General features: G+C 54.0%; 50 protein-coding genes, 1 tRNA gene and 2 pseudogenes (2 of these 53 only partly in view). 25 read left to right on the top strand and 28 right to left on the bottom strand.

Features of this window, described 5'->3' with window-relative positions; genetic code table 11:
- The 4 genes from nrdD to treR form a co-directional block, all read right to left on the bottom strand.
- A protein-coding gene (gene nrdD / locus ACMGGE_RS14325) for an anaerobic ribonucleoside-triphosphate reductase (RefSeq protein ID WP_420293901.1) crosses the window boundary here: on the bottom strand, positions 1-2,023 show its 5' portion. 116 nt of this gene lie to the left of the window's left edge; 2,023 of the gene's 2,139 nt are visible here — the first part of the coding sequence; it begins with the start codon at positions 2,021-2,023; its stop codon lies off the left edge, out of view.
- A gap of 374 nt (positions 2,024-2,397) precedes the next feature.
- Positions 2,398-4,041, bottom strand: a complete 1,644-nt coding sequence (gene treC / locus ACMGGE_RS14320; RefSeq protein WP_420293900.1) for an alpha,alpha-phosphotrehalase — start codon at positions 4,039-4,041, stop codon at positions 2,398-2,400.
- Positions 4,042-4,093: 52 nt separating this feature from the next.
- Positions 4,094-5,512, bottom strand: coding sequence for a PTS trehalose transporter subunit IIBC (treB, locus tag ACMGGE_RS14315; protein WP_023310193.1), 1,419 nt, complete (start codon positions 5,510-5,512; stop codon positions 4,094-4,096).
- A gap of 128 nt (positions 5,513-5,640) precedes the next feature.
- A complete protein-coding gene (gene treR, locus ACMGGE_RS14310; RefSeq protein ID WP_229226645.1) occupies positions 5,641-6,588 on the bottom strand; it encodes a trehalose operon repressor TreR in 948 nt (315 codons plus the stop codon).
- 391 nt (positions 6,589-6,979) lie between these two features.
- Between treR and mgtA the strand changes: the two genes are divergently transcribed.
- Both mgtA and ACMGGE_RS14300 read left to right on the top strand, forming a co-directional pair.
- Entirely contained in the window at positions 6,980-9,688 is a 2,709-nt protein-coding gene (mgtA, locus tag ACMGGE_RS14305) for a magnesium-translocating P-type ATPase (protein ID WP_045335516.1), read from the top strand.
- A gap of 202 nt (positions 9,689-9,890) precedes the next feature.
- A complete protein-coding gene (locus tag ACMGGE_RS14300) occupies positions 9,891-12,275 on the top strand; it encodes a beta-N-acetylhexosaminidase (RefSeq protein WP_262779858.1) in 2,385 nt (794 codons plus the stop codon).
- A gap of 50 nt (positions 12,276-12,325) precedes the next feature.
- On the opposite strand, the gene ridA is transcribed toward ACMGGE_RS14300, so the two are convergent.
- The 4 genes from ridA to ACMGGE_RS14280 form a co-directional block, all read right to left on the bottom strand.
- Positions 12,326-12,712: a 2-iminobutanoate/2-iminopropanoate deaminase gene (gene ridA / locus ACMGGE_RS14295; protein ID WP_008501391.1), complete on the bottom strand. Its 387-nt coding sequence runs from the start codon at positions 12,710-12,712 to the stop codon at positions 12,326-12,328.
- A 73-nt stretch (positions 12,713-12,785) separates the two neighbouring features.
- Positions 12,786-13,247 carry an aspartate carbamoyltransferase regulatory subunit gene (gene pyrI / locus ACMGGE_RS14290; RefSeq protein WP_045908062.1) on the bottom strand — a complete coding sequence of 154 codons (462 nt, stop codon included), beginning with the start codon at positions 13,245-13,247 and terminating at the stop codon, positions 12,786-12,788.
- Between the two features lie 12 nt (positions 13,248-13,259).
- Positions 13,260-14,192, bottom strand: coding sequence for an aspartate carbamoyltransferase (gene pyrB, locus ACMGGE_RS14285; RefSeq protein WP_167214216.1), 933 nt, complete (start codon positions 14,190-14,192; stop codon positions 13,260-13,262).
- A 34-nt stretch (positions 14,193-14,226) separates the two neighbouring features.
- Positions 14,227-14,331 carry a pyrBI operon leader peptide gene (locus ACMGGE_RS14280; RefSeq protein WP_022646880.1) on the bottom strand — a complete coding sequence of 35 codons (105 nt, stop codon included), beginning with the start codon at positions 14,329-14,331 and terminating at the stop codon, positions 14,227-14,229.
- Here ACMGGE_RS14280 and ACMGGE_RS14275 point away from each other — a divergent pair.
- Positions 14,311-14,428, top strand: a pseudogene (locus ACMGGE_RS14275) (hypothetical protein). The gene ACMGGE_RS14280 and the pseudogene ACMGGE_RS14275 sit on opposite strands and share 21 nt — an antisense overlap.
- A 3-nt stretch (positions 14,429-14,431) precedes the next feature.
- Here ACMGGE_RS14275 and ACMGGE_RS14270 read toward each other — a convergent pair.
- The 5 genes from ACMGGE_RS14270 to arcA form a co-directional block, all read right to left on the bottom strand.
- A complete protein-coding gene (locus tag ACMGGE_RS14270) occupies positions 14,432-14,911 on the bottom strand; it encodes an arginine repressor (RefSeq protein ID WP_039024059.1) in 480 nt (159 codons plus the stop codon).
- 80 nt (positions 14,912-14,991) lie between these two features.
- Positions 14,992-16,395, bottom strand: a complete 1,404-nt coding sequence (locus ACMGGE_RS14265) for a YfcC family protein (RefSeq protein ID WP_045908063.1) — start codon at positions 16,393-16,395, stop codon at positions 14,992-14,994.
- 46 nt (positions 16,396-16,441) lie between these two features.
- Positions 16,442-17,446, bottom strand: coding sequence for an ornithine carbamoyltransferase (argF, locus tag ACMGGE_RS14260; protein ID WP_008501386.1), 1,005 nt, complete (start codon positions 17,444-17,446; stop codon positions 16,442-16,444).
- 26 nt (positions 17,447-17,472) lie between these two features.
- Positions 17,473-18,384, bottom strand: a complete 912-nt coding sequence (gene arcC, locus ACMGGE_RS14255; protein WP_032661347.1) for a carbamate kinase — start codon at positions 18,382-18,384, stop codon at positions 17,473-17,475.
- Between the two features lie 10 nt (positions 18,385-18,394).
- Positions 18,395-19,615, bottom strand: coding sequence for an arginine deiminase (gene arcA, locus ACMGGE_RS14250; RefSeq protein WP_008501384.1), 1,221 nt, complete (start codon positions 19,613-19,615; stop codon positions 18,395-18,397).
- 675 nt (positions 19,616-20,290) lie between these two features.
- Between arcA and ACMGGE_RS14245 the strand changes: the two genes are divergently transcribed.
- The 5 genes from ACMGGE_RS14245 to ACMGGE_RS14225 all read left to right on the top strand — a co-directional run bounded on the left by ACMGGE_RS14245 (position 20,291) and on the right by ACMGGE_RS14225 (position 27,064).
- A complete protein-coding gene (locus ACMGGE_RS14245) occupies positions 20,291-20,743 on the top strand; it encodes a YhcH/YjgK/YiaL family protein (protein WP_420293899.1) in 453 nt (150 codons plus the stop codon).
- Between the two features lie 199 nt (positions 20,744-20,942).
- Positions 20,943-21,851 carry a 2-keto-3-deoxygluconate aldolase gene (gene yagE, locus ACMGGE_RS14240; RefSeq protein ID WP_420293898.1) on the top strand — a complete coding sequence of 303 codons (909 nt, stop codon included), beginning with the start codon at positions 20,943-20,945 and terminating at the stop codon, positions 21,849-21,851.
- A gap of 14 nt (positions 21,852-21,865) precedes the next feature.
- A complete protein-coding gene (gene yagF, locus ACMGGE_RS14235; RefSeq protein WP_420293897.1) occupies positions 21,866-23,833 on the top strand; it encodes a xylonate dehydratase YagF in 1,968 nt (655 codons plus the stop codon).
- A 226-nt stretch (positions 23,834-24,059) separates the two neighbouring features.
- The gene (locus tag ACMGGE_RS14230; RefSeq protein WP_420293896.1) at positions 24,060-25,442 is read left to right on the top strand and encodes an MFS transporter; all 1,383 of its coding nucleotides are present in this window, start codon (positions 24,060-24,062) and stop codon (positions 25,440-25,442) included.
- 11 nt (positions 25,443-25,453) lie between these two features.
- Positions 25,454-27,064: a glycoside hydrolase family 43 protein gene (locus ACMGGE_RS14225; RefSeq protein WP_420293895.1), complete on the top strand. Its 1,611-nt coding sequence runs from the start codon at positions 25,454-25,456 to the stop codon at positions 27,062-27,064.
- Between the two features lie 4 nt (positions 27,065-27,068).
- On the opposite strand, the gene xynR is transcribed toward ACMGGE_RS14225, so the two are convergent.
- The 3 genes from xynR to argL form a co-directional block, all read right to left on the bottom strand.
- Positions 27,069-27,827 carry a DNA-binding transcriptional repressor XynR gene (gene xynR / locus ACMGGE_RS14220; protein ID WP_046092338.1) on the bottom strand — a complete coding sequence of 253 codons (759 nt, stop codon included), beginning with the start codon at positions 27,825-27,827 and terminating at the stop codon, positions 27,069-27,071.
- A 412-nt stretch (positions 27,828-28,239) separates the two neighbouring features.
- Entirely contained in the window at positions 28,240-29,244 is a 1,005-nt protein-coding gene (gene argF / locus ACMGGE_RS14215) for an ornithine carbamoyltransferase (protein ID WP_420293894.1), read from the bottom strand.
- Complete coding sequence (gene argL, locus ACMGGE_RS14210) at positions 29,214-29,309, bottom strand: putative translational regulatory protein ArgL (RefSeq protein WP_213014347.1); 96 nt, start codon at positions 29,307-29,309, stop codon at positions 29,214-29,216. The genes argF (ACMGGE_RS14215) and argL overlap by 31 nt, the downstream gene beginning before the upstream one ends.
- 99 nt (positions 29,310-29,408) lie before the next feature.
- Between argL and rraB the strand changes: the two genes are divergently transcribed.
- The 9 genes from rraB (at position 29,409) to ACMGGE_RS14165 (ending at position 38,522) form a co-directional block, all read left to right on the top strand.
- A complete protein-coding gene (gene rraB, locus ACMGGE_RS14205) occupies positions 29,409-29,834 on the top strand; it encodes a ribonuclease E inhibitor RraB (RefSeq protein WP_023324077.1) in 426 nt (141 codons plus the stop codon).
- Positions 29,835-29,880: 46 nt separating this feature from the next.
- Complete coding sequence (miaE, locus tag ACMGGE_RS14200; protein ID WP_420293893.1) at positions 29,881-30,639, top strand: tRNA isopentenyl-2-thiomethyl-A-37 hydroxylase MiaE; 759 nt, start codon at positions 29,881-29,883, stop codon at positions 30,637-30,639.
- Positions 30,640-30,669: 30 nt separating this feature from the next.
- Complete coding sequence (locus tag ACMGGE_RS14195) at positions 30,670-31,392, top strand: topoisomerase II (RefSeq protein ID WP_420293892.1); 723 nt, start codon at positions 30,670-30,672, stop codon at positions 31,390-31,392.
- 105 nt (positions 31,393-31,497) lie between these two features.
- Positions 31,498-31,582, top strand: a tRNA-Leu gene (locus ACMGGE_RS14190).
- A gap of 184 nt (positions 31,583-31,766) precedes the next feature.
- Positions 31,767-33,881 carry a DEAD/DEAH box helicase family protein gene (locus tag ACMGGE_RS14185; RefSeq protein ID WP_420293891.1) on the top strand — a complete coding sequence of 705 codons (2,115 nt, stop codon included), beginning with the start codon at positions 31,767-31,769 and terminating at the stop codon, positions 33,879-33,881.
- Positions 33,874-34,077, top strand: a complete 204-nt coding sequence (locus ACMGGE_RS14180) for a hypothetical protein (protein ID WP_063152428.1) — start codon at positions 33,874-33,876, stop codon at positions 34,075-34,077. The genes ACMGGE_RS14185 and ACMGGE_RS14180 overlap by 8 nt, the downstream gene beginning before the upstream one ends.
- A gap of 1 nt (position 34,078) precedes the next feature.
- Positions 34,079-36,121, top strand: a complete 2,043-nt coding sequence (locus ACMGGE_RS14175) for an AAA family ATPase (RefSeq protein ID WP_213845423.1) — start codon at positions 34,079-34,081, stop codon at positions 36,119-36,121.
- Positions 36,121-36,573, top strand: a complete 453-nt coding sequence (locus tag ACMGGE_RS14170; protein ID WP_063152430.1) for a hypothetical protein — start codon at positions 36,121-36,123, stop codon at positions 36,571-36,573. Before ACMGGE_RS14175 ends, ACMGGE_RS14170 begins: the two co-directional genes overlap by 1 nt.
- A gap of 227 nt (positions 36,574-36,800) precedes the next feature.
- The gene (locus ACMGGE_RS14165; protein ID WP_126545560.1) at positions 36,801-38,522 is read left to right on the top strand and encodes a DUF262 domain-containing protein; all 1,722 of its coding nucleotides are present in this window, start codon (positions 36,801-36,803) and stop codon (positions 38,520-38,522) included.
- Between the two features lie 34 nt (positions 38,523-38,556).
- On the opposite strand, the gene dndE is transcribed toward ACMGGE_RS14165, so the two are convergent.
- Genes dndE through dndB form a run of 4 tightly spaced genes read right to left on the bottom strand, consistent with a single transcriptional unit; the run spans position 38,557 to position 43,616 of the window.
- Positions 38,557-38,910: a DNA sulfur modification protein DndE gene (gene dndE / locus ACMGGE_RS14160; protein WP_126545558.1), complete on the bottom strand. Its 354-nt coding sequence runs from the start codon at positions 38,908-38,910 to the stop codon at positions 38,557-38,559.
- Positions 38,910-40,910 carry a DNA sulfur modification protein DndD gene (gene dndD / locus ACMGGE_RS14155; protein ID WP_395299763.1) on the bottom strand — a complete coding sequence of 667 codons (2,001 nt, stop codon included), beginning with the start codon at positions 40,908-40,910 and terminating at the stop codon, positions 38,910-38,912. The genes dndE and dndD overlap by 1 nt, the downstream gene beginning before the upstream one ends.
- A complete protein-coding gene (gene dndC / locus ACMGGE_RS14150; protein ID WP_126545556.1) occupies positions 40,900-42,534 on the bottom strand; it encodes a DNA phosphorothioation system sulfurtransferase DndC in 1,635 nt (544 codons plus the stop codon). The genes dndD and dndC overlap by 11 nt, the downstream gene beginning before the upstream one ends.
- On the bottom strand, positions 42,531-43,616 hold the full coding sequence (dndB, locus tag ACMGGE_RS14145; RefSeq protein ID WP_126545555.1) for a DNA sulfur modification protein DndB: 1,086 nt from the start codon (positions 43,614-43,616) through the stop codon (positions 42,531-42,533). The genes dndC and dndB overlap by 4 nt, the downstream gene beginning before the upstream one ends.
- Before the next feature lie 551 nt (positions 43,617-44,167).
- Here dndB and ACMGGE_RS14140 point away from each other — a divergent pair.
- Positions 44,168-44,476: a helix-turn-helix domain-containing protein gene (locus ACMGGE_RS14140; RefSeq protein WP_095441787.1), complete on the top strand. Its 309-nt coding sequence runs from the start codon at positions 44,168-44,170 to the stop codon at positions 44,474-44,476.
- A 132-nt stretch (positions 44,477-44,608) separates the two neighbouring features.
- On the opposite strand, the pseudogene ACMGGE_RS14135 reads toward ACMGGE_RS14140, so the two are convergent.
- A pseudogene (locus ACMGGE_RS14135) lies at positions 44,609-45,162 on the bottom strand (transposase); the annotation flags it as partial.
- Between the two features lie 302 nt (positions 45,163-45,464).
- Between ACMGGE_RS14135 and ACMGGE_RS14130 the strand changes: the two are divergent.
- The 4 genes from ACMGGE_RS14130 (at position 45,465) to ACMGGE_RS14115 (ending at position 47,877) form a co-directional block, all read left to right on the top strand.
- Entirely contained in the window at positions 45,465-45,980 is a 516-nt protein-coding gene (locus ACMGGE_RS14130) for a DUF2778 domain-containing protein (RefSeq protein WP_071788967.1), read from the top strand.
- Complete coding sequence (locus ACMGGE_RS14125; RefSeq protein ID WP_179366891.1) at positions 45,961-46,479, top strand: hypothetical protein; 519 nt, start codon at positions 45,961-45,963, stop codon at positions 46,477-46,479. The genes ACMGGE_RS14130 and ACMGGE_RS14125 overlap by 20 nt, the downstream gene beginning before the upstream one ends.
- Before the next feature lies 1 nt (position 46,480).
- Positions 46,481-46,966: an Hcp family type VI secretion system effector gene (locus ACMGGE_RS14120; RefSeq protein ID WP_008501360.1), complete on the top strand. Its 486-nt coding sequence runs from the start codon at positions 46,481-46,483 to the stop codon at positions 46,964-46,966.
- A gap of 443 nt (positions 46,967-47,409) precedes the next feature.
- Positions 47,410-47,877, top strand: coding sequence for a SymE family type I addiction module toxin (locus ACMGGE_RS14115; RefSeq protein WP_420293890.1), 468 nt, complete (start codon positions 47,410-47,412; stop codon positions 47,875-47,877).
- 58 nt (positions 47,878-47,935) lie between these two features.
- Here the strand turns inward: ACMGGE_RS14115 and ACMGGE_RS14110 are convergent, their stop codons facing one another.
- Positions 47,936-48,307 (bottom strand): hypothetical protein, encoded by a 372-nt coding sequence (locus tag ACMGGE_RS14110; protein ID WP_343666682.1) that lies wholly within the window; start codon positions 48,305-48,307, stop codon positions 47,936-47,938.
- 573 nt (positions 48,308-48,880) lie between these two features.
- Positions 48,881-49,885, bottom strand: coding sequence for a tryptophan--tRNA ligase (gene trpS, locus ACMGGE_RS14105; RefSeq protein WP_420293889.1), 1,005 nt, complete (start codon positions 49,883-49,885; stop codon positions 48,881-48,883).
- A 199-nt stretch (positions 49,886-50,084) separates the two neighbouring features.
- Here trpS and fosA point away from each other — a divergent pair, with 199 nt between their 5' ends.
- Positions 50,085-50,510 (top strand): FosA/FosA2 family fosfomycin resistance glutathione transferase, encoded by a 426-nt coding sequence (fosA, locus tag ACMGGE_RS14100; protein WP_262810433.1) that lies wholly within the window; start codon positions 50,085-50,087, stop codon positions 50,508-50,510.
- Here the strand turns inward: fosA and ACMGGE_RS14095 are convergent.
- Positions 50,496-51,503, bottom strand: coding sequence for a LacI family DNA-binding transcriptional regulator (locus ACMGGE_RS14095; protein ID WP_233396256.1), 1,008 nt, complete (start codon positions 51,501-51,503; stop codon positions 50,496-50,498). The genes fosA and ACMGGE_RS14095 overlap by 15 nt on opposite strands.
- Positions 51,504-51,688: 185 nt before the next feature.
- On the opposite strand from ACMGGE_RS14095, the gene ACMGGE_RS14090 reads away from it, so the two are divergent.
- Together ACMGGE_RS14090 and ACMGGE_RS14085 are read left to right on the top strand one after the other, a co-directional pair.
- Positions 51,689-52,777 (top strand): cellulase family glycosylhydrolase, encoded by a 1,089-nt coding sequence (locus ACMGGE_RS14090; protein ID WP_420293888.1) that lies wholly within the window; start codon positions 51,689-51,691, stop codon positions 52,775-52,777.
- 50 nt (positions 52,778-52,827) lie between these two features.
- On the top strand, positions 52,828-54,222 hold the full coding sequence (locus ACMGGE_RS14085; RefSeq protein ID WP_023315317.1) for an MFS transporter: 1,395 nt from the start codon (positions 52,828-52,830) through the stop codon (positions 54,220-54,222).
- Between the two features lie 41 nt (positions 54,223-54,263).
- Here the strand turns inward: ACMGGE_RS14085 and ACMGGE_RS14080 are convergent, their stop codons facing one another.
- The 4 genes in view from ACMGGE_RS14080 to ACMGGE_RS14065 are tightly spaced (at most 30 nt apart) and all read right to left on the bottom strand, a layout consistent with a single transcriptional unit that may run on beyond the window.
- Positions 54,264-55,085: an alpha/beta fold hydrolase gene (locus ACMGGE_RS14080; RefSeq protein WP_181367880.1), complete on the bottom strand. Its 822-nt coding sequence runs from the start codon at positions 55,083-55,085 to the stop codon at positions 54,264-54,266.
- Between the two features lie 30 nt (positions 55,086-55,115).
- The gene (locus tag ACMGGE_RS14075; protein ID WP_420293887.1) at positions 55,116-56,735 is read right to left on the bottom strand and encodes an MFS transporter; all 1,620 of its coding nucleotides are present in this window, start codon (positions 56,733-56,735) and stop codon (positions 55,116-55,118) included.
- On the bottom strand, positions 56,732-57,139 hold the full coding sequence (locus tag ACMGGE_RS14070) for a DoxX family protein (protein ID WP_420293886.1): 408 nt from the start codon (positions 57,137-57,139) through the stop codon (positions 56,732-56,734). The genes ACMGGE_RS14075 and ACMGGE_RS14070 overlap by 4 nt, the downstream gene beginning before the upstream one ends.
- A protein-coding gene (locus tag ACMGGE_RS14065; protein ID WP_420293885.1) for an amidohydrolase crosses the window boundary here: on the bottom strand, positions 57,139-57,671 show its 3' portion. It continues 1,339 nt past the right edge of the window; only the last 533 of its 1,872 coding nucleotides appear in the window; its start codon lies off the right edge, out of view; it ends in the stop codon at positions 57,139-57,141. The genes ACMGGE_RS14070 and ACMGGE_RS14065 overlap by 1 nt, the downstream gene beginning before the upstream one ends.

Genomic DNA, 57,671 nt, shown 5'->3' with positions numbered 1-57,671 from the left:
CGGAGACGCGGGCCGCGTCGTGGTTGCCGCATTTCGGGCAGGTAAAGCCTTTGCTCGTACACTCGAACTCACCGGTAAAGCCGCATTCGTAGCACTCGTCGATAGGCGTGTTGGTCCCGTAATACGGCACGTGCTGGTAGCTGTAATCCCACACGTCCTCCAGCGCCTTCAGGTTGTGCTGAATGTTCGGATACTCGCCGTAACAGATGAAGCCGCCGCTGGCGATCGGCGGATACGCCGCTTCGAAGTCGATCTTGTCGTACGGGTTGACCTTCTTCTCGACATCGAGGTGGAAGCTGTTGGTGTAGTACCCTTTGTCGGTCACACCTTCCACAATCCCGAACTCGGCGGTGTCCAGACGGCAGAAGCGGTCGCACAGGTTCTCGCTTGGGGTGCTGTACAGGCTGAACCCGTAGCCGGTTTCCTCTTTCCACTGGTCTACTGCGTCGCGCAGGCGCTGAACGATGGCGATGCCTTTCTCACGCAGGGCTTCGCTGTCGTACATGTGCGTATCGCCAAACAGCGCGTTGATGGTTTCGTGAATGCCGATATAGCCCAGCGAAATCGACGCACGACCATTTTTGAAGATCTCAGACACGTCATCGTCCGCCTTCAGGCGCACGCCGCAGGCCCCTTCCATGTAGAGGATCGGCGCGACGCGGGCTTTGACCCCTTCCAGACGGGCAATACGGGTCATCAGCGCCTTACGCGCCAGCTGCAGGCGCTCGTCCAGCAGCGCCCAGAAAGCGTCTTCATTGCCTTTCGCTTCCAGCGCGATGCGCGGCAGGTTGAGGCTAATCACGCCGAGGTTGTTGCGCCCGTCGTGGATCTGCTCGCCGTTTTCATCCTCGTACACGCCGAGGAAGCTGCGGCAGCCCATTGGCGTTTTAAACGAACCGGTGACCTTCACCACCTGATCGTAGTTCAGGATGTCCGGATACATGCGCTTGCTCGCGCACTCCAGCGCCAGCTGTTTAATGTCGTAGTTTGGATCGCCAAACTTGTGGTTCAGGCCGTCGCGGATCGCGAACACCAGTTTCGGGAACACCGCGGTTTTGCGGTTTTTGCCAAGGCCGGAAATACGGTTGCGAAGAATGGACTGCTGGATCAGACGCGATTCCCAGCTGGTGCCCAGGCCAAAGCCGAAGGTCACAAACGGCGTCTGGCCGTTGGCGGTGTGCAGCGTGTTTACCTCATATTCCAGCGACTGGAACGCGTCGTAGCACTCTTTTTCGGTGCGGGAGTGCGCGTAGCCGTCAGCGTCCGGAATGTGCCACTCGTCAGCCGTTTTACGGTGCTTGTTGAAGCTTGCCGTGACGAACGGAGCCAGCACTTCATCAATACGGTTAATGGTGGTGCCGCCGTAAATATGGCTGGCGACCTGGGCGATAATCTGCGCCGTGACCGCGGTGGCCGTGGAGATTGACTTAGGCGGTTCAATCTCGGCGTTGCCCATTTTAAAACCGTGGGTCAGCATGCCTTTCAGGTCGATCAGCATGCAGTTGAACATCGGGAAGAACGGCGAATAGTCGAGATCGTGGTAGTGAATTTCGCCGCGCTCGTGCGCCGAAACCACGTCGCGCGGCAGCAGATGCTGGCGGGCATAGTGTTTGGCGACGATACCGGCCAGCAGATCGCGCTGGGTCGGGATCACTTTACTGTCTTTATTGGCGTTTTCATTGAGCAGGGCGGAGTTGGTCTGCTCCACCAGGCCACGGATCTCCTGGTTCAGACGACCGCGCTTCTCGCGCTGCACGTCGCGATCGTGGCGGTACTCAATGTAGGCGCGCGCCAGCTGCTTGTAGGGCCCTGCCATCAGCTGGTTTTCAACCGCGGTCTGGATTTCGTTGATATCGACCTGGCTGCGTTCATTCATCTGGCTGCTAACGACTTCTGCGACGGTGGCGCAGTAATCTGCGTCATCGACTCCCGCTGCTTTAGCTGCACGCAGAATGGCTTCCTGGATGCGCTCTGATTTAAACGGCACTTTACAGCCATCACGTTTCATCACATGCGGTGTCATGATCACTCCATTTTTGAAAACAGGTTATCCACAGAGGTGGAGAAGTATTCACCGGACGCATTTCCCGCCAGGCCAAAGACTTCCCGCGTTCCCAGCTCGTGTTATCCACAATTCCGGCCAGCGTAAGCGCCGTCTTGTTGTTGGAATAGTAGACGATAAATACAAGATGTTGGGTCGGCGTGCATTTTAAGTGCTACATATAGTGATTTGCATCAAACATGTTTGCGATTTATTTGATTCAGAACAAAGTAAAAAGACGAGAGTACAAACGACGGGCGCTTCAGAGATTGTAAAGGTGGAAGAGAAAAATCTGATTAATTATTCAACAAAAACAGTAAAGTAAGCCGGGTGCAGGGCTGCACCCGGCAGGACGGTTACTGTTGCAACCACCAGACGGCTTCAAACGGACGCAGCGACGTCGTTTGCGGTGTCGGGTAGTTACTCATCAACACCTGCAACTTATCGCTGAGAAGGTCTGTCTGCCATTCCTGAGGCGTATTACTCAGGTTCGCCGCAACGATCAGGGTCTGTCCCTGCCACTGGCGACGGTAGCACCAAAGAGAAGGGTGTTCCGGCAGGAGATCCTCATAATCCCCCCACGTCAGCACCGGCAGGGTTTTGCGCAGGCTAATCAGCGACTGATAGGTATAGAAGACGGAATCCGCATCGTCGAGCGCCGCGCGGGCGTTCACGGTTTCGTAGTTATCGCAGACGCCAATCCACGGTTCGCCCTCGCTAAAGCCCGCATTGTGCGATGCGTCCCACTGCATTGGCGTGCGGCCATTATCCCGGGACTTACTCGCCAGAATGGCCAGTAATTCATCCGGATCGCGGCCGTTGGCGCGCAGTTCGGCGAACATGTTCAGGCTTTCCACGTCGCGGTAATCGGTGATGCGGCTGAAGTGCGGGTTCGTCATCCCCAGCTCTTCGCCCTGATAGATATACGGCGTGCCCTGCATACCGTGCAGCACCATGCCGAGCATTTTCGCGGCGTGAACCCGGTATTCTCCTTCGTCACCGAAGCGCGACACGATGCGCGGCTGGTCGTGGTTACACCAGAACAGCGCGTTCCAGGCTTTGTTATGCATCCCCTGCTGCCAGTGGCGGAAGAGAGTTTTCAGCGCCACGAAGTCCGGCTTCGCCTTCGTCCACTTTTCGCCGCCGGGATAGTCCACCTTCAGGTGGTGGAAGTTAAAGGTCATCGACAGCTCGCGGCCATCGAGAGAAGCATACTGCTGGCAGTTCTCCAGCGAAGTCGAGGACATCTCGCCTACCGTCATCAGGTTGCGCGGGGTAAAGACGTCGCGGCTCATCTCCTGCAGATATTCATGGATGCGAGGCCCGTCAGTGTAGAAGCGGCGACCGTCACCCGTCTCGTCATTCGGGAAATCCTGATCTTTCGAAATCAGGTTAATGACATCGAGGCGCAAGCCGTCGACGCCGCGGTCGGCCCAGAACTCGCACACCTTTTTCAGCTCGGCGCGCACCGCCGGATTTTCCCAGTTGAGGTCCGCCTGCTCCGGCGCGAACAGGTGCAGGTAATACTGCTCGCTCTCCGCGTGCCAGCGCCAGGCGTTGCCGCCAAACTTGGAGCGCCAGTTGTTGGGCAACTGCTCAGGCGTGCCGTCGCGCCAGATGTAGAACTGGCGGTACGGGCTCGCTTTGTTCAGCGATTCCCGGAACCAGGGGTGCTGGGTTGAGGTGTGGTTGAACACCATATCCAGCACGATGCGAATGCCGCGCTGGTGCGCCTCGGCGACCAGTTCGTCGAAATCATCCAGCGTGCCGTACGCCGGGTCGATGGCGGTGTAATTCGCCACGTCGTAGCCATTATCCACCTGCGGGGAGATATAAAACGGCGTCAGCCAGATGGCGTCGATGCCGAGGGTTTTCAGGTAGTCCAGACGCTGCGTCACGCCGCGTAAATCGCCGGTACCGCTGCCGGTGGTGTCCTGGAAACTCTTGGGGTAAATCTGGTAGATAACGCCGTTTTGCCACCAGTGAGGAAGGGTATTCATAGTGTGTTCCTGCAAATGCGAAGGGGCGCAACTGCGCCCCGAAAGAGAGAGATTAAACAATCTGCAGCGAGCCCTGACGGAACTTACGCTGATAAACCACGGTAGTCAGTGCCATTGGGACGATAATCGCGATGGCCATTGCCAGGGCGAACACCTGCCAGTAAGCGGGCTGGATGGAGAGGATGCCCGGCAGGCCGCCGACGCCAATCCCGTTTGCCATTACGCCGTTCAGTCCGCACACCAGGCCCGCCAGACCGGAACCGATCATCGCGCAGAGCATCGGGAAGCGGTATTTCAGGTTGATACCGTACATCGCCGGTTCGGTGACGCCCAGGTAGGCGGAGATGGCCGCCGGAACGGAGATCTCGCGTTCGTTGTGCTTGCGACTGACGATGATGATGCCGGTCACCGCGGACGCCTGCGCAATGTTAGACAGGGCGATAATCGGCCAGACCGGCGTGCCGCCGAGGCTCTGAATCATCTGCATATCAATGGCCAGCGTGGTCTGGTGCACGCCGGTGATCACCAGCGGAGCGTACAGGAAGCCAAACAGCGCGGCGCCAATCGGGGCGAAGCTGCCGGTCATCAGGTGACGCACCGCGAAGGCCACGCCGTCGCCAATCATGCGGCCAAACGGACCGATAAAGGCATGCGCCAGGAAGACCGCCAGAATCAGCGAGCACACCGGCACCACCACCAGATAAAGGTAATCCGGCACGATGCGCTTCAGTCGGGTTTCAATAAAGCCCAGCGCCAGCCCCGCCAGCAGGGCCGGAATGACCTGCGCCTGATAGCCCACTTTGGCGATGGTAAACAGGCCGAAGTTCCACACCTCAGGCACCTGCTGACCAAGTAAGTAAGCGTTCATTAACTGCGGAGAGACCAGCGTGACGCCGAGTACGATACCGAGGATCGGCGTACCGCCCATCTTGCGCACCGCGGACCAGCAGATCCCCACCGGCAGATAGAAGAAGATCGCCTCGCCAATCAGCCACAGGAAGTCGTACACGGTTTTCAGCGCCGGATACATCTGCGCCAGGGTTTTGCCGTCACTCATCGGCACGTCGCCGATGACGTTACGGAAGCCTAAGATCAAGCCTCCGCTGATCAGCGCTGGCAGCAGCGGGAAGAAGATCTCCGCAAAGTGGGAAATCAGCTGCTCGTGCCACTTCATGTTCTGGCGCGCGGCCTTCTTCGCCTGCTCTTTATCGGCGGAGGAGTGCCCGGTCGTTGCCAGCAGAGCCTGATAGTAATCGCCCACTTCGGTACCAATTACAACCTGGAACTGACCGGCGTTGGTGAAGCAGCCTTTAACCATGGAGAGTTCTTCAATGGCCTTCGGGTTGGCTTTGGCCGGATCGTTCAACACGAAGCGCAGGCGGGTAATGCAATGGCTGACGGTAGCGATGTTTTCGCGGCCGCCGACCAGGACGATCAACTGATCGATATCTGCTTGTTTGACTTTACTCATCATGAAACCTCATGACAGATGGTGAGGGGTGTAATGACCTGAGCGCAAGCCTACTCCTTCAGCGTGACGGCGAAAATGGGAACGTTCCCGAAATCGGGCGAAGATCACAATAAACCGTTGAGCGGGGGTTAAGAAAGGTGGGCTGGAATAACGATCTGACGCGGCTCAGCGCGCCCGTTGATCTGCTCGATCAGCTGCGCGGCGGCCTGTCTGCCGGACTCGGCATAACCCGGGTCGACGGTAATAATTTCCGGGTGCAAAAACTTCATCAGCGGCGTGCTGCCGACGCTCGCCACCTGCAGGTTATCGATACGCTGTTCCTGAAGATATTTACTCGCGCCCAGCGCCAGCGTATCCGTGGCGCACACCAGCGCGGTGGTTTGCGGCGTCAGGACGCTGGCGACCTGCTCGTAGCCCTGCTTCATCCCCAGCCCCGGCAGGGAGGCCACGGCGGAGAGGTTGTGCTTTTTGCAAAAGGCCAGATAGGCCTCATGGCGGCGCTTGCCGGTGGTGACGTCCGCGTGCGGTACGCCGAGGAAGCTGATATGGCGATGGCCTTCGTCAAACAGGTGCTGCATCAGGGTGATAATCGCGCCCTCGTCGTCATAGCAGACAGAGGCAAAACCGTGGGCATCGCGCGCCAGCAGCACCAGCGACGGCTGCCAGGGTTTTAGCATCTCGTCTTTGATGCCGGTAAAGCCGAACAGCACCACGCCGTCAATGTTGCGCCGCTGGAGCATACCCAGATGTTCTTCCACCAGTTGTGGCGAGAACTGGCTCTCCATCATGATCGGGTCATATCCCTGCTCATAGAAGGCGGGTAGCATGGTCTGCACGGCAAGATTTTCAGACAGAGAATCCAGGCGCGAGACAATGATGGCGACCACTTTGTCACTCTGTCCGCGCATGGCGCGCGCGGAGCGGGAAGGGGAAAAGCCGTGCTGATTCATGACCGCCTCAACGCGCTCGCGGGTGCGTTCGCTGACGCCGCTTTCGTTGTTCAGCACGCGTGAGACGGTTGATTTCCCCACGCCGCTTAAACGCGCGATGTCTTTAATCGTAAGGCGGTTCTGCATGCTGTATTCCCTGTAACAACGACAAAATGGTCAATTGAGCCTAATGCTATAGCGCGATTTCGCTATGGGCAAAGTCTGGTTTACGTTCGGTTTATTTGCAGGGGGGTATAATACCGCCCGAATCGTCACAAAGGGTACGCTTAAATCCTTATACTGCGCGGCGACACCCTACTTTTTACTTACCGGAGGCTTCATGGATCCCGATCCCACACCTCTCCTGAACGGGAGAATGCGTTCTTTCCGGTAAGCCAGCCTGTTGCTGACTCACCGGTGATGTGAGGCAGCAACGTCCCAAACGTTCCTGCTTGAAAAATTGAGTGCCTCTCAGGTACGGCTTTGCCACGCCTGAAGGAAAAGCTGCGTCCGCGTTTGCGGATGCGGAGGAATGACTATGTTTAAAAATATCACCCGGCAGCTGCAGGCCCTGCTGAGCCGCCACCTGCCACACCGTCTTGTTCAGCGCGACCCGCTGCCCAATGCCAAAAACATGGCGGGGGCGGCGATCCCCGCGTCCCTGACCGAACGCTGCCTGAACGTGGCGGCGATGGATGAAAATGAAGTCTGGCGCGCCTTTGGCGGACACCCGGAAGGGCTGAACGCGGCAGAAGTGGAAAAAATCCGCGCCGTGCATGGCGATAACCTCATTCCGGCGCAAAAGCCGTCTCCGTGGTGGGTGCATCTGTGGCTCTGCTACCGCAACCCGTTCAACCTGCTGCTGACCGTGCTTGGCCTCATCTCCTATGCGACGGAAGATCTGTTTGCCGCAGGGGTGATTGCCCTGATGGTGGGCATCTCCACGCTGCTGAACTTTATTCAGGAGGCCCGCTCCACCAAAGCGGCGGACGCCCTGAAGGCGATGGTCAGCAACACCGCGACCGTCTCGCGCGTGATCAACGATCTCGGCGAAAACGCCTGGGTGGAATTGCCTATCGACCAGCTGGTGCCGGGGGATCTGGTGAAGCTGGCCGCGGGGGACATGATCCCGGCGGATTTACGCATCATCCAGGCACGCGATCTGTTTGTGGCGCAGGCCTCCCTGACCGGGGAATCCCTGCCCGTTGAAAAGGTGGCGCGCAGCCGCGACCCGCAGCAGATGAACCCGCTCGAGTGCGACACCCTGTGCTTTATGGGCACCACGGTCGTCAGCGGCACCGCGCAGGCGATTGTCACCGCTACCGGGGGCAACACCTGGTTTGGTCAGCTTGCCGGGCGCGTCAGCGAGCAGGAGAGCGAGCCGAATGCCTTCCAGAAGGGGATTGGCCGCGTCAGCATGCTGCTGATCCGCTTCATGATGGTGATGACGCCGATCGTGCTGCTGATCAACGGCTACACCAAAGGCGACTGGTGGGAAGCGGCGCTGTTTGCGCTCTCCGTGGCCGTCGGCTTAACGCCGGAAATGCTGCCGATGATTGTCACCTCTACGCTGGCGCGCGGGGCGGTGAAGCTCTCTAAACAGAAGGTGATCGTCAAACACCTCGACGCCATTCAAAACTTTGGCGCGATGGACATTCTCTGCACCGATAAAACCGGCACCCTGACGCAGGACAAAATCGTGCTGGAGAACCACACTGATATCTCCGGCAAAACCAGCGAGCGCGTGCTGCACAGCGCGTGGCTGAACAGCCATTATCAGACCGGGCTGAAAAACCTGCTCGACGTCGCGGTGCTGGAAGGGGTGGATGAAGAGTCCGCACGCACGCTCTCCGGCCGCTGGCAGAAGGTGGATGAGATCCCGTTCGACTTCGAGCGCCGCCGCATGTCGGTGGTGGTGAGCGAGCAGACGGATGTGCATCAGCTGATCTGCAAAGGCGCGCTGCAGGAGATCCTCAACGTGTCCACACAGGTGCGCTATAACGGCGACATCGTGCCGCTGGACGACACCATGCTGCGCCGCATCAAGCGCGTCACCGACAACCTGAACCGTCAGGGGCTGCGCGTGGTGGCGGTGGCGAGCAAGTTCCTGCCGGCGCGCGAGGGGGACTATCAGCGTATCGACGAATCCGATCTGATCCTCGAGGGTTACATCGCCTTCCTCGATCCGCCGAAAGAGACCACCGCACCGGCGCTCAAAGCGCTGAAGGCGAGCGGTATTACCGTAAAAATCCTCACCGGCGACAGCGAACTGGTGGCGGCGAAAGTGTGCCACGAGGTGGGTCTGGACGCGGGTGATGTGGTGGTGGGGAGCGATATTGAACATCTCTCCGATGACGAGCTGGCGAAGCTTGCCCAGCGCACCACGCTGTTTGCCCGCCTGACGCCGATGCACAAAGAGCGCATCGTCACCCTGCTTAAGCGCGAAGGGCACGTGGTGGGCTTCATGGGCGACGGCATCAACGATGCGCCCGCTCTGCGTGCGGCGGATATCGGTATCTCCGTAGACGGAGCGGTCGATATTGCCCGTGAAGCGGCGGATATCATTCTGCTGGAAAAAAGCCTGATGGTGCTGGAGGAGGGCGTCATCGAAGGGCGCCGTACCTTTGCCAATATGCTCAAGTACATCAAGATGACCGCCAGCTCCAACTTCGGTAACGTCTTCAGCGTGCTGGTGGCGAGCGCGTTTCTGCCGTTCCTGCCGATGCTGCCGCTGCACCTGCTGATCCAGAACCTGATGTACGACGTGTCTCAGGTGGCTATCCCGTTTGATAACGTGGATGACGAGCAGATCCAGAAGCCGCAGCACTGGAACCCGGCAGATCTCGGGCGCTTTATGCTGTTCTTTGGCCCGATCAGCTCCATCTTCGACATTCTGACCTTCTGCCTGATGTGGTTTGTGTTCCACGCCAACACCCCGGAACACCAGACGCTGTTCCAGTCCGGCTGGTTCGTGGTCGGTCTGCTGTCGCAGACGCTGATTGTGCACATGATCCGCACGCGCCGCATTCCGTTCATCCAGAGCCGTGCCGCATGGCCGCTGATTGTGATGACGGGGATTGTGATGGCGCTCGGCATCGCGCTGCCGTTCTCACCGCTGGCGAGCTACCTGCAGCTGCAGGCGCTGCCGCTGAGCTACTTCCCGTGGCTGGTGGCGATCCTCGCGGGTTACATGGTGCTGACGCAGATGGTGAAAGGGTTCTATGCGCGTCGGTATGGGTGGCAGTAAGTTATGTTTGCCGGGTGGCGGCTTCGCCTTACCCGGCCTACTCCCGAAACGTAGGCCCGGTAAGCGCAGCGCCACCGGGCAATAGCTTTCCTCCCAAATTCAACAACCTGTGATCTCCGTCGGCGCATTCGCTTGACGACAAATTGAGCGCATGTTAACAGAATGTTTTGCCTTTATTTGGCCCGTCAGATAAGGAACATTCATGTTACGGTACAGTCTCTTAACCGCCGGGCTTATGCTCGGCGCCTCTGCCTTTGCCGCCCCGGCAGGGGATCTCCCTTTGATGCCCTGGCCTGCAAAGGTCGAACGCCCGACGACCCAGGGCGCGCTGGTGCTCAGCAACAACGTATCCATTAGCGTCAGCGGGGACGATCTCGGTGACGCCGTCAACCGCCTGCGCCAGCGCATCGCCCTGCAAACCGGCTGGACGCTGCAGCCTCAGGCTGAAAAGCCAGACAAACCGACCATCCGCATCGCGATTGCCAAAAAGGTAAAGCCGCAGCCGCTGCCGGACAGCGACGAAAGCTATAAGCTCACGGTGGATGCCAACGGCGTGACTATCTCCGCCAACACCCGTTTCGGTGCCTTGCGCGCCATGGAAACCCTGCTCCAGCTGATGCAGAACGGGGCGGAAAACACCTCTCTGCCGTGGGTGACCATTGAAGATTCGCCGCGCTTCCCGTGGCGCGGGCTGCTGCTCGATTCGGCACGTCACTTTATCCCGCTGCCGGATATCAAACGCCAGATCGACGGCATGGCTGCGGCGAAGCTCAACGTGCTGCACTGGCATTTGACCGACGACCAGGGCTGGCGCTTCAGCTCGAAGCGCTACCCTAAGCTGACGCAGCTTGCCAGCGACGGGCTGTTCTACACGCCTGAACAGATGCGTGAGGTGGTGCGTTACGCCGCCGAGCGCGGCATTCGCGTGGTGCCGGAGATCGACATGCCGGGCCACGCCTCGGCGATTGCCGTGGCCTACCCGGAGCTGATGAGCGCCCCGGGGCCGTACGCCATGGAACGCCACTGGGGCGTGCTGAAGCCGGTTCTCGATCCCACCAAAGAGGCGACTTACGCCTTTGCTGACGCGATGGTCAGCGAACTGGCGGCGATCTTCCCCGATCCGTATCTGCACATCGGCGGCGACGAAGTGGACGACAGCCAGTGGAAAGCGAACCCGGCCATCCAGCAGTTTATGCGCGACAACAGGCTGGCGGACAGCCACGCGCTGCAGGCGTACTTCAACCGCAAGCTGGAAACGATCCTTGAGAAGCATCACCGCCAGATGGTCGGCTGGGACGAGATCTACCATCCTGACTTACCGAAAAGCATTCTGATCCAGTCCTGGCAGGGGCAGGACGCGCTGGGGCAGGTGGCGCAGAACGGCTACAAGGGCATTCTGTCGACCGGCTTTTATCTCGACCAGCCCCAGTCCACCGCCTATCACTACCGCAACGAGATCGTCCCGCAGGGGTTAAACGGCGTAGACGTGATAGCCGACACCGACAGCGCCCAGAGCTGGGCCTTCTCCATGCCGCGCCTGAAGGGCAAGCCGGTGGAGGGGAGCTTCACCCTGGTGAAAGGGGATGCCGGCTGGCGCGGGTTTATTGATTTTGCCGGGAAATCCCGCCGCGCGGTGCAGAACATCGAGTGGCGCGATGACAGCCAGGTCACGTTTACCGTCGATACGTGGATGGGTGAAACGCGCCCGGTCGTCACCGTCGATAACGACAAACTCTCCGGCTATTTCCTTGTCGGGAATACGCGCTACCCGATTAGCGGCACGCGTCTGGACGACGTGCCGAAAGGCGTTCCGCCCGTCGTGCCGGACGTGGCGAACCAGGCCAACCTGCTCGGCGGCGAAGCGGCGCTGTGGGCGGAAAACGTGGTGGCGCCGGTGCTGGATATCCGCCTGTGGCCGCGTACGTTTGCGGTGGCAGAGCGGCTGTGGTCCGCGCAGGACGTCAACGATGTCGACAACATGTACACCCGCCTGCAGGCGATGGACAGCTGGTCGACGGTGTCGGTCGGGCTGCAGCAGCATACCCAGCAGCAGGTGCAGTTCACGCGCCTCGCCGGTAATGCCGACACCCTGCCGCTGCAGATCCTCGCTCAGGCCATTGAACCGGCGCAGTATTACACCCGTCAGCACCTGAAGTTCCAGGCCGGAAACTATCATCAGTTCGAGCCGCTCAACCGCTTTGCGGATGCGCTGAACGCCGAAAGCGCCACCGTGCGCCAGATGCACAAATGGGCGGACCGTCTGGTGAGCGATGCGGAAGACACGGAAAGCGCCGACGCCCTGCGCCACGTCTTTAACCGCTGGCAGAGCAACACCAGCGACGCGCTGGCCTTAAGCGAAAACAGCTATCAGCTGAAGGCAATGAAGCCGGTGATCCAGGAGGTGGATAAGCTCGCCTCCATTGGCCTGCGGCTGACGGATCTGGTGGCGCGTCAGGGCACGCTGGATGACAAAGAGATCGCCTCGATTCAGAGCGAGCTGGATAACGCGGCGAAGGTGCAGGACGAAGTGGTGATTGCGGCGGTTTATCCGCTGGAGACGCTACTGAGAGCAACGCGGAATCAGTAGCAAGCAACAAAAAAGGCAGCCTGGGCTGCCTTTTTTATCGACAAAGCGAATTAACGACGAACGGCAATCGCTTCGATTTCAATTTTCACGTCTTTTGGCAGACGCGCCACTTCCACGCAGGAGCGCGCCGGGAAGGTGGCGTTATGCTCGGTGAAGAACGCTTCGTAGGTGGCATTAACGGTCGCGAAATCGTTCAGATCCTTCACGAACACGGTGGTTTTCACGATATCACCCACTTTCAGGCCGGCAGATTCAACGATAGCCTGCACGTTTTCCAGCGACTGACGCGCCTGCGCCGCGACATCTTCCGGCACCGCGCCGGTTTTTGGGTTTACGGGGATCTGACCTGAAGTGATGATCATGCTGCCCAGATCAACGCCCTGAACGTAAGGGCCGATAGCGGCTGGTGCATTTTCCGTCGCGAGTACTTTGCTCATGTTTTCTCCAGAATTACAGCGTTAAGAATGTTCCCGGCCATTATAACAGCCGGGATTTCATTACCAACCTCAATTAGTTGGCCAGCACCACATAATGAGAAAACTCTTTTTCGCAGTATTTGCATTTGAGCGCGATGTCATCGGCGCGTTTTTTCACTGCAAAGCTGGAGGAAACCGGCTCAGCATGACTGATGCAGTTGCTGTTCGGGCAAACCAGCACGTTTTCGATGCGATCCGGCAGGCTCGGGCGGGATTTGCCGACCACTTCATACTCGTCGATGCGGTTGACGGTAGCGTCCGGCGCGTACAGCGACAGCTGGTTAACCTGCTCGTCGGTCAGGAAGGTGTTCTCGATTTTAATCAGGTCCTTGCGGCCCATCTCGCCCGACGGCAGGTTCAGGCCGATGGTGATGCGCTGGTCGGTTTCGGTCAGTTTGAACAGCGTCAGCAGCTTAAAGCCCACCTGCGCAGGGATGTGGTCAATCACGGTGCCACGCTTGATGGCTTCAACCTGGAGTTTGTTATCGTGTGTCATGGTCGTCTCCCCTTACAGAGCTAATTCGCGATTCAGAACCAGTGCCAGTAACGCCTGGCGGGCGAAAATGCCGTTTCCGGCCTGCTGGAAGTACCAGGCGTGCGGCGTTTTATCGACGTCTGTGGTGATCTCATCGATGCGCGGCAGCGGATGCAGGACCTTCATGTTGTCGCGTGCGCCTTCCAGGTCGCTGGCGCGCAGCACGAACTGCGCCTTCACGTTGGCGTATTCGGACGGATCCAGACGTTCTTTCTGCACGCGGGTCATGTACAGAATATCCACGTGGCTCATCACCTCTTCGATGCTGGCATGCAGGCTCCACGCAATGCCTTTCTCATCCAGCATGTCGAGGATGTACTGCGGCATTGCCAGCGCGTCCGGGGCGATGAAGTAGAAGCGGTTGCCGTTAAATTTCGCCAGCGCCTGGGTCAGGGAGTGAACGGTGCGGCCGTATTTCAGGTCGCCAACCATGGCGATGTTCAGGTTCTCAAGCGTGCCCTGGGTCTCCTGAATGGTGAACAGGTCCAGCAGCGTCTGCGTTGGGTGCTGGTTGGCACCGTCACCGGCGTTCAGCACCGGAATGCCGCCGGAAAACTCGGTCGCCAGACGCGCCGCGCCCTCCTGTGGATGACGCATCACAATCGCGTCGACGTAGGTGCCGATCACTGAAATGGTATCCGCCAGGGTCTCGCCTTTTTTACCCAGCGACGTGTTGCTGCTGTCCGAGAAACCCACCACGCTCGCGCCCAGGCGGTGCATGGAGGTCTCAAAGGAGAGGCGGGTGCGGGTCGAGGCTTCAAAGAAGCAGCTCGCAATCACCTTGTGCTTCAGCAGCTCCGGTTGCGGATTGGCCTTCAGTTTTGCCGCGGTTTCCAGAACCAGTTCCAGCTCTTCGCGGCTGAGGTCGTTTATGGAAATGATATGTTTTTGATAAAGCGGATTCATGTTTATCTCCTGACGCCGGGCAAAAAAAAGCCCCTCAAATGAGGGGCTCTGGGAATAGGTTTAGCAACGGGAAGAAAAACGGCAGGCCAGCGTCTGATTTCAGACGCGGTAAGACGTTATGTCGTACACGCTTGACCATGCTTCCTCCCGGCAAATTGTCGGGCATTATACGCAGCTCGCTTTTCGGATCAAGCGATTTAATGCACGCTTTACTCAATGCAAACGGTTCTTTATGAATATTAATTCGTTCTGAGTAAATAATTAATTTGCTTATGCACCAGCGCGGTGCGCTTCACCACCCGGGGGGCGACCCAGACAATACTGCTGCCGGCCACCACGCCTAATATTTCCGGAAGCTGGTGATAATCCAGAATACGCGCCACCGCGCGGCCATATCCGGCGACGGTATGGACAAGGATAAACTCGCTATTATGCTCGACGCTCACCACCATTTCCGAAACGGTACGTGCGGCGTCAGGGGCAGGGCGCAGTTGAGGATTCAACGAATAAATCTTTAGCCCTTTGGCATTTCGAATTTTTATGACTCCGAGCAACTTCAGCAATCGCGAAACGGTCGACTGGCTGATGCTGTCAAACCCTCTCTCCTGCAGGTCGCGGCGAATCTCTTCCTGCGAAAGATAACTCTTTTCGGCGATCAAACGCTGGCACACCGTGAGCTGCAGTTGTTCTTTGGGAGAGTACTCTTCGTAATCCATCATGTTTCCCATATCAGTTCCCGAAATAACCGGTGACACCGCACCGATCCGTAGGCCGGATAAGCGCAGCGCCATCCGGCAAATTACAACAACGCCCCCAGACTTAACGCCACCATAATCACCACCGTCAGGATCGCCAGCAGCGGCGCCACCCATTTCAGATAGCGCACGTAGGGCACCCGGGCGATAGCCAGCCCGCCCATGACCACCGCTGAGGTTGGCGTGACGAGGTTTACGATGCCGGAGGCCGACTGGTAAGCCGTGACCACCAGGTCGCGGTTGACGTTAGCGAAATCGGCAAGCGGTGCCATGATCGGCATCGTCAGAACGGCCAGGCCGGATGAAGAAGGCACAAGAAACGACAGCACGACCTCCAGCCAGTACATCACGTTGATGAACGCCACCGTGGACAACCCGCTGACCAGCCCTTCCGCGCTGTGCAAAATGGTGTGGGTAATCATGCCCTTATCCATGATGACTACGATACCGCGCGCGATGCCGATAATCAGCGCGACGCCCAGCAAATCTCGCGCGCCGTTAATAAACGTCGACGTCAGCTCCTCTTCGCTCATGCGGGCGATCAGGCCGACAAGAATCGCGCTGGCGAGAAATACTGCGGAGATCTCCGCCATCCACCAGCCCAGCACCGCAACGCCGTAAATCATCACCGCGAAGGCGAGGGCAAAAATCACCAGGATGATTTTGCGCACCGGGGTGAATTCCAGCGACTGTTCGCCCTTGTTGCCGAGGAAATGGGCGAGGTTCTCTTCCTGCTTGTCTGCAACAATCGACTGCGAGGGATCCTTGCGCACCTTGCGGGCGTAGCGCATCACCCACGCCACGCAGATGATCCAGCCGATGACCAGCAGCGCCACGCGCAGGGCGATGCCGTTGGTAAAGGGGATCCCGGCGGCGTTGGCGGCGATGACCGTGGCAAACGGGTTAATGGTGGAACCCAGCGTGCCTATCCCCGCGCCGAGCAGCACGGTGGAGGCGGCGACAACCGGATCGAACCGGGCAGCCAGCATCACCGGCACCAGCAGGGTGTAGAACGGCAGCGACTCTTCGGCCATGCCGTAAATGGTGCCGCCTGCGGCAAACAGCGCCATCAGGATCGGGATCATCCACTCCTCGCGTCCGCGCAGCCGGGTGGTAACACGCTCGATCCCGGCGTCAATCGCCCCGGTTTTGGTGACGATCCCGAGAAATCCCCCGATGATCAGGATAAACAGCGCTACGTCGATCGCCCCGGCCTGGCCGGAAACCGGATCGTACAGCCCGGCGATGGGTGCCATCAGGACGGAAACCAGCCCCTGCGGATGTGCCGCCACGTGCGCATACGTTCCGGCAATCGGGACTTCTTTACCGAGGGTGTCGTTCATCGCCATCTGGTACTGACCGGCGGGAACGACCCAGCTCAGCGCCGCCACAACGGCAATCAGAAAAAAGAGAATGGTGTAAGCGGAGGGAAACTTAAACTTGCCCATGATGTTCTCCTTAAACCCGGCGCACCCGCGGCGCGCCGGGCGGTGATTAGTCGCCGAGTGTCGCCACCATGACCGCTTTAATGGTGTGCATGCGGTTCTCTGCCTCGTCGAAGACGATGGAGTTTGGTGATTCGAAGACCTCTTCCGTTACCTCCAGTCCCTTCAGCCCGTACGCCATCTCGATCTCGCGGCCCACTTTGGTGTGCTCGTTGTGGAACGCCGGCAGGCAGTGCATGAACTTGACGTTCGGGTTGCCGGTGGCCTTCATCACCTGGGCGTTAATCTGATACGGCTTCATCAGGCTGACGCGCTCGGCCCAGGCTTCCTTCGGCTCGCCCATGGAGACCCACACGTCGGTGTAGAGGAAATCGGTCCCCTGCACGCCTTCTTCCACGTCGTCGGTGAGGGTGATGCGCGCGCCCGTCTCTTTCGCAATGGCGCGGCACTGCTCAACCAGCCCCGCTTCCGGCCAGAAGGATTTCGGCGCGACGAGGCGGATATCCATCCCCATCTTGGCCGCGCCGACCATCAGGGAGTTGCCCATGTTGTTGCGCGCGTCGCCGAGATAGGCAAAGCTCAGCTCCGGCAGGGTTTTGCCCGGCGAGTGCTCCAGCATGGTCATCAGGTCGGCGAGGATTTGCGTTGGGTGGAACTCGTCGGTCAGGCCGTTCCACACCGGCACGCCTGCGTACTCGCCTAGCTCTTCGACGATGGCCTGACCATAGCCGCGGTATTCGATGCCGTCGTACATGCGGCCCAGCACGCGGGCGGTGTCTTTCATCGACTCTTTATGGCCAATCTGCGATCCGCTTGGGCCGAGGTAGGTCACTTGCGCGCCCTGGTCGAACGCGCCCACTTCGAAGGCGCAGCGGGTGCGGGTGGAGGTTTTTTCAAAGATCAGGGCGATATTTTTCCCGACCAGGGTTTGCTTCTCGCGCCCGGCTTTTTTGGCGGCCTTGAGCTCAATGGCGAGGTCAATCAGGTACTGGATCTCCGCCGGGGTGTAGTCCAGCAGTTTCAGGAAGTTGCGGTTTTTCAGGTTGATGGTCATGGCTAAATCCTTTTTAAAATGAGTGTTCAGTTACGAATCAACGTGCCTTTCTCGCCCGCGAGGATCTCCGCGCCGTCGGCCAGCGCGCCGATCCCGGCAATGCCGTTGCAGGCTTCAACGAACTCGCGGCAGGCGGCCACTTTCGGCCCCATCGATCCGGCGTCGAACTGCATGCCCCTGAGCAGTTCCGGCGTCACCTGCGCCAGCGGACGCTGGGTCGGTTTGCCCCAGTCGAGGTACACCGCGTCGGCATCGGTGAGGATCAGCAGGGCATCGGCTTCGATCTGGCGCGCCAGCAGGGCGGCGGAGAGGTCTTTGTCGATTACCGCCTCAATGCCGCGATAGCCGTTAGCGTGTTCCACCACCGGTACGCCGCCGCCGCCGTTGCAGATCACCAGATGGTCGCGCTGGATCAGCGCCGTGATGGCGTCGCTCTCGACGATGCGCTTCGGCTGCGGTGACGGCACCACGCGGCGGACGTAGCTGCCGTCGGCCTTAAACACCCAGCCTTTCTCCGCCGCCAGCGTTTTTGCCTGGGCTTCGCTGTAGACCGGGCCGATGTACTTGGTCGGGTTGCTGAAGGCCGGGTCGGCGGCGTCCACTTCCACCTGGGTGAGCAGAACGCTCACCTCCCGCTGCGGCAGGCTGTTTTTCAGCGCCTGCTGGAGCATGTAGCCGATCATTCCCTGGCTTTCGGCGCCGAGAACGTCCAGCGGGTAGGGCGTGACTTTGTCGTAGGCGCTGTTCTGCAGCGCCAGCAGCCCGACCTGCGGCCCGTTGCCGTGTACCAGCACCACGCGCCACTGCGCCGTCAGCCCGGCGATGGTGCGGGCGGCCTGCTCGATGTTCTGGCGCTGGATCTCCGCTTCCAGCGGCTCGCCGCGCTTGAGCAGCGCGTTGCCGCCCAGAGCCACAACCAGAGTGGGTTTTCGTTCCATGATGGCTCCTTTAAATTCCGTCGCGTTCCAGTGGGCAACTCATGCAGCGCGCGCCGCCGCGGCCGCGTCCGAGTTCGTCGCCAGGGATGGGCAGCACGGTGATACCCGCTTTGTCGTACTTCTCGTTGGTCCAGACGTTGCGCTCGTAGCCGATCACCACGCCGGGGCGGATGGTCAGCACGTTATTGGCGTCGTTCCACTGCTCGCGTTCAGCTTCAAAGGCGTCGCCGCCGGTGGTGATCAGGCGTACCTGATTAATGCCGAGCGCTTTCTCGATGGCGTGCAGCAGGTCGGTTTCCTGCGTGCGCAGCAGGCCGCCGCGTCCGTCCGGGGTGAGCGTCCAGCACTGGGCGTCTTTACGCACCACTTCCGGGTAGACGGAGAAGGTATCCACGTCGATGTGGGTCATGACGGTGTCGAGGTGCATGCAGGAGCGGTGTTTTGGCAGCTCAACGGCGATCACGCGCTCAGCCTGACGGTGTTTGAACAGGCTGTTGGCGAGAAACTCCACGCCCTGTGGCGTCGTGCGTTCGGACATGCCGATCAATACCGCGCCGCGGCCAATCACTAATACGTCACCGCCTTCTAAGGTGGCGTGGTCGTAATTAATATTCTCGTCGCCGAAATACTTAATAAAATCGCCGTCGGCGAACGCCGGGTGCCAGCGATATATTGCCCGCAGGTTATTGGTTTCACGCTGACGCGCCGGTTTGGCCATCGGGTTAATAGAGACGCCGTTATAGATCCAGCAGGAGGTATCGCGGGTAAATAAATGGTTTGGCAGCGGCTTCATAATAAAATCATTCGCCGTGTGGGTATCCACTACCATATTTTTAATGGCCGCCGGAATTTCACCGTAGGTTAATCCGCCGCTCAGCCTGCGCGCCAGTTCGCGGTGCGGCATATCCGCCAGCCAGCCGCGGACGTCGCCAGCAAAGGTAGGGCCGAGGCGATAGTCGGAGATTTGCGTCTCCAGCAGCCAGGCTTTCGCCTCTGCAATATCAAGGGTTTGTGTCAGAAGGTCGGTCAACAGCAGGACTTCCACACCCTGCTCGCGCAGCGTGTTTGCGAAGATGTCATGCTCCTCACCCGCCCGCTCAACCGAGAGCACGTCATCGAAAAGTAGCTCCTGGCAATTCGATGGCGTTAAGCGTTTCAGACTTAAATTTGGGCGGTGCAGCATAACGCTACGCAATTGACCAATTTCAGAACCGACGTAATGCTTTTCCATAATTATTCCTTTAACTGTTTTTCAGAATAAAAAGGGCATGCGCCATGTGATGCATTTAATTTCATGGCGGCTAAGCTCAATTGATTTCGTGATTCATACTAGGCAGTTAAATAATCCGTATTGTGATGTTGCTCACGCGAAAATGGATATTAAGCGGTTTGTTTTCATTTGCATGATTCGCATCAGATAATGATTAATTGGTTATTCTGGCGAGGTGAATAGCTAAGCATTATCCGTTGTCATTATTTGCAGTTGTTAGTGTTTTGTAGAATTTCATGCTTTGAAATATTTTTTTAAACCATTGATTTTAATTGTTTTTAAAGGTGGCTGGGAATGGCTATGCAATATTGCTAATTAACTATTTTTGGCTTAAGGAAAATCAATAAATATTTATTGAATTTAATAGCAAATTATCAAAGTGATAAAATGTGAAGCTGTAGCGAGTTTTGTTGTTAAGGCATGACGATCAGTAAGTTAGCGCAAGGCCGTGATAACGAAGAACTGAAGATATGCATAATGACTGCATAAATGCCTGCGAGGGCTTAACAGCAAATTAACACCATTCCCGATAAACATGCGCTGGCGCAAAACCCCTCGAGAAAGCGGTGGTATGGCAGTGAGAATTCTCGTATAAAAGATGAAAATGAAACGTTGTTTTATATCGAGGGTTTTCTGATGATTATCGGCAACATCCACCATCTGCACTCCTGGCTGCCTGACGAACTGCGACAGGCCATCGAGCATGTTAAAGCCCACGTCACCGACGCGACGCCGCTCGGCAAGCAAGACATCAACGGCAACAGCCTGTTTTATCTGGTCTCTGAAGATACAACCCAGCCGTTCGCCGAGCGTCGCGCCGAGTACCACGCGCGCTATCTGGATATTCAGATCGTGATGAAGGGACAGGAAGGGATGACATTCAGCACCCTGCCGCCCGGCACGCCGGACACCGACTGGCTGGCGGACAAAGACATCGCCTTCCTGCCGGAAGGCGGGCAGGAGAAAACCGTGGTGCTGAGCGAAGGGGATTTTGTGGTGTTCTGGCCGGGTGAGGTGCACAAGCCGCTGTGCGCGGTGGGGGCACCTGCTAAGGTCAGGAAAGTGGTGGTGAAGATGCTTGTAGAGTAACCCTTACCCCTCACCCTAACCCTCTCCCCACAGGGGAGAGGGCCGGGGTGAGGGGGGACAATATGTGATCCAGCTTAAATTTCCCGCACTCCCTCTGCATCTCTCATTTACCTGCGCTTTTCCTGCGTCATAGTATGATCGTTAATTTAATGAACGCTGTTCTATAATGTAGAACATCATGATTCAGCAAGGAGATCTCATGCCGCAGTCCGCGTTGTTTACGGGAATCATTCCCCCTGTCTCCACTATTTTTACCGCCGATGGCCAGCTCGATAAGCAGGGCACCGCCGCGCTGATCGACGATCTGATCGCGGCAGGCGTTGACGGCCTGTTCTTCCTGGGCAGCGGCGGCGAGTTTTCCCAGCTCAGCGCCGAAGAGCGTAAGACCATTGCCCAATTTGCTATCGATCATGTCGATCGTCGCGTACCGGTCCTGATCGGCACCGGCGGCACCAACGCCCGGGAAACCATTGAACTGAGCCAGCACGCCCAGCAGGCGGGGGCGGACGGCATCGTGGTGATCAACCCTTACTACTGGAAGGTGTCGGAAGCGAACCTGATCCGCTATTTCGAGCAGGTGGCGGACAGCGTCACGCTGCCGGTGATGCTCTATAACTTCCCGGCGCTGACCGGGCAGGATCTGACCCCGGCGCTGGTGAAAACCCTGGCCGATTCGCGCAGTAACATCGTCGGCATCAAAGACACCATCGACTCCGTTGCCCACCTGCGCAGCATGATCCATACCGTCAAAGCCGCTCACCCGCACTTCACCGTGCTCTGCGGCTACGACGATCATCTGTTCAATACCCTGCTGCTCGGCGGCGACGGGGCGATTTCGGCGAGCGTCAACTTTGCTCCGCAGGTGTCGGTGAATCTTCTGAAAGCCTGGCGAGATAAAGACGTGGCGAAAGCGGCTGAGTATCATCAGACCCTGCTGCAAATACCGCAGATGTATCAGCTGGATACGCCGTTTGTGAACGTGATTAAAGAGGCGATTGTGCTCTGCGGCCGCCCGATCTCCACGCACGTGCTGCCGCCCGCGTCACCCCTGGACGCGCCGCGCAAGGCGCAGCTGAAAACCCTGCTGCAACAGCTCAAGCTCTGCTGAGCCGGACGATAACCATGACCATCGAGAAGATTTTCACCCCACAGGACGATGCGTTTTATGCGGTGATCACCCACGCGGCGGGGCCGCAGGGCGCACTGCCGCTGACCCCGCAGATGCTGATGGAATCCCCTAGCGGCAACCTGTTCGGCATGACGCAGAACGCCGGGATGGGCTGGGACGCCAACAAGCTGACCGGCAAAGAGGTGCTGATTATCGGCACCCAGGGCGGCATCCGCGCCGGGGACGGACGCCCGGTCGCGCTGGGCTACCACACCGGGCACTGGGAGATCGGCATGCAGATGCAGGCGGCGGCGAAGGAGATCACCCGCAACGGCGGGATCCCGTTTGCGGCCTTCGTCAGCGATCCCTGCGACGGCCGTTCTCAGGGCACGCACGGCATGTTCGACTCCCTGCCGTACCGTAACGACGCGGCGATCGTATTTCGCCGCCTGATCCGTTCCCTTCCGACACGCCGGGCGGTGATTGGCGTCGCCACCTGTGATAAAGGGCTGCCCGCCACCATGATTGCGCTGGCCTCGATGCACGACCTGCCGACCATTCTGGTGCCGGGCGGGGCGACGCTGCCGCCAACCGTGGGGGAAGACGCGGGTAAGGTGCAGACTATCGGCGCGCGCTTTGCCAACCACGAACTCTCCCTGCAGGAGGCCGCCGAGCTGGGCTGCCGCGCCTGCGCCTCGCCGGGCGGCGGATGTCAGTTCCTCGGCACGGCGGGCACCTCGCAGGTGGTCGCGGAAGCGCTGGGGCTGGCGCTGCCGCACTCCGCGCTGGCCCCGTCCGGGCAGGCGGTGTGGCTGGAGATCGCCCGCCAGTCGGCGCGCGCGGTCAGCGAGCTGGATAACCACGGCATCACCACGCGCGATATCCTCACCGATAAAGCCATCGAAAACGCCATGGTGATCCACGCGGCGTTCGGCGGCTCCACCAATTTACTGCTGCACATTCCGGCCATCGCCCACGCAGCGGGCTGTACTATTCCGGACGTAGAGCACTGGACGCGCGTCAACCGTAAGGTGCCGCGCCTGGTCAGCGTGCTGCCCAACGGCCCGGACTATCACCCGACCGTGCGCGCCTTCCTCGCGGGCGGCGTTCCGGAGGTGATGCTTCACCTGCGCGATCTTGGCCTGCTGCATCTGGACGCCATGACCGTGACCGGCCAGACGGTCGGCGAAAACCTCGACTGGTGGCAGGCGTCCGAACGCCGGGCGCGCTTCCGCCAGTGCCTGCGCGAGCAGGATGGCGTGGATCCGGATGACGTGATCCTGCCGCCGGAGAAAGCAAAAGCGAAAGGGTTGACCTCAACGGTTTGCTTCCCGACGGGCAACATTGCGCCGGAAGGATCGGTGATCAAGGCCACGGCGATCGACCCGTCGGTCGTCGGTGAAGATGGCGTATACCGCCACACCGGTCGGGCGCGGGTGTTTGTCTCGGAAGCGCAGGCGATCAAGGCCATCAAGCGGGAAGAAATTGCGCAGGGCGATATCATGGTGGTGATCGGCGGCGGGCCGTCCGGCACCGGCATGGAAGAGACCTATCAGCTCACCTCCGCGCTGAAGCATATCTCGTGGGGCAAGACGGTGTCGTTAATCACCGATGCGCGCTTCTCCGGCGTGTCGACAGGCGCCTGCTTCGGCCACGTGTCGCCGGAGGCGCTGGCGGGCGGGCCGATTGGCAAGCTGCGCGATAACGACATCATCGAGATAGCCGTCGACCGGCTGACATTAACAGGCAGCGTGAACTTTATCGGCACGGCGGATAACCCGCTGACGCCGGAGGAGGGCGCGCGCGAGCTGGCAATGCGGCAGACGCACCCGGACCTGCACGCCCACGACTTTTTGCCGGACGACACCCGCCTGTGGGCGGCACTGCAGTCGGTCAGCGGCGGCACCTGGAAAGGCTGTATTTATGACACCGATAAAATTATCGAGGTAATTAACGCCGGTAAAAAAGCACTCGGACTTTAATTATTTTTCACGCGATTGTCGTCTACGGAATATATTCTGTGGACGGCTTTTGCCTGTCTTTATTTTATCAATTTAATCAATAAGTTGTGATATATCGTTGGCGTCACAAAAGCAAAATAACGTAATTCAGAAATAAGATATGACCATTGCTGGTTAATTGAACAGCTCATTACACTCCATTAACACGATGTTGTAATTCAGCACACTACATAAGGGTGTAATTCTGATGACGCAATTAACCATGAAAGACAAAATTGGCTACGGGCTGGGTGACACCGCCTGCGGCTTCGTCTGGCAGGCTACCATGTTCCTGCTGGCCTACTTCTACACCGACGTCTTTGGCCTGTCGGCGGGCATTATGGGGACGCTGTTTTTAATCTCCCGCGTGCTCGACGCCGTGACCGACCCGCTGATGGGGCTGCTGGTCGACCGCACCCGCACGCGGCACGGCCAGTTCCGCCCGTTCCTGCTGTGGGGCGCCATCCCGTTTGGCATCGTCTGCGTGCTGACCTTCTACACGCCGGACTTCTCCGCGCAGGGCAAAATTATCTACGCCTGCGTGACCTACATTCTTCTGACCCTGGTCTACACCTTCGTTAACGTGCCGTACTGCGCCATGCCCGGCGTCATCACCGCCGACCCGAAAGAGCGTCATGCCCTGCAGTCCTGGCGCTTCTTCCTGGCGGCGGCGGGATCGCTCGCCATCAGCGGCATTGCCCTGCCGCTGGTGAGCATCATCGGCAAAGGGGACGAGCAGGTGGGCTATTTCGGCGCCATGTGCGTGCTGGGCCTGACCGGCGTGGTGCTGCTCTACGTCTGCTTCTTCACCACCAAAGAGCGCTACACCTTTGAGGTGCAGCCGGGCTCGTCGGTGGCGAAAGATCTCAAGCTGCTGCTCGGCAACGGCCAGTGGCGGATCATGTGCGCGTTCAAGATGATGGCGACCTGTTCCAACGTGGTGCGCGGCGGGGCGACGCTCTACTTCGTCAAATACGTGATGGATCACCCGGAGATGGCGACCCAGTTTTTACTCTACGGCAGCCTCGCCACCATGTTTGGCTCACTCTGCTCCTCCCGCCTGCTGGGGCGCTTCGACCGCGTCACCGCCTTCAAGTGGATCATCGTCGGCTATTCGCTTATCAGCCTGCTGATTTTCGTCACCCCGGCGGAACATATCGCGCTGATCTTCGCCCTCAACATCCTGTTCCTGTTCGTCTTTAACACCACCACGCCGCTGCAGTGGCTGATGGCCTCTGACGTGGTGGATTACGAGGAGAGTCGCAGCGGGCGCCGCCTCGACGGCCTGGTGTTCTCCACCTACCTGTTCAGCCTGAAGATTGGCCTGGCGATTGGCGGGGCTGTGGTGGGCTGGATCCTGGCGTACGTTAACTACTCCGCCAGCAGCAGCGTGCAGCCGGTGGAAGTGCTGACCACCATCAAAATCCTGTTCTGCGTGGTGCCGGTGGTGCTCTACGCGGGCATGTTCATCATGCTGTCGTTCTACAAGCTTACCGACGCCCGCGTGGAGGCCATCAGCCAGCAGCTGATCAAGCACCGCGCGGCGCAGGGCGAGGCCGTTCCCGACGCCGCGACAGCCGCATCCCATTAACCGGAGGCACTATGCAAATCACTAACCCTATTCTGACCGGTTTCAACCCGGACCCGTCCCTGTGCCGCCAGGGTGAGGACTACTACATCGCCACTTCGACCTTCGAGTGGTTCCCGGGCGTGCGCATCTACCACTCCCGCGACCTGAAAAACTGGTCGCTGGTCAGCACCCCGCTGAACCGCGTGTCGATGCTGGACATGAAGGGCAACCCGGACTCCGGCGGCATTTGGGCGCCGTGCCTGAGCTACGCCGACGGTAAATTCTGGCTGCTCTACACCGACGTGAAGATTGTCGACTCGCCGTGGAAAAATGGCCGCAACTTCCTCGTCACCGCGCCGTCCATTGAGGGGCCGTGGAGCGAGCCGATCCCGATGGGCAACGGCGGGTTTGACCCGTCCCTGTTCCACGACGACGATGGCCGCAAATATTACCTCTACCGCCCGTGGGGGCCGCGCCACCACAGCAACCCGCACAACACCATCGTGATGCAGGCGTTTGACCCGCAGACCGACACCCTCTCGCCCGAGCGCAAAACCCTGTTTACCGGCACGCCGCTCTGCTACACCGAGGGGGCGCACCTGTATCGCCACGCGGGATGGTACTACCTGATGGTCGCCGAAGGCGGCACCAGCTACGAGCACGCCGTCGTGGTGCTGCGTTCCAAAAACATCGACGGGCCGTACGAGTTGCACCCGGACGTGACGATGATGACCAGCTGGCACCTGCCGGAGAACCCGCTGCAGAAGAGCGGCCACGGCTCGCTGCTGCAGACCCACACGGGGGAGTGGTTCATGGCCTACCTCACCAGCCGCCCGCTGCGCCTGCCCGGCGTGCCGCTGCTGGCCTCCGGCGGGCGTGGCTACTGCCCGCTGGGGCGCGAGACCGGTATCGCCCGCATTGAATGGCGCGACGGCTGGCCGTACGTGGAAGGCGGCAAGCACGCGCAGCTGACCGTGAAAGGCCCGCAGGTGGCGGAGCAGCCTGCAGCCGTTCAGGGCAGCTGGCGGGAGGATTTCGACGCCAGTTCGCTTGACCCGGAGTTGCAGACCCTGCGCATTCCGTTCGACGACACCCTCGGCTCGCTCACCGCGCGCCCGGGCTACTTACGGCTCTACGGCAACGACTCGCTCAACTCGACCTTCACCCAGTCGACCGTGGCGCGCCGCTGGCAGCACTTCACCTTCCGGGCCGAGACGCGGATGCAGTTCTCGCCGGTCCACTTCCAGCAGAGCGCGGGGCTGACCTGCTACTACAACAGCAAAAACTGGAGCTACTGCTTTGTGGACTACGAGGAGGGGCAGGGGAGAACGATTAAGGTGATCCAGCTCGACCACAACGTGCCGTCGTGGCCGCTGCACGAGCAGCCGATTTCGGTGCCGGAGTGTGCGGAGAGCATCTGGCTGCGGGTGGACGTGGATACGCTGGTCTACCGCTACAGCTACTCGTTCGACGGCGAGACGTGGCACACCGTGCCGGTGACGTATGAGGCGTGGAAGCTGTCGGACGACTACATCGGCGGGCGCGGCTTCTTTACCGGCGCGTTTGTGGGGCTGCACTGCGAGGACATCAGCGGCGACGGCTGCCACGCAGACTTTGACTACTTCACCTACGAGCCGGTTTAACGGCTCAGGCCGGGTAGCCTAGTGCGCGTGAGAGCTGGAGCCCGGCCTGCTGAAGCTGCTCGCGGAAATTAGCCAGCTCTGCGTCGTCCACGCGGGAGGTCAGCGTCGACAGGCTCAGGGCTGCAATCACGCGGGACTCGTGGTTCCACACCGGCACCGCCACGCAGCGCACGCCCTGCTCGTTCTCTTCACTATCCAGGGCGTAACCCTGCTCGCGGGTCTGCGCCAGAGCGGCCATTAATGCTTCGCGAGAGGCGAGGGTGGAAGGGGTATAGGTGGTGTACTGATAACCCTCCAGCAGGGCGTTCAGCTCGGCCTCGCCCAGCCAGGCAATCAACACCTTGCCGATGGCGGTGGCGTGAACCGGCAGGCGGCGGCCAATGCGCGAATAGGCGATGGCGGCCAGCTTGCCTTCAATCTTCTCGATATAGACCCCTTCACGCCCGTCCAGAATCCCCAGATGGGTGGTCTGCCCGGTCCGCTGGGACAGCTCCGTCAGCCAGCCTTTCGCCTTCTGACGAATATCGATGGAGCCCACGACAAAATGGCCGCGCTCGACCAGCTTCATGCCGAGGCGATATTTGCCGTTCTCCGGGTTCTGATCGATATAGCCGTGAAGCTGCAGGGTTTTCAGCAGCGAGTGGAGGGTACTCTTGCTCAGCCCCATCAGTTTGCTGATGTCGGTGATCTTAAGCTCGGTGGCCTGCTCGTTGAACAGGTCGAGGATCTGCAACGCACGTTCAACAGACTGAATAATCGGCATAATGCTGGTATGTCCACGCTGGAATTAAGGCGAAAACGTACCTTTTTCGGGGTGAAAAATCAATTAAGTAGAGCGGGTTGTGGGAGAAAGGACATCAGGCCGCATCGTCGCCTGATTCGCCCGGCGGCGCTTCGCTTGCACGGGCCTACGGGCTGGGTGTTCTCCCTCACCCTGTGGGAGAGGGCATCAGGCCGCATCGTCGCCTGATTCGCCCGGCGGCGCTTCGCTTGCACGGGCCTACGGGCTGGGTGTTCTCTCTCCCCGTGGGAGAAGGCCGGGGTGAGGGCACCAGGCCGCATCACCGCCTGATTCGCCCGGCGGCGCTTCGCTTGCACGGGCCTACGGGCTGGGTTTTCTCCCTCTCCCCGTGGGAGAGGGCCGGGGTGAGGGCACCAGACCGCAGAGGAGTCAATCACTCCCCAAGCGTCGCCACCATCACCGCCTTAATCGTATGCATCCGGTTTTCTGCCTGGTCGAACACGATGCTCGCCGCCGACTCAAACACCTCGTCCGTCACTTCCATCCCGCCGTGCAGATCGAACTCCTTCGCCATCTGCTTGCCGAGCGTGGTCTGGTCGTCATGGAACGCTGGCAGACAGTGCAGGAACTTCACGTCCGGGTTGCCGGTCAGCGCCATCATCTTCGCATTCACCTGATACCCGCGCAGCAGCGCGATACGCTCCGCCCACTTCTCTTTGGCTTCACCCATCGACACCCACACGTCGGTATAGATAAAGTCCGCGCCCTTCACGCCCGCCGCCACGTCTTCCGTCAGCGTGATTTTCCCGCCGTGCTTCTCCGCCAGCGCGCTGCACTCCGCTACCAGGCTCTCTTCCGGCCAGCAGGCTTTCGGGGCCACCAGGCGCAGATCCAGCCCGGTCAGCGCCGCCGCTTCCAGCATCGAGTTGCCCATGTTGTTGCGCGCGTCGCCCGCGTAGACCAGCGTCATCTCGTTAAACGCCTTGCCCGGCAGGTGCTCCTGCATGGTCAGCAGGTCCGCCAGCAGTTGGGTTGGATGGAACTCGTTGGTCAGCCCGTTCCACACCGGCACGCCCGCATACTGCGCCAGAGTCTCGACGACTTCCTGGCCGTGGCCGCGATACTGAATGCCGTCGTACATCCGCCCGAGCACGCGCGCGGTGTCCTTAATTGACTCTTTATGCCCAATCTGGCTGCCGCTCGGCCCTAAATAGGTAACGCGCGCGCCCTGGTCAAATGCGGCAACTTCGAAAGAGCAACGGGTACGGGTCGAGTCTTTTTCGAAGATGAGCGCGATGTTTTTACCGGTAAGTTTTTGTACTTCCTTGCCCTTTTTCTTATCGGCTTTGAGCTGTGCGGCAAGGGTCAGCAGAGAAGTGAACTGTGCAGGGGTAAAGTCGAGCAATTTCAGAAAGTGTTTCTTGTACAGATCAGACATTTTATCCTCACATGGCGAACGCCACTTATTGAATTAAAATTCACTTTATATGTGTAATTATTCATTTGCAACCCCGTTTCACAAATCTTTCCAACAAAGGTGGAGGCAAACCCGTCCGTGTGTGAAAATAGAAGTATCTGCCGCACTTTAAAGAGGATTGAGCCATGGCAAACCCGGAATTACTGGAAGAGCAACGCGAAGAGACGCGTCTGATTATTGAAGAGCTGCTGGAAGACGGTAGCGATCCGGACGCGCTGTACACCATCGAGCACCATTTCTCTGCGGATGATTTCGACGCGCTGGAAAAAATGGCCGTGGAAGCCTTCAAGCTGGGCTACGAAGTGACCGAGCCGGAAGAGCTGGAAGTGGAAGAGGGCGACACCGTCATCTGCTGCGACATCCTGAGCGAAGGCGCGCTGAAGGCGGAGCTGATCGACGCGCAGGTCGAACAGCTGATGAACCTGGCCGAGAAGTTTGACGTGGAATACGACGGCTGGGGAACCTACTTCGAAGATCCGAACGGTGAAGACGGCGAAGAAGGCGACGACGAAGATTACATCGACGAAGACGACGACGGTGTGCGTCACTAAGTGATTCAGGCGGTGGCCCGCGCCACCGCTTTTTCAAGGCAGAACCATGGATTACCCGCAGATACTCGCCCCCGTACTCAACTTCCTCCAGTGCCCGACCCCGCAAGCATGGATTGATAAAGCCCGCGACCCGGCAAACCTGCCGCTGCTGCTCACAGACCACATGGTGTGCGAGCTCAAGGCCGCCCAGACCGCGCTGCTGCTGGTGCGTAAATACGTCGCCGACGAAAGCGGTGCCGACGCGCTGCTCGACTGGCTCAAACCCTACGAACAGTTCACCTTCCGCGACGGCCCGGAGCCGAACTTCATTGCCCTGCACAGGCAGATTGGCAAAAGCGTGATGCCCAAAACCGACGACCCGTGGGGCCAGGCGCTCATCGACAGCATGGTGCTGTTGATTAAAGAGGAGCTGCACCACTTCTGGCAGGTGCGCGAGGCGATGCTGGCGCGCGACATTCCGTACGTCAAAATCACCGCCAGCCGCTACGCCAAAGGGATGCTGAAGGAAGTGCGTACCCACGAACCGCTGACGCTGATCGACAAGCTCATCTGCGGCGCCTACATCGAAGCCCGCTCCTGCGAACGCTTCGCCGCGCTGGCCCCGTTCCTCGACGACGAGCTGCAGAAGTTCTATCTCTCGCTGCTGCGCTCGGAAGCGCGCCACTATCAGGACTACCTGACGCTGGCGCAGCAGGTGAGCGACGACGATATCTCACCGCGTATAAAGCTTTTTGGCGAAATTGAAGCCACACTTATCTCGACACCGGACACCGAGTTTCGCTTCCACAGCGGCGTGCCGGTGTAAACCGGCATAGCGAAAGGATAAGGATGCGAGATGAATAAAACGTGGACCCGTATTGTGATTGTCGTCGTCGCGGCCGCCGCCGTGGCGTTCTGGGTATTCTTCGATAAGCAGCGTGCCCCCGAACACCAGATTGATACCACCCTCAACGCGATGCCCGCCTGGCAGGTGATTAAGGAGCAGGAGCCCGCGCTGCATCAGCGCATCCTCGACCAGATGGCTGCCCTGCAAAAAGCGGGCGAGCCGGAGCAGCAGATTATCGACACCATCCAGCCGCAGATCCTGCATCTGCAGATGTCGCGCCTGCAAAACGCCCCGGACGCCAACGTGGTGAACTACATGACCATCAACATGGAGCAGACCGCCGCCATCCAGAAGGTGAGCGACGACGCCTGCTTCCGCTTCCTCTACCCGATGGTGAAGGGCGGCGTGAACCCGATGCGCATGCTGGATAAAGTCCTGATGACGCGGCGCATGCAGGCCGACGCCGACATGATGCGCGCGGCCTACGGCAAAAATCGCCACATCGTGACACCCGCCGAACGCGAGGCGGCCGTCGAGGATGTGCGACCGATTATGAAGCAACTTGCCGATAAGTACGGCGAGGGCATCCAGCTGCTGCAGATGCCGGAGAAGGCAGTGGGCAAAGAGAAGCTCTCCTGCGATATGGTGCAGGAGATGTGGGCGAAGGTGCTGGCGCTGCCGGAGCAGAAGGCGGCGAGGGTGATTCGGCTGGCGGTGTCTGAGCTGGACTGACGGTAGCGCTGGTTTTTTGGGCACTTAGCGCGGGTTTAGCGCGTCGTCGCTTGCATGGCGGCGCGCGACAGGTATAATCCACAACGTTTCCGCATCCCCTTCAGTGCCGAAGTGGCGAAATCGGTAGACGCAGTTGATTCAAAATCAACCGTAGAAATACGTGCCGGTTCGAGTCCGGCCTTCGGCACCATAAGATGCAAATCAAAGTCGCTTAAGGGCGGCTTTTTTTGTTTGCATAATCCTCGCATTTTACATGCTTTCTCATTGATGTCCCCTTTAAAACCTGCTAAATATTATTTAGGAGTATTCTGAACCAATGGGCATTTTTAAAGGAACTCAGATTGCTTTGAGAATGTTGTTTAGCGGAGGAGATGATGTTCGACAGCAAAAAAACGTTATCTGAGTTTAAACCAAACGTTGTATACGATACTGATTATGATGACATTATTAAAGATTTTTATAATAAAGCTCTACCATTAGCAAAAATATATAAAAGAGCGGTTGGTTATTTTTCTTCATCATCAATAATGTTAGCTGCGCAAGGGCTTTTTCAGTTCATTCATAACGATGGAAGGATGCAGTTGATAATAGGCTCTCCGTTGTCACGAGAGGAGTTTGATGCAATAGACGAAACTAAAAAAAACTCCTTTTTAAGCCAATGTTGCGCAGAAACATTAAACAGAATTTATTATGAATGTACTTCAAACGTATTGAAGGCAGGTATAGAGTTACTTTCATATCTTGTTTTTAACGGTAATCTCGATATCAAATTTGCTCTAAAAAATAATGGAATGTATCATGAAAAAATTGGCGTGTTGATATCAGAGGATGGAAGGAAAATATCATTTGGAGGTTCCGCTAATGAAACAGGAAGTGCTTTAAGTGGCGATGTAAATAGTGAATCGATAATGGTATTTAGTGACATTGATTCTGAGGTATATGCTAAGTATGGAATTCAAATAGAGCGAAAATTTGATTCATTATGGAATAACAACGTTAAAAACATTAAGGTTGTACCAGCAACACCAGATTTTATTTCTTCAATAAAAGAATATTCCAAGGGGAAGGATTTAAATTATTTCAATGAGTTGTTTTCTAAAATTAATACAAATTCTAAAGATTTTGTGCGTATTGATTTCGAGGACAATCTCAATCCAAAAATCCCTCTTTATATTAATGGGCTGCCTTATTCTCTGAAAAAACATCAAGAAAATGCAATCAAGGAGTGGCAGAATAATTCATTTAAAGGGATTTTTACAATGGCAACAGGTGCTGGGAAAACGATTACTGCATTACATGCAGCAACAAAGCTTTTTCAACATATGAATAGTAATTTGTTTTTTATTGTAGCTGTGCCGTATCAAGCCTTAGCTGAGCAATGGCGAAAAGAAATGGCTCGTTATAATATATTCCCCTTGATTTGTGGTTTTTCAAAAAACAACTGGAGTTTTCAATTAAAAAAAATTGTCGCATCGTCAAATTTAGCGAAAAATAAAAAATTCAACGCTATTATTGTTATTAATGCAACGTTGAAATCAAATGATTTTCAGTTTGAATTGAATAAGATTAATCCAAATGGAATGCTTTTTATTTGTGATGAATGTCATCATCATGGTTCATTCAAAATGAACGGAATTGTCCCTGAAGCAAAATTCAAAATTGGATTATCTGCCACACCATGGGAGGACTATTACTCGGATTCAGCAGTTTTTCTCAGGAATATATATGGGCAGCCGATTGCTAAGTACGATCTTGAAGATGCATTGAAAGACAATGTGTTGTGCCCATATAAATATAAAACAATATATTGTGAAATGGATGATGATGAAGTTGAGAGTTACTTGCAGATTTCGAAATCCATTTCAGTTTTAGAAGGTAAAAGAGAAAAAGGGGTTAGTATTGATGAAAGTCAACTATTGCATCTGCTTTTAAGGCGTACAAGAATGTTGGGAGCTATAAAAAGCAAATATTACAAATTAGATAAACTTCTAAAAAATGAAGGGATAAAATCAAAATCCTTATTTTACTGCGGCGAGGGGAGTGATTTATCAGAAGAAGTTAACGAAGAATATGGTTCAACACAAATCATTGATAAAGTTACAAGGGTACTCGCCAAATATGGTTATAAAAATGCTCGATTTACCAGTGAACAAACGAATATTCAGAGAGAAGAATATTTAGAGGCATTCAAAAATGGCACTTTAGATTCTCTGGTAGCTAAAAGAGTTTTGGATGAAGGAATTGATATTCCAGATTGTAGGTATGCATTTATTTTAGCTAGTGCAAATAGTACAAGGCAGTATATTCAACGAAGGGGACGCATCTTACGTAAAAGTACTGGGAAAGAGTTTGCAGTGATTTATGATTTTATTGTATCTCCTCCCACTAATAGGAACTCTCAAGCACTTGATTCCTTAATAAAACGGGAGGAAGCAAGAATTCATGAATTTAGCCGCCTAGCGATCGAAACGGAGATAGTAGATGTCTAACAATCATGTAGAAATACTTAAACAGATTCGTGATTCTTTGGAGAAAGACCCCGACTTTTTATCAACCGATGAAGATAGAATTCTTCAAAAAATAATAGATCATGAAAGAGTTGCTCGTTCTGTATCGAATCCTTCTGATGATAAAATTCGGTTGAATTATATTGATTCAATATTGAAAGAATACTTGGAGTCATAACATGAAATTAAACAAGATTATAGTCACCAACTTTAGGCAATTCTATGGAAGTAACACTATTGTTTTTTCCACAGATGAGGAAAAAAACATTACTTTAATTCATGGTGAAAATGGTCTAGGAAAAACCACTCTTTTAAATGCAATTTTATGGTGTTTTTATAATCGCTTTACTAATGACTTTGAAAACCCCCGTGAAATAGTGAATATTTTTTCATTGAGTCAAGGAAATATTATAGCTACTGTAGAGATCATATTTAATCATGAAGGTAAAGAATTTTATATAAAACGAGAATATAATAATAGCACACAGAATAATGATGTTATTGTATACGAATTAGAAAATGGTACATTTATTAAGCAAGTTAAGTTAGCATTACCATTTATTCAAAGTGTTATTCCTTCTCAAATGGCTGACTATTTTTTCTTCCATGGTGAGGGTATTGCTAACATTAATAATAATAATAATTTGACTAAGTTCAGGAAGGCAATAAGAGACATATTAGGATTCACATCTGCTGAATATGCAAAGGATGATCTGATTGAATTAATTTCAAGAAGAAAGGTAGAGATTCAAAAAATAACAAAAAAAAATAATGAATATAGTGCTAAATATAAAATAAAAACTGATCTGGAGTATGACAGGAGAGAATTGATTTCTGCTAGAGAAGTTTGTAAAGATAATATTGAAAATTATCAGATTGAGTTAGATGCACTGAGTGAGAGACTTAAGAATATAAAAGTATATAATGTCTCTGATATACAAAACAAAAAACAAGCAGAAGAGAAAAGGGTAAAGCACATCGAAGCAAAAACTAGCGAACTTATGGCTAAACAAAAAAAATTAATTTACCAATATGGAATGATACTCTTTGGCTATAAATTAGCAAACGATACGATGCTAAATATTACTGAAAAGGAGGTTTTGGGTGAGATACCTTCTCCATATGATGAGAGTTTAATTAATAAGATTATTGACGCAAAATTATGCATTTGTGGCAGAGAGGTTAATCCTTTATCTTCTGAATATGAGCATATCAAAAGCTTAAGGAATAAAGCTAATACAGCTGATATAAAACAAAAAAGACTCGCAGCAGTACATTTTGCAGGGTCTATAGGAAATCTTTCTGAGAAACCACAAGAATTTATTACGGCATACCAAGATATTGATAAGGAGATTGCAAATTTATTAAGAGAAAAACAAATATCTACACTTGAAATAGCTGACCTCCAACAACAATTAGAAGATATAGGTGATGGTGGAGAAAGAGAGGTTGCAACAATTAATAAAGAGATACATTCTATATCGACACAAAAAGAAAACGCAAAAATTAGAATGAGTAATATTGAAAAAAATATTTCTGTACTTAATACTAGAATTGGTGAATGTGACCGATGGATAAGTTCTAATGCGCCAGACAATGATTTGGTTTATAAATATAATCGAGATATTGAGAAGTTAGAGAAACTAGTCCGTTTATGTGAATCGAAACTAAAGAATTATGAATTAACAGCTAGAAATAATATTGCAGTAAGTGTAAATGTTATTTTGAATAACTTTTCAAGGAAAGAATTTAACGTTAGAGTTACGGAAAACTTCGACTTTAAATTAGCAAGACCAGATGGTTCTTTAGTTGCAAAAAGTAAGGGGGAAAATCTCCTTTTAAATCTATCCTTTGTTTCAGCACTTTTAGGATTTTGTGCACAACGGGCTTCAGGAGATAATCGTTTTTTAATCAAAGGTACTGTTGCACCATTTTTCATTGATGCCCCTTTCGGTGAGCTTGACGATACATATCGCCAAGCAACAGCAATATTTTTACCTCAATGCTGTGAGCAATTGATATTACTACTTTCCTCTTCTCATTGGAGTGGGACCGTTGACTCTTCAATAAAAGATCGTGTTGGCAAAGAATATTTGATTATTTCACATAAAACTGAAAAGCAAAATGAAAAGCCCTCTGATCTCATTGAAATCAAAAATATAGTTCATCAGCAATCAATTTATGAGTCGGATTTTGAAGGTTCATTGATTAAGGAAATTTAATGGAAATTTATTTCGATGCCCAATTTGATGATCTTCTTACCGAAGTAGTGGATGAAGACAAGATCTTTCCAACATATATGCATTTCGCATGTTTTGCAGCATCAATTGGCTGGCGTTTAGATAATGTACAAATCAAAACAAGAGGAAAATCAGCCAGAGATACTGTATTTACTAATAATCAAATGGAAGGTTTAATATATTTGATTGGTATAAACAAAACTAATGGTATGGAGTGCCTTAGAGAAGAGAACATAAATCAGTGCTGGGACCATTTTCAAAGTGCTGTCAATGCTGGTATGAATGTTATCAATGATTGGTTACATGAATTCCCATTGAAAGATAAGTCTGAAGTAATTCTTCTTCATATGCTTAGTGCTGCGACTGAGATATCAAATGAGCAGAGTAGTAACAATGCTGTTGATATCAATAATATTGAAGATCTTTTGTCTTAATATTGATATTTGTGTATGGTTTCGAATGTAACTCTTAAGCACCTTGATATTATTAAGGTGCTTTTGATACAAGTAATATATTTTAACTCACGAAGTATTCACCGTTATGATGACTACCTGAGGTTTCTACTAGTATGATATATATATCAATTATTATTCATATGCATATTTAATAGTGTGGTATAATTCATTCGTGTATTTATTGTTAGAGTAATCTTGGAGTAACCGTGAACATTAAAGCAGATGGCAAAAACTTAGAGCAGATATTTTATGGTTTAGATACTCGATATTTTATTCCCCGATATCAACGTGATTACTCATGGACTGCCAGCAATGAGCTTAGCGAACTATGGACTGATATTATTACCTCTTATAATGAAGGTAAAGAATATTTTATGGGGACGTTACTATTAGCAAGTCGAGGTAAGAACGGAACTCAGTATGATATTGTTGATGGACAACAAAGAACGATTAGCTTCATGTTATTGCTGTCTGTAATCCAGGATTATTCTAAGCTTGTTGTTGATGGCGTAATTAGTTCTGATGATCTTGATTCAACGACTGAGAAAAGAGAAGATGCTGCTGACTCTTTATTTTCAAGCGTCAACAGACACATTAAACAAGATGACTATTATTTGCGAGCAAATAACAAAGATTCAAAATATTTTGAAGATGCTTTAGATATATCAAAACGAGAAGTTCTTACTAATGTAGTAAATAAATCAAACAGAATAACAAAAGCAAAGCGTTTTTTCCAAGAGAAAGTAAGAAAAGAATTTTTTGGCCGTAGTAATTCTTTAACTGAACTCAAAAAATTTTTCCGCTTCGTTATTACGAAACTGAAGTTCGTAACTATCACAGTTGAAGATGATTTCGACGCTTACATAATATTTGAATCTCTTAACTCAAAGGGGATGGACCTCTCTGTTGCTGACCTGCTAAAAAATAAGATCTTAAGCAATATTTCGAGTAATTATCAAGATGCAGCGCTTTGCGAATGGGATGACTTGGTAAAAAAAATTCAGGCTGTTCCTGCAAGTTTCGTAGATTATATTAAGGTTTACTGGAACTCTTACGAATCAACGGATGTTACAAAAGCAACGCTTTATCAAACAATCAGAAAAAAAATTGGTAATGACGAAATCAATACTAGGAATTTTCTAAGTGAGCTTATTCAAAATTCTGAACCATTTAGTAAGCTAAAAAATAAGTCAAATCTTAATTGGCCTAAGATAAATACCAACGATAAATGGGCAGAAAAAGTAGCCGAAATGAATTTATTGGGCTATACAATCCATTTGCCTTGTTTCCTTTACGCACTAAAAAATAAAGAAAGTATTCTTGAAAAGTTGGCTGAATTATCATTGAATTTATTGTTTAGGTGGGTAACAGTTTGTGATTATGGTATTGGTGAAATAGATTCTCTCTTTAAGAAAATTCTTGCTGATCTTAAAGCTGGTAAATCTGATGCTGATGTTTTGAAAAACTTCATTCCGCTGATAGAAAAAGTTCAAGGCTCTTTCATTGAAAGTTTTAGCCTATTTGAAACTGAAAGTTCGACAATATTGAAATATATTTCATGTAAAGTAGATTTACATCTGGGTGCGACTAAAGCCTTAATTCCTGACTTCTTAGAGGTAGACCTAGAGCATATATTCCCTAAAAACCATGAAGTATGGGGCAGTAATTTGGATTATTTCAGTAAACCTTACAGTCGTTGGGTTAATTCTGTTGGGAATGTGATCTTGCTTGAGAAAGGAAAAAATAGAAAAATCAAGAACTCTGTCTTTGATGAAAAGAAAAGCGTATTTTCTTCTTCCGAATTCAATAGCGCAAAACAAATATCTACACTACCAAATTGGTCTGAGGAATCAATTTTTAATCGTTGTAGCTATCTTGCTGATCTGGCAATTAAAATTTGGCCACTGAACTCAGATATGTGTAATTAAAAAATTAACCAGCCCTATAATAGGGCTGGTTTCATTACAAAGCTTGAGTAAAATCTCTTAAATTTTTATAATTTCTTAGAGGTGCAATCCCATCTTGTACATGAGAAGCCCATATTTTATGCATTTCCTTTTCATTATAGGTCGGGTATAACATTTTCAGCGTTAGTTCTGTTAGCAATAGCGTCTCACCAAGCCAAGTTATTTTGTCTAAAACTAAACTTCCATCAAGTTTGTCTCTGTTATTTTTTTCATCGTATCTAAACCCGCTTTCAACAGAAAAAAAGAAAGCAAGTCTTGCAGAAATATTGGGGGTCAACCCTGTGTAAGTTTTCAAACGCTTCAGTTGCTCTTCCGTTTGATGATTTAATTGCATTCTATTAGGAAGCATTAAATTTCCTCCTTCGTTAAATTCCAGAAGTATCCAGGCTTGAGAACTGACGATTTAGTTCGAGAATTAAAAATAATCTCGTATGCATGAGAGATATCATCACGCAATTGATCAACAAAATACCGTTCATCAACTTCAGTATCTGTAGATAACAACACGACCTGGTGACTTGCATAAGGGAAGTAATGATTGATTAACTTATCTCGATGCTGAGAATCTAAGCGCCCTAGCGGAGTATCAATGATTACCGGCAGGTCTCTACCCGATGTTTTAGCCAATGCTTCAAGAATCGCTATCGCATAAATTTGCTTCTCTCCAGCGGAAAGTAATTTACGGTTGATAACTTTGTCGTTCTCATCCACCAGTTCAACATCAAACGTTTCTGGATTGATATGCGCATTAAGCTGCAAATCTTCTTTTCTGGCTAACTTACGGTAAGCAACTTCGAAGTTAGCAGAAAGGGTTTTTACTCGTGCCTGAGTTAACAGTTCACTGTACCGATCAAGCAAGCTGATTGTCTCTTGCGCATTGTTGAATGCACTATTAAAGCTATGCTGGTTGCGCGCTGCGTCATGAGCTTTTTGAATCTGGCGAGCGCAATCAAGTTGCTGTTGTTTGGTATTTTTTGCTTCTTCCAGCAATGAGCGATACTCCTGCCGCTTAGCTTCACGTTGGCGATCCAGCTCACGGAGTCTTTCAAAAATATCCATCAGCTGATCATCTTCCGGCGCCCGGGCGATGTTTGCTGCGGCTTGCTCTAATTGTTCTTCTACCTCTGCCAGCTGGTTACGATAAAGGTCAAAACGTTGCCAGGCTTTTTTACTATCTTGTTCGATAGACTGCTGGATCATTCCAGCTTCACGTTCAGATATGTCAAACAGCAACTCACCTTTTGGCTTATCAGCAAGATATGTTTTAAGGTTATCTTCTATAGCCTCAGCAGCAATTTTGCCTGTGCTTCCTGAACGGAAGGAAATGTCGCTTTTGAGTTGCGTAAGGAATTGATTCAATTCCTTCTCGAAGCTATTTGCCTGTTTTATTTGCGTCTCCGCACTAATCTGTTCTAGCAAACGACCCAGAGTTTTTGGAGCTAAAGCATACGGTAGTGAGCTATCACACTCATGCCGAAGCGCTTTTTCCAGACGTTCTTTTTCTTTTAAAAGCGTCTCGACCTTCTGTTTCTCCTGGGTTTTTGTTTGAGCAAAAGCACCCCCTTGTGCATTTAGTAGAGTCTCGTTCTGCACAATTTCCTTGGAGATAAGGTCAATACGTAATTTAGCGAAATCAGCCTTTTCAAGAATTTGCTCGGTCTTAAAGGCCAATTCTTTAATCTGTTTCTCAAGTTCTAGAAGTTTCTGTTGTTGAGATTCAGCCAGTTGACCTGATTGCTGGCGTTTAATGAAAATCGTTAAATCGTTCCGAAGCTTCTCGATTAGATCCAGACCCAGCAGACGACGCACGGCCGTGCGGAGAATGTTTCCCGATTCATCCTCAGCTAGCTCCGCAATTTTTTCACCATCGAAGAAAAACAGATCGGCTATGCCGTGGGGGATTAATTCATTTAAAAAGCCCTGGCACTGATCATAGCCAAGTCCTTCAATGAGTTTACCATCCTGCTGTAATGACAGTTTGTCTCGCTTACCTTTTTGCCAGGTGCGGGTAACGGTAAATTCAGCCTCCTGACCACCTTTGTTGTAGGTAAAAATAAGCTCGACAGAAGCCTCATCGGGTTGTTCACCCAAAGTTGAGCCGTTGTGCACCAGAGCACTAAGCTCTTCCACATACTCTTGCTGCTGAGTTGTTGAACCAAATGCAAGCCTACCGTAAAGGGCCAGGCGGATAGCGGATAGTATTGATGTCTTACCTGCGCCGTTTAACCCACCGAACAAAACGATAGGACGCGGGTTATCATCGTTCTGTCGTTTTTTAGGAGCCAGATCGATAACATGGGTTCCATTGAAAACCCGATAATTACGCAGTACCAGCTGTTTAATTAACACGTTCTTTTTCCTCACTGGTAAGCAGGCTTGGTTCGCTGACTTCGGCAATTCTCCGCTGCAACATCTGCAGTTCAGCTTCTATGCTTGCTACTTCTTCCTGATGAACATCACGCTCATTACGTTTCTGCAAAGCTTCCTGCTGTTGTTTTATCTCTTCAAGACTTCCCCAGTCTTGCTTGAGGATCGTCCCTAACTTGTCGAAGATCCCCTGTCGGCGGCTAAGGCCTTCCATTGAAACTTCAAGCTCGATTAATTTCATAACCATTTCAGGGACAACATCAAATCCTTGGGCAATTTGTTCGAGAAGTTCTGCATCGCTGGCGTCAAAACGTGATTGATCGTCTATAACCCAGTCCAGATCCTTGCCATAAACCTCGCGATAAATGCCTGGTAATGTGTCGTACCAATCAGGCTCGTTGGGATCCTTTAGCCATTGCTGGCGTATGGCATGAAGCTCTGGTTCAGTGATTAATGTAATTGTATGTCCCTGAGCGTTCATATCACGCTCAATCGTCAGCAATTCCTTCAACCATTCCTGGCGATACTTAAGCCAGTAAGGACCTGGCACATGTTTACGCTCAGCCGTAAGTTCCTCGCCATCCTTCGCATACTGATAACTCACTTTACCTGTGCGTCGTTTATAGTTGCGGTAGGTATCTTTGTTTACTGGATCGGTTGTGAAAGCCAGCAGGTCGCGGTATTTCAAAAGTGGTGACATCCACTCTTCACCGTTCTGGATTAAGCTTTCCATCGCTTTATCTTTTGTGACGACAGTACATGTCCAGCAACCAAAGCGGGAGTTACCACAGGAAGGCGTACTGTCATCGATGACTAGCGGGCATTCACCCTGAGCTGAGGAATCCATGTAAAGAGTCCACAGAGGGCGGTTATTACCCCCCCAAGGGCTTTCCCATTCATCAATGTCATCAGGCGCATATCTGAATGCACCACGAAGTAATTTCCATACATCTTCTACATCCCAAGTATCAATTGGGGTGTAAATAAATGCATTAGACAGGGTGGTATGGCGCGCAAGACGCGAGCCGTCAATCTTGTGTTTTGCAATGACCTGAGCGCGAGATGCACTTTCGCTGCTGCGCGATCCAAGAACGACGATAACTTCATCAAACTGGCTGACTTTATCTTTGATAAAGTCACTTACCGGGTTGATTTTCATGCGTTCTGTACACCAGCGGAAACTACGGGTAGGCGCTGGATAGCCTTTACCAAGCAGATTTACCCAGAATGTCTCGTTGGTTTTTGGGGTTACAGCATGTTGTGTGATCGGTAAGCCGTCGCGCTTAGCGCCAGCTTCAATCTGGAGCATCGTTTTTTTAATGAGGTCAACTACAACCGGCGTCTCTACGAGAGTGTCAGAGGAAACGACAAACACATCCTTCGTACGCATTTCCGGCGGAAGACCCATCAACGCCAGATAAACAAGAGTAATGACTGCTGACGAGTCTTTACCGCCACTATAGCCAATCACCCAAGGGCGTTTATCTGCGCAGTAGACACGCTGAACTTCAGAGACAAAATCAGCGAGAGTACGTCCAGCAAATTGCTCTTCGTTTATGAAATCTTCATAGTCGGCCAGATCATAGGCCTGAGTTAATGTACTCATGATACAACCATCTGAGCTTCAAGCTCTTTTTCTTCAGGAGAAAGGGGGAGAGACAGCGCAATTTTTAAAGCGTTGCAAGTTAGCTGAATGGCGGTGCCGGTTTTGCTCAATTTGCCATGCTGCATTGCGCGCTTAATCATCTCAGGATTGCTTTTACGCCAGTCAAAGGATTTTAACTTCGTAAGTTTTTCCTGCCAGTGCTCAGGTTCTTCAGCCAGTAGTGAACGGCCCAGAAGGCCCAAAGCCTGCAAACCGATACCATGAGCATGTACATAATCCTGGCGAAGCTGCGCCGGAGACACTTCTTTACGTGCAGCAAGCTGCCAATCTGGCATAACTTTGAAAATAGCCTGCCAGTATAGCGTAGCTATATGCGTATTGTCCTCAATGCTGCCTACTTTGGGGTCTTTACCAAGCAGGGCACGTGTTGCCTGTTTAATGCTGCTTAGCGTGAACAGTTTATTCGAAAGCAAACTGATACTGGATTTCTCAAGTTCAGTAAGACCAATAAAGGGCTCGATAGACATCGCAAGATAGCGAGCAAGGTTCGAGCTTACGTCGCGATGATCGTAAAGCGCGGAGAGTGATGGGCTTGGACGGATGGCGTATTTATTCAGATCAGCAAACATCTGCTGACTACGCCGTAAACCTTCATCAACAAAGAACAATACGGGGATGTTGTCCTGTCCTAATTCAGGACGCTCCGAAAGGGCATCTTCAATAGCCTTACGGCGATGTTGACCATCATTGATAAGAATTTGCGCATCCATTGGTACGCGAAGCGTTCCAAGATTGTTGGAGTTTTCGAACTCGTCAAACTGTACATCGACCGCAATGGATGCAGTTAACGCAGAGAACACGTAATCTTTAGGATTTTCAAGTAAATAACGCACCATTTCTGGGATGCGTGATTTATTTAAGATGCGCTGAGCGCGCAGCTCAGGGGGCACGTCTGTTTCATCGAAGCTGAAGATCTTCGGAATGATGCGCATGGGGCAAGTGGCGATATAGAATGGCCGTCCAGCCTGGACGCCCCTAACTGCGGGGAAAGAGTAGCAATAATCTGCATCAAAGTTAGCCATGATCTAGTCCCTGTTTGTAGACTGAATTACGTTACATTTTACGTAAAAATTTCTTAGAACGAAATTTTTATGATGATAAAACACAAAATGTTAAAGATTTACGTGTGATTTGACGTAACTGTTTGCTGTGTTTGATTCTTCTTGAATGTAAACCTCGAGCCAAAGATTTGAAGTCACAATTAGGCCTTATGAGCTCTGGATTGATATGATTGGTCTGGCATAGAAGAAGTTTACTTTATGCCACGGTCTCCCAAGAGCGTTAATCGTTGTGTAGGTGCTTACACCGAAAGTGGCGAGGAAAACCTCCTTACTTTTGATAGCCGCTAATACATATGCTTTGTACCAAACCATTTTTCATATGCCCTTGGGAAAAATTACTGAACCAGACACTACGTTATTCGTAGCTTCTTTGGAATCTATAAAGCTACGTTTTACGTAGTTTTGCGAGTGTGCTCGAGAATTTTTGAAAATCTTACGTAAAAATCACTCTAGCGGTTGCACTACGTAAAACGTAGTATCTTCTTTGGGCATTAACTACGATTATCGTAGTTATGAAAACTTCCAATTCCCACAATCAGCTCTTCAGTCGACGCCTCAAAGAGGTGCGCTTAGACATGGCGTTATCGCAAAAAAGTCTGGGTATTTTGGCTGGCATAGATGAGTTTGCAGCGAGCGCTCGTATCAATCGCTACGAGAAAGGGGTTCACCAGGCAAGCATCGAAGTCGTCCGGCATCTCGCTAAAGTTCTTGAAGTGCCTGTAGCATACTTCTACACAGAAGATGATGAACTTGCCTCTTTAGTCCGTCTTTGGCCAAAGTTGGACTCGGAGAAGAAAAAAAACATTCTTCAGCAGCTCTAAACAAAATAGAGTACTTCGATGTACTTTCTCCTCTCGAAAGGCTTTCCAGTGATTTAGAACCAAAACCCAGTATTTGTGTCTTGCTTTAATTCGTCTGATTTTATTTTCTGAATCCCCCTCGCAAATTCCAAATTTACCCCACACCAAACTGCTGTATTTATATTCAGTGTAAAGCAGATGAACGCGTTTATGGTTTTAGGTATTGCCTCGCCTGCGCAGCAGTTGAAACAACTTCTAAAACCGTAGCGCGGATAGCGCTCTACCAGCTCAATCAGTGCCTGGATCACCGCTCCATCATCTGGGCATCGAGCTGGTAAAAATAAATCTTCCTGCTCAGCGATAATGTCCTGCAGGCCTAGCGTAAACTCATGGCAAATTGCGCCGTCAGATAGCTGGCGAGTTCACGGATTATCGCTGTTTTTAAAGCTTTTATTTGGTAACGTCTTTCAGAGCCCGGCATTCAAGGCTGAAATAGGCAAACATCTGTTTGGGCGACGATTTTCATCCTCCGGATCTTTGGTTTTTTAAATATCATCTACTTCCATCCCGCCATATTTTGCTTTCCAATTTTAATAGCTGGCCTCAGAGATACAGGCTTCGCGGCAGACATCCTTAACGGCACGTCCGGCTTCGAAGGACTTCAGAACGGCAATGAACTGGTGGTCAGTGAATCGGGCTTTACGCAAGGCGAGCTCCTCAGGCGGACATAATCAGTATGCCGGAAGATCTCTAAAAGTGAATGGTTCGTTTTTGCCGGGATACTTACTCTGCCAGCGGTTCGGTCTCGCCCCTGGGGGTAAATGGTCAACTTGATAAACTTCGCTTCCTGACACACCTCTGATGTTATCGCCTAACAGCCTTACACGTTGTCTTACCACCAGCGGGCTATTGTCTGAAAATCAGAGGTCTCTCGGAAGAAAACCTTCTTATGTCCGATTGCGTAGGAGTACGATAAGCCAACAAATCATTATAGATAAAAGGGTTATCTATGGCTCTACATGGAAAGTTCGTAATTAATGATGCGTACTACTCCCCGTTATCGTTTCCTGGTATAGGCACGTTTTTAGCTTTCTCTGGTAATGGTGCTTACCGTAATCGTGGGGCATGTGGAATGATCCCCAAAGAGGGGCCAGTACCAGCGGGTAAGTACTGGATTGTTGACCGCCCTCAAGGTGGACTCAAGTCACAGCTAAACACAGTGGGAAGAGACATTTATAATCACTTCGCCAATGGCGCAACATTCAAACATTCTGAATGGTTCGCATTATGGCGTGATGATTGGGGGATCGACGATTACACATGGATTGAGAGCGTTAAGCGTGGCAATTTCCGTTTGCATCCAGGCGTACTATCAGAAGGTTGTATCACTCTCCCGCATGATTCTGACTTTGCCATGTTGCGTAATGCTCTGTTGAGAAGCCAGAGAATAGATGTTCCTTGCATGAGGAAGCTACAGGCATACGGCACGATTGAGGTGATCTCCAATGGCAAAACATGCCCTTAGTTTATTCATCAAGATAGTGCTTTTCGCTGTTGTTATGCTGATCGTTGCTGAAATGGTTCCGTATGATGGATTAGTTAATTCTATTACGGAGCTTTTCGATTTCCAAAGCGCCGACAAGTTTACCCGCTTCATTTTAGGTGAACCTGATTCAGAAGTTTGGGAATCGTTAGACGGCTACTTTAGCATCTTAATCAATACATTAATCAGCGTACCTGTCATGAGCGCTATTACCACGGCGTACCGTGGCGCGACTCACAAAGTTAGTCCAGCTGGTATCCCCAGAGAGTGGTTCAGTTCCACATTGCGACGGTTAGCTAAAATCTTCGGGTTTACCTTCCTTTTTTGGGCGTTATTTCGCTTGCTGCCTTATCAGTCTTTATTCCCGGATCAAACGTATTCAAATTTCACAATGGCGGCGATTGTGGGCTTTCAGTTGCTCTTAACGATTGTTTGCTACTGGTTCATCACGAAGAAAATCACAACTAAAAGGAGTTTGTAAAATGCCTATTCCGGCTTACATGTGGCTTAAGGACGATGGCGGCGCAGACATTAAAGGAGCTGTAGACGTTCAGGATCGTGAGGGGAGTATAGAGATTGTTGGCTTTAGTCATGGTCTGAACATTCCAGTAGACAGTGCCAACGGGAAGATTACTGGCAAGCGTTCACATTCTCCGATGATGATTGAAAAGGAGTTTGATAGCTCCAGCCCGTACCTATACAAAGCCGTTGCCACCGGTCAAACGTTGAAAAGTGCGGAGATTCGCTGGTATCGCATTAACCATGCAGGACAAGAAGAGTGCTACTTCGTCATGACCATTGAGGGTGTGAAAGTGACGGGCATTAACCCAGGGATGCCAAACGCTAAGATGGCAGGAAACTCGCAGATCAACCACATGGAATCTGTTTCCCTGATGTATGACAAAATCACCTGGCGTTATGTTGATGGTAATGTTCAGTATACGGACGATTGGAACGTAAGAGCGTAACAAATAGAAAGGAGGCATTGAGTGCCTCCTCTTTATTAACGCTTATCCTCTCAAAGGAGCCTGTCCGTAATTCTGTGTAACTGCCATCGTATTAAAGGTGATCGCTCAGTCGGTCACCGAACTTGATAATAAAACGACTCATTGCCAGCCCGCAGATCGGCGAATGGTTGCTCTGAGGTTCATGCGGCCACTCATCTTATATTCTGATAGTCCTCGCTGCGTAATTTCCCTGACCCAACCCTTTTCCTGAATCTCCCTCGCAAATTTCAAATTTACCCCACGCCAAACCGCTGTATTTATATTCAGCCCTGTATAATGAGCACCAGAAATTACGCCGAACGGCAAAGGAAGTATCAAGGAATATTTAAAGAGAGAACTCGCGATATGAAGGTGCTGCAACACCCCCATACCGCTAACCACAAACAACTGAAAAGGAGTTGAAAATGGCTGCGACGAATTTTAAGCCAGAGTTTACTGTTTGCAAAACAGAATCAGACGCTTTCACCGGCATGATTGAAAACCGCGAGCTGGTACGCAAAAACAGCACCCGCCGTCTTCACGGCAACCAACCCAACGCGGCGCCCGTCCATCCCCGCGCAGAAACGCAGCAGGACAGTGCCGCCTGCTGCGAACTCTATGCTCGCATAGACATGAAATACCTTCTGCTGGGCGGCGAGTGGTTAACCCGTGCGGGCTTTATCGACGGCATGCCCGTAAAAATCCGCGCCATGAAAGACTGTATTGTGATTACGCCACAACATACAAGAGAATTATGGGGATGCCTGGAAGGCATGAGCGTGGTGAATATAAATAAACAGAAAGTCGCGCAGTGGCTGAAGACCTTTCCGGGAGCGCTGAATGATACAGGTGATGTTCCGGTGATTAAGCGTGGGAGTGGGAAGGCCGTTTAAACTTAAGACTAACTAGTGCGGGCATATGAGCACATGCCCGCACTATGCTAAAAATAACTCAATCATGATCTACCTGTTCTTTAACTGCCTTAACCAGCACTGCATGAAGCTCGCCAACGGTTAAATCGCGTATCACAGGTTCCGGAATGCCTCGCAACCTGCGAATCAAGCGGCAGATACCAAAGTAATCTATGCCCTCTGTGCTAAAAAGAAACTCGTTTTCAGCGAGGGAAAAAGTTTTCTCATAGCCATCTTCTTCAGTGACAAGCGTAACGCCAAACGCTTCCTCGCAGTCTTCTATCAGGGCATCGCCATCCATGCCGCAGATATCAAGGTCGGCTTCGATTAGGGTGTTCTCATCAATGTGCTTGCGATTATGTCCAGAGGACTGACGCACAACCTCAATGACCTGCGAAAGAGTAGGTTGCATTATATTGAATTCCTTTGGTACAGAAATGACGTAGACATTCATCAGTAGATCGAGTTAACGCCTGGGACTTATTATTGAAGGTAAAAAGAAAATCAAAAAAATCCACGCAAACATACCAATGATTTTTAACGGCCAGGGTTTGAATACATCAAAGCACACAATTGCGCCTATAACTAATAGTGGTCCGCCCAATAATTCCAGTATTCCTTCTAAGATAGATAACTTATGAGGCAATACACGATTCAGTAAAACGGCCATGAAATGTGCGCATCCTAAAGTGATGGTTATAGCTATTGTGCATTCTTTCCAGTTATCAGTAACGCCCACGCATATGAGGCATAACACAATCACAAAAACACAAAGTAACGTATTCAGCATGGAAATAATAAACTTACTCATAGCAGTTGCCGCGACGTTTAAAATATAAAGAATCTATGAATATAGCGCTCTTAACAGAATGACAAACGAAAATGGCTAATAATGCATTTAAGAATTTTTGTGCCTCGCTTATTTACGCAATAATCAAGTTAGCAGCTTCATGCCAGTCTCACGCATTCCACCGCTAAATCGACTTTAACTAAACACCGGCACCCCCAGCCCCACCTTCACCTCCCTCAACGTCTCCTGCGTCACCCCCTGCGCCCGTTCGGTCCCGCGCTTCAGCATCGCCATCAGCTCCCCCTTATCCCGCATATACATCGCCCTGCGCTCCCGCATCGGCGCAATCAGCTCCTGCAAACACCCCTCCAGCTCGTTCTTGCACGCCCGGTCCCCAAGCCCGCCCGCCTGATAGTGCGCCTTCATTGCCGCCACTTTCTCCTTGTCCGGATGAAACGCGTCGAGGTACGTAAACACCACGTTCCCCTCAATCTGCCCCGGGTCGCTCACCTTCAGGTGGTTCGGGTCGGTGTACATGGCGCTGACCGCACGGTGAATCGTCTCTTCGCTGGCCGACAGGTGCAGCGTGTTGCCCAGCGATTTCGACATCTTGGCGCTGCCGTCGATGCCGGGCAGGCGGCTGGTGTCGCTCAGCATCGCCTTGCAGTGGCGCAGCACCGGGGCGGGCAGCAGGCTGTTCATCTTGTGAACAATCTCGTTGGTCTGCTCAATCATCGGCAGCTGATCGTCGCCGACGGGCACGCACTCGGCCTTGAACGCGGTGATGTCCGCCGCCTGGCTGATGGGGTAGGCCATAAACCCGACCGGCAGCGAGCGGGCGAACCCCTTCTGCGCAATCTCGTTTTTCACCGTCGGGTTACGCTCCACGCGGGCGACGGTGACGATGTTCATATACAGCATCGTCAGCTCGGCGAGGGCGGGCAGGGCGGACTGCAGGCAGATGGTGGTCAGGTTCGGGTCGATGCCAGCGGCGAGGTAGTCGGCCAGCACTTCGGGGATGTTGTCGCGGATCTTCTGCGGGTTGCTGCCGTTGTCGGTCAGCCCCTGCAGGTCGGCAATCAGCACAAACTGGTTGTGCGTCTGCTGGAGCGCCACGCGCTGGCGCAGCGATCCGACGAAGTGGCCGAGGTGCAGCGGGCCGGTTGGGCGGTCGCCGGTGAGGATGGTTTGCGTGTTCATAAAGACTCCTTAATGTGCAGTTGCCGAAAGGGGTCTTAGATGTGTGAAAGCCGCCTTTCGGCGGCTATCTGAAAATGGGGAAAACTACTCCGTGCCGCCTTTAAGAAGGCAGCCACCAGCGGTTTACGGTGAGCACGGCGTGGTTTATGTTCATCTCTTTACCGTATCACGTCCGGCGCGAAAAACAAAAGGGCACGTCATGCTGCAATCACTCAACCACCTGACTCTCGCGGTCAGCGACCTGCAAAAAAGCGTCACCTTCTGGCACGAGCTGCTGGGGCTGACCCTGCACGCCCGCTGGAATACCGGGGCTTATCTTACCTGCGGCGATCTGTGGGTCTGCCTGTCGTACGATGAGGCGCGCAGGAACGTGCCGCCGCAGGAGAGCGACTACACCCACTACGCGTTTACCGTCGTGGAGGCGGATTTTGAACCGTTCTCGCAAAGGCTTGAGCAGGCGGGCGTCACCGTCTGGAAGCAGAACAAAAGCGAGGGGGCGTCGTTCTATTTTCTCGACCCGGACGGGCACAAGCTGGAGCTGCACGTGGGCAGCCTCGCCGCGCGACTGGCGGCGTGTCGCGAGAAGCCCTATGCGGGGATGGTGTTTACCTCAGACGAGGCTTGAGGCGCGTACCTTCAGCCTGCCCGCCAGCGTCACGTGCGTGGCGGCATCTTCCTGATTGCACAGGTACTCCACCGCCAGCCGTCCCAGCTCGCTGTAGGGCAGCTGGATACTGGTCAGCGGCGGGGTGAGCTGCTCGGAGATCTTCTGGTCGTCGTAGCCCGCCAGCAGCATATCCTGCGGGATGCGCACGCCGTTCACCGCCAGCGCCTGATAGCAGCCAATCGCCAGCCAGTCGCTGGCGCAGAAGATGGCGTCCGGGCGCTCGGCCAGTTCCAGCAGGGAGGTGGTGGCGGTAAAGGACTCGCTGAACTGCCAGTTGGTCTGGCGCACCAGGCTGTCGTCGCACGCGAGTCCGGCCTGCTGCAATGCCGCCTGGTAGCCCGCCAGACGCTGGCGGGAGGCCTCCATCCAGCTCTCGCCGGTGATGTGGGCGATGCGTGTCGCCCCGCAGGCGATGAGGTGTTTAGTCACCTGGAAGGCGTTGGCGTAGTCGTCCGGGATAAACGACGGCAGCAGCGGCGAGCCGGGGTCGCGCTGGTTGAGCAGCACCAGCGGGATACGGGTGCAATCCTGAAACGCCGTCATGTCCACCAGCGTGGTGACCGGGGAGGCGAGGACAATCCCGATGCAGTTGCGCTTCTCCAGCTGGCGGATGATGTTCAGCGCCAGCTCGATGTCGTCGCCGTAGTCGTAGACGGTGAGCAGGGTCTCGTTGCGCCACGCCGCTTCCCGCGCCTGGCTGATGGCGTCGATAAACGGGTCGAAGCTCTGCATGGAACTGACCAGCAGGGCGATCTCTTCCTGGTTGCGCGGGGCGTGTACGGCGGGGAGGCGGTCGTAGCCGAGCTCGGTAGCGACGCCGATGACCCGCTGGCGGGTGTCGTCGCTGAGCTTGATGTTGCGGGACTGGTTAAGCACCAGCGATACCGTCGCCTGCGACACCCCTGCCGCCCGCGCAATATCGTTCATCGTCACTTTCGTTTTTCGCTTCATCCGTCCTCTCCCTTTCGCGAATTCGCATCATACCCTAACCGCACGCTTACGCGCCGTTGATCACGTTTCTCATTCATCGAAGCGTGAACTTTGTGAGGGGCATCGCTTTTCTCAACGCCGTGATTTGCGCATTTATCCTTCAGCTAATATTTATTAGCTAAATATTATCAGTAAGAGGACGCGTAATGAAAGAGCAGTGGAGCAGGGAGCAGGCACAGACGTGGTATCAGCAGAAGGGCTGGCTGTGTGGGTTTAACTATCTGCCGTCGACGGCGGTGAACTGGACCGATATCTGGCAGGAAGAGACCTTCGATGCCGCCACCATCGAGCGCGAGCTGGGCTGGGCGGCGGACGCGGGCTACAACACCCTGCGCATCAACCTGCCGTTTATCGTCTGGGAGCACGACCGCGACGGGCTGATGGCGCGCATCGACCGCTTTTTGACGATTGCCGACGATCACGGGTTCAGCACCATGCTGACCCTGATGGACGACTGCGGCTTCTCCGGCGACGAGCCGTACCTCGGCCCGCAAAAGCCGCCGGTGCCGGGCAAGCACAACAGCCAGGCGGCGGCGAGCCCGGGGCGTGACAAGGTGTGCGATCCGGACTGCTGGGCAGACATTGAGCGCTATATCCGCGACGTTGTCCGCCAGTTCCGCGACGATAAGCGCGTGCTGTTGTGGGATCTCTACAACGAGCCGGGCAACCGCGGCATTTTCGCGACCGGCACGCAGGAGGTGCAGTACGACGCGAAGCTGGAGACCTGCGCTCACGAGTTGATGAAGCTGGCGTTCCAGTGGGTGCGTGAAGAAGATCCAACCCAGCCGCTTACCGTCTGCGCGTGGCGCCTGCCACCGGAAGAGGAGGGCGAGACGTTCTTCCAGCATCCGCTTGACCAGACCGCGCTGGCGCTCTCGGACGTGGTGAGCTTCCACGCCTACACCCACACCGGGCGCATGACGGCGATTATCCAGCAGCTGCAACAGCTCGGTCGACCGCTGTTCTGTACCGAATGGCTGGCGCGCCACGTGGGCAGCACCATCGAGGAGCAGCTTCCGCTGATGTACGCGGCGAAGGTCGCACCGTATCAGTGGGGGCTGGTGCGCGGCAAAACCCAGACGTGGCTGCCGTGGCCGGTGGTGATGAAGGAGTCCACGGACTACTGCCGCCTCTGGTTCCACGACGTGTTTGAAGAGAACGGCATTCCGTTCTCGCGCCGTGAAATCGCCCTGATGCAGCAGCTGCGCAAGATCGCCCCACAGGCGCAGGACTAATAATATCGACCCGGCGGTCCACCGCCGGGCAACCAGGCAGGCATATAACAATGGCAATGACAATGAAAATACCGTCTCGCGAGCTGTGGTCTTATTTTGGTTATGGTTTAGGTCAGTGTTTTAGCTTTGGTTTAGTGGGTTCGTTTATTAACTATTTTTACACCGACGTGCTGGGGATCTCGGCGCTGGCGGCGAGCACCATCTTCCTGATTGCCCGCGCGTGGGACGCGGTTCACGATCCGCTGTTTGCCAGCATTATGGATACCATTAACAGCCGGTTCGGCAAGTTTCGCCACTTTTTGCTGATCGCCCCGCTGCTGATCACCGGCGTCACGCTGCTGTCGTTCTATAAAATCGAAGCGGACATGACCACCAAAATCCTCTACGCCGGGGTGACCTACATCCTGTGGGGGACGCTGTACGCCATCTCCGATATCCCGTTCTGGTCGATGTCGTCGGTGATGACCAACGACTCCGGGCAGCGCACCCGCGCGGTGACGGCGGCGATGCTCGGGGTGAACGCCGGGATTGCCTGCGCCAACATCTTCTTCCCGAAGCTGGCGGCCTACTTCGCCCAGTACAGCAATGACAAAGGCTACTTTATGGCGGCGCTGGTGATGATGCTGGTGGGCCTGCCGCTGATGCTTAACGGCTTCATGCAGATCAAAGAGCGCGTGCCGCCGAGCCCGGAAAAGGTGACCATCCGCGACACCTTCCACAACCTGCGCCAGAACAAGCCGCTGTTTATCGTCCTGCTGTCGTTCTTCTTCTGCGTGTTCCACAACGTGGCGGGCGGGCTCTATATCTACTTCTTTATCAACAACCTGGGCGACGGCAGCCTGCAGATGGCGATTGGCGTGATGGGGATAGTCGCGGCGGTGCTGTGCCTGGTCGCCCCGATGCTGACGCGCCGGATGCAGAAGCGGAAGCTGTTTATGATCCTCTGCGGGCTGGACGTGGCGGTGCGCGTGGTGATGTGGTTTGTCGGCTATCAGCAGGTGACGATGCTGTTTATTCTGCTCGGCCTGAGCACGCTGTTCGTGATGATGACCAACATTCTCACCTCGTCGATGATTGCCGACACCATCGAGTACGCGGAGTACCACACACACAAGCGCTGCGCGGCGATCACTTTCTCCGGGCAGACCTTCACCGGCAAGATGTCGGTAGCTGTGGGCGGCGGGCTTATCGGCGTGTTTCTGACGATGATCGGATACGTGCCGCAGGCGCAAATTCAGAGTGAGAGCGTGCTGTCGGGGCTGTTCTTCGGGATTTGCCTGCTGCCGGCAATAGGGTCGCTGATCCGAATGGGCTTTATGTCGCGCTTTACCTTTACCGAGGAGAAGCACGCGGAGATTTGTCGGCTGCTGGCGGAGCGGAACGCGTCTGCGAAAGCGCCGGGTGGCGGCTGCGCCTTACCCGGCCTACAGGACCAGCCCTTGTAGGCCTGATAAGCGAAGCGCCATCAGGCTTCGCTTTTTAAGAGTTAAAGCGACTTCACAAACGCCAGCAGATCTTCGTTAAGCTGGTCCTGGTGGGTCAGCGCGAAGCCGTGCGGCGCGTTGTCGTACACCTTCAGCGTGGCGTTTTTGATCATCTCTGCCGCCAGCTTGCCGGTGCTTTCAAACGGCACGATCTGGTCGTTGCTGCCGTGGATCACCAGCGTCGGCACGTCGATTTTCGCCATATCCGGACGGAAGTCGGTTTCGCCGAACGCGGTCACGCAGTCGATGGTGCCCTTCAGGGAGGCCAGCAGGGCGATGTTCAGCGTCTGCGTCAGGGCACCGGCAGAAACGGTCTGCCCGGCGTTGGTGCCGTAGAACGGGGTGGCGAAGTCGCTGATGAACTGGGCGCGATCTTTACGCAGTCCGTCGCGAATGCCGTCGAACACGCTCTGATCCACACCCTTCGGGAAGGAGTCGGATTTGCCGAAGATTGGCGTCACCGCGCCCAGCAGCGCCAGACCGGCGACGCGCGCGCTGCCGTAGTTGTTGATGTAGCGGGTCACATCGCCGCCGCCCATGGAGAAGCCCACCAGCGTCACGTCCTGCAGGTCAAGGGTGGTGATCAGGTCGTTGATGTCGGACGCAAAGGTGTCGTAGTCGTAACCGTTCCACGGCTGATCCGAACGGCCAAAGCCGCGGCGGTCAAAGGCAATGGCGCGGAAGCCGCGCTCGGCCAGGTAGTTCAGCTGGCTGTCCCACATGTCGCCGTCCAGCGGCCAGCCGTGGCTGAAGAGAACCGGTTTGCCCGCGCCGCCTTCTTTGTAGTAAATCTGCGTGCCGTCTTTTGCCTTAAACGTTGCCATAGTGTGTTCCTGTGCAGGTGATGGTTAGGGTTATACCGGCGCGACCAGATAACGAATTGCCGGTGATGTTGTGCCCTGATGAAAAGCCAGAACGCGGCTCTGCAGCAGGAGGTCATTCATGGTGTGGCGCTCCTGCTGGCGCAGATGCTCAATCCACGAGCCCATCAGGAAGGTCTCGATAAACAGGCCGGGGCGCTCAATATCCTCGTATACCGCCCAGCTCATCGCCCCGGCGCGGCGTCGCACCCGGCGCAGCTCGTGTACCGCCTCCAGGAAGGCTTTTGTGTTGTGCGGGTCGATGATGTACTCGTGCGAGACCAGCACCGGGCCGCGCTCGTTCGGCAGGTCGATCTCCACGCCGTCCAGCGGCTGGCCGCTCAGGTCGAGGTTTAATTCCGGGTCTTTCTCCAGCTTCCAGCGGAACACGGTGGCGCTTGCCAGCACCATCCCCAGCGTGGCGACAACCAGCGCGGTCGGGGTGCCGAAGCGGGAGGCTATCTGCCCCCAGATGGCGCTGCCTGTGGTCATCGAGCCGAAGAATACCGTCAGGTAGACCGCCAGTGCGCGGGCCTTCACCCAGCGGGCAGCGCTGCGCTGCGCGCCGAGGTTCAGCGTCGAGAGCACCGCAATCCACGCGAAGCCGGTGAAGAACTCAAACAGGTTGAGCAGCCAGACGTGGCGCACAAACGCCAGCGCCAGCATGGTGAGGGCAAAGACCAGGCTCGCGGCCACCATCAGGCGGTCAGCGTTCAGCCGCTGGCGCAGGCGCGGCAGCAGGATCGCCCCGGCAATCGCCCCCAGTCCAATGCACGCCAGCATCACGCCGTAGCCCGCCGGGCCCAGGCCCAGCTCGCGGCGCGCCACCAGCGGCAGCAGCGCCCAGCCTGCGCTGCCGAAAACGAAGAAGGCCACCGTACGCACCAGCACGTTGCGCAGCACCGGGGCGGCGTGCACGTAGCGGATGCCTGTGCGCACCGCAGAGAAGAAGTGCTCCGGCGGCAGACGCTGAATGGACGGGGCCGGACGCCAGCGCCACAGTACCCACGCCACGCCCACCACGGACAGCGCGTTCAGGGCAAACACCATCCACGGCCCGGCGAGCGACAGCAGGAAACCGCCCAGCGCGGGGCCAATCGCCCGGCTGATGTTCACCCCGAGCGAGTTCAGCGCCACGGCGGCGCCCAGCTCCGGCTTGCTCACCAGATCGGGCACCACGGCCTGGAACGGCGGCGAGCTCATCGCCGCCCCCACGCTCAGCAGAAACGTCGCCACCAGCAGCACGGTGGGGGTGACGTGTCCGGTGAAGGAGAGCACCGTCAGCCCGGTGGCGGCGATGAACACCCACAGCTGGGAGAAAAGCAGGTATTTACGCCGGTCAACGATGTCCGCCATCACCCCGGACGGCAGGGCGAAGAGGAACATCGGCAGGCTGCTGGCCGCCTGCACCAGCGCGATATCCAGCGGGTCGGCGCTCAGGGTCAGCATGCTCCAGTTGATGCCGACGTCGCTCATCCATGAGCCGACGTTAGAGACCACCGTGGCGATCCACAGCATGCGGAACACCGGCTGGCTCAGCGGCTGCCAGGGTGAAACCGTCGGTGCGGGCGTCGTCTCGACGTGTGCGTCGCGAACGTCGTTAACCTGAGTCATGCGAACCTCTCCGTTGCCTTACGCTGCAGCCGCCACTGGCCCGGCCCGGTGAGGGCGAGAGTGGTGAAGATAATCAGCAGCAGCCAGCCAAACTGCCCTTCGGCAATCGACCAGGTCGGGTGGACCGCCAGCATCGCCACCAGCAGCACGGCGATAATCGGCAGGCACGCCAGGCGGGTGTAAACGCCCGCAATGATCAACAGCGGGCAAACCACCTCGGCGACAATCGCCGGGATCAGGCTGGCGTAAGGCCCGAAGCCGAACGGATCTTCAATGCGCGTCAGCTCTTCGCTGAAGTGCAGCACCTTCGGCAGGCCGTGCACGTAGAGCAGCAGCAGGCTGCCGGTCAGGCGCAGGAAGAACAGCCCCAGGTCGATCCGGGGCGGCATAGTGGTGTTTTTCATCAGAATGCAAAGCAGCTGCAGCCCAGCGCCCCCCAGAAAGCGTTATCGTCGGACACCGGCATCGCTGACGTGCGGGCGAAGTCATGTTGGTGGCTGTGAACCCCGCACGGGCCGCTGCAGTGGTGGACGGCGCTCATACCCACGCGTGCGGCCTGCGGCGGCGCGCTGCGGTAGTGGCCCGGCACCTTGACCACCGGGGACCACTCGGGCAGAACCGGGATGGCCGGCGGCGCGAGCGGGCCAAAGCTGCCCGCGGCGTAGACGATGTCGCCGTTGACCACCGTGAGAACGGACTCGATGCCCTTGATCTCCTCTTCCGGCACGCGGAAGTAGTCTTTGCTCAGCACCGCCAGGTCGGCGAGCTGGCCGACTTTAATCTGCCCCTTCTGGTTCTGCTCGCTGGAGAACCACGCGCTGCCCTGGGTCCAGAGCATCAGGGCGGTATCGCGATCCAGACGGGCACTGTGGTCGTACATCTGCATTCCGCCGACGGTACGGCCGGAGACCAGCCAGTAGAGCGCGGTCCACGGGT

The sequence above is a fragment of the Enterobacter sp. BNK-22 genome, assembly GCF_048684805.1.
In the GTDB taxonomy this organism is placed as follows: Bacteria; Pseudomonadota; Gammaproteobacteria; order Enterobacterales; family Enterobacteriaceae; genus Enterobacter; species Enterobacter quasiroggenkampii.
This window is presented reverse-complemented; position numbering and strand designations above follow the sequence as displayed.

Excerpts from the sequence above, each read along its gene's own strand:
- ACMGGE_RS14070 (WP_420293886.1), bottom strand. The coding sequence starts at position 57,139 with ATGAAAAACACCACTATGCCGCCCCGGATCGACCTGGGGCTGTTCTTC.
- ACMGGE_RS14130 (WP_071788967.1), top strand. The coding sequence starts at position 45,465 with ATGGCTCTACATGGAAAGTTCGTAATTAATGATGCGTACTACTCCCCG.
- ACMGGE_RS14225 (WP_420293895.1), top strand. The coding sequence starts at position 25,454 with ATGCAAATCACTAACCCTATTCTGACCGGTTTCAACCCGGACCCGTCC.
- ACMGGE_RS14175 (WP_213845423.1), top strand. The coding sequence starts at position 34,079 with ATGAAATTAAACAAGATTATAGTCACCAACTTTAGGCAATTCTATGGA.
- treC (WP_420293900.1), bottom strand. The coding sequence starts at position 4,041 with ATGAATACCCTTCCTCACTGGTGGCAAAACGGCGTTATCTACCAGATT.
- argL (WP_213014347.1), bottom strand. The coding sequence starts at position 29,309 with ATGAATAATTACACATATAAAGTGAATTTTAATTCAATAAGTGGCGTT.
- xynR (WP_046092338.1), bottom strand. The coding sequence starts at position 27,827 with ATGCCGATTATTCAGTCTGTTGAACGTGCGTTGCAGATCCTCGACCTG.
- rraB (WP_023324077.1), top strand. The coding sequence starts at position 29,409 with ATGGCAAACCCGGAATTACTGGAAGAGCAACGCGAAGAGACGCGTCTG.
- ACMGGE_RS14170 (WP_063152430.1), top strand. The coding sequence starts at position 36,121 with ATGGAAATTTATTTCGATGCCCAATTTGATGATCTTCTTACCGAAGTA.
- ACMGGE_RS14090 (WP_420293888.1), top strand. The coding sequence starts at position 51,689 with ATGAAAGAGCAGTGGAGCAGGGAGCAGGCACAGACGTGGTATCAGCAG.
- argF (WP_420293894.1), bottom strand. The coding sequence starts at position 29,244 with ATGTCTGATCTGTACAAGAAACACTTTCTGAAATTGCTCGACTTTACC.
- dndC (WP_126545556.1), bottom strand. The coding sequence starts at position 42,534 with ATGAGTACATTAACTCAGGCCTATGATCTGGCCGACTATGAAGATTTC.
- ACMGGE_RS14095 (WP_233396256.1), bottom strand. The coding sequence starts at position 51,503 with ATGAAGCGAAAAACGAAAGTGACGATGAACGATATTGCGCGGGCGGCA.
- ACMGGE_RS14270 (WP_039024059.1), bottom strand. The coding sequence starts at position 14,911 with ATGATGGATTACGAAGAGTACTCTCCCAAAGAACAACTGCAGCTCACG.
- ACMGGE_RS14125 (WP_179366891.1), top strand. The coding sequence starts at position 45,961 with ATGGCAAAACATGCCCTTAGTTTATTCATCAAGATAGTGCTTTTCGCT.
- miaE (WP_420293893.1), top strand. The coding sequence starts at position 29,881 with ATGGATTACCCGCAGATACTCGCCCCCGTACTCAACTTCCTCCAGTGC.
- yagE (WP_420293898.1), top strand. The coding sequence starts at position 20,943 with ATGCCGCAGTCCGCGTTGTTTACGGGAATCATTCCCCCTGTCTCCACT.
- ACMGGE_RS14245 (WP_420293899.1), top strand. The coding sequence starts at position 20,291 with ATGATTATCGGCAACATCCACCATCTGCACTCCTGGCTGCCTGACGAA.
- ACMGGE_RS14195 (WP_420293892.1), top strand. The coding sequence starts at position 30,670 with ATGAATAAAACGTGGACCCGTATTGTGATTGTCGTCGTCGCGGCCGCC.
- pyrB (WP_167214216.1), bottom strand. The coding sequence starts at position 14,192 with ATGAATCCGCTTTATCAAAAACATATCATTTCCATAAACGACCTCAGC.
- arcA (WP_008501384.1), bottom strand. The coding sequence starts at position 19,615 with ATGGAAAAGCATTACGTCGGTTCTGAAATTGGTCAATTGCGTAGCGTT.
- dndB (WP_126545555.1), bottom strand. The coding sequence starts at position 43,616 with ATGGCTAACTTTGATGCAGATTATTGCTACTCTTTCCCCGCAGTTAGG.
- mgtA (WP_045335516.1), top strand. The coding sequence starts at position 6,980 with ATGTTTAAAAATATCACCCGGCAGCTGCAGGCCCTGCTGAGCCGCCAC.
- arcC (WP_032661347.1), bottom strand. The coding sequence starts at position 18,384 with ATGGAACGAAAACCCACTCTGGTTGTGGCTCTGGGCGGCAACGCGCTG.
- ACMGGE_RS14230 (WP_420293896.1), top strand. The coding sequence starts at position 24,060 with ATGACGCAATTAACCATGAAAGACAAAATTGGCTACGGGCTGGGTGAC.
- ACMGGE_RS14110 (WP_343666682.1), bottom strand. The coding sequence starts at position 48,307 with ATGCAACCTACTCTTTCGCAGGTCATTGAGGTTGTGCGTCAGTCCTCT.
- ACMGGE_RS14265 (WP_045908063.1), bottom strand. The coding sequence starts at position 16,395 with ATGGGCAAGTTTAAGTTTCCCTCCGCTTACACCATTCTCTTTTTTCTG.
- pyrI (WP_045908062.1), bottom strand. The coding sequence starts at position 13,247 with ATGACACACGATAACAAACTCCAGGTTGAAGCCATCAAGCGTGGCACC.
- ACMGGE_RS14280 (WP_022646880.1), bottom strand. The coding sequence starts at position 14,331 with ATGGTCAAGCGTGTACGACATAACGTCTTACCGCGTCTGAAATCAGAC.
- ACMGGE_RS14300 (WP_262779858.1), top strand. The coding sequence starts at position 9,891 with ATGTTACGGTACAGTCTCTTAACCGCCGGGCTTATGCTCGGCGCCTCT.
- treR (WP_229226645.1), bottom strand. The coding sequence starts at position 6,588 with ATGCAGAACCGCCTTACGATTAAAGACATCGCGCGTTTAAGCGGCGTG.
- ACMGGE_RS14115 (WP_420293890.1), top strand. The coding sequence starts at position 47,410 with ATGGCTGCGACGAATTTTAAGCCAGAGTTTACTGTTTGCAAAACAGAA.
- ACMGGE_RS14075 (WP_420293887.1), bottom strand. The coding sequence starts at position 56,735 with ATGACTCAGGTTAACGACGTTCGCGACGCACACGTCGAGACGACGCCC.
- ACMGGE_RS14085 (WP_023315317.1), top strand. The coding sequence starts at position 52,828 with ATGGCAATGACAATGAAAATACCGTCTCGCGAGCTGTGGTCTTATTTT.
- ridA (WP_008501391.1), bottom strand. The coding sequence starts at position 12,712 with ATGAGCAAAGTACTCGCGACGGAAAATGCACCAGCCGCTATCGGCCCT.
- ACMGGE_RS14185 (WP_420293891.1), top strand. The coding sequence starts at position 31,767 with ATGTTCGACAGCAAAAAAACGTTATCTGAGTTTAAACCAAACGTTGTA.
- ACMGGE_RS14120 (WP_008501360.1), top strand. The coding sequence starts at position 46,481 with ATGCCTATTCCGGCTTACATGTGGCTTAAGGACGATGGCGGCGCAGAC.
- yagF (WP_420293897.1), top strand. The coding sequence starts at position 21,866 with ATGACCATCGAGAAGATTTTCACCCCACAGGACGATGCGTTTTATGCG.
- ACMGGE_RS14180 (WP_063152428.1), top strand. The coding sequence starts at position 33,874 with ATGTCTAACAATCATGTAGAAATACTTAAACAGATTCGTGATTCTTTG.
- dndE (WP_126545558.1), bottom strand. The coding sequence starts at position 38,910 with ATGCTTCCTAATAGAATGCAATTAAATCATCAAACGGAAGAGCAACTG.
- trpS (WP_420293889.1), bottom strand. The coding sequence starts at position 49,885 with ATGAACACGCAAACCATCCTCACCGGCGACCGCCCAACCGGCCCGCTG.
- ACMGGE_RS14140 (WP_095441787.1), top strand. The coding sequence starts at position 44,168 with ATGAAAACTTCCAATTCCCACAATCAGCTCTTCAGTCGACGCCTCAAA.
- fosA (WP_262810433.1), top strand. The coding sequence starts at position 50,085 with ATGCTGCAATCACTCAACCACCTGACTCTCGCGGTCAGCGACCTGCAA.
- argF (WP_008501386.1), bottom strand. The coding sequence starts at position 17,446 with ATGACCATCAACCTGAAAAACCGCAACTTCCTGAAACTGCTGGACTAC.
- ACMGGE_RS14080 (WP_181367880.1), bottom strand. The coding sequence starts at position 55,085 with ATGGCAACGTTTAAGGCAAAAGACGGCACGCAGATTTACTACAAAGAA.
- treB (WP_023310193.1), bottom strand. The coding sequence starts at position 5,512 with ATGAGTAAAGTCAAACAAGCAGATATCGATCAGTTGATCGTCCTGGTC.